Below are 56192 nucleotides of genomic sequence, written 5' to 3'. Positions count from 1 at the left end.
CCGAGCTCTTGCCACCCCGGCTGGACGAGCCGGGCGAGTTCGATATCGCCGCAGCCCTCGACTTGCTCATTCCCTTCTTGCGCAGGCCCTCATACTGCTTGTCATTCTTGACACTCGACCCGTGATCTTTTGCCACTTCGGACTCCTTTGTGTTGTGCGGCGGGAATACCCGTTTCAGGCGCATACAACAACTTTCCGGAATTCCGCTGAAATGCCTCAGCCGGGCCGCTGGCTGATGCCGCTTGTAATCTTGGTGGCTAGCGCCGCCAACTTGGCGTCGAGTCTTTCTGCGGCGCTGAGCAGTGCCGGATTCTGCTCGATGACCATGAGGGACGACGGCTTGACGTAGGTCAGGCTGCTACCGGTGCGCTCTTCGAGGATCAGCAACTCCACCGGGGCGAACAGGCCCGCCGTCACGTCGTGCCGCAACATGGTGATCGCGAGAAGCGGGTTGCCGAGGATGACGCGCATCGCCTTGCGGTCGATGCCGGCCTTGGTGATCCATGCGCCGTGGTCGATGACACCGAACAGCATGAATCCACTTGCCCCGGCATGGGATTCGACCCGTTCTTGATAGGACTGCCAGTTATCGGTGCTCTCCGCGATCTCGTTGATCGGAACCGGGTGTTCGCCGATGTCGGACAGTAAGGCAGAGACCAGCTCTTCGTAGCTTTTCGCGCTCTCGTACCGCAATCGCGCGCCGGTGAAGACAGTTTCATGCGGTTCAGATGTTGACATGTTCGTCCAAGCTCCCGTGGAGTGCCGGCAGGTCGCGCGTCTCGCTCATGCACGTGCGAGGTTTCGGTTCGGCCACCACCAAGCTGAGCAGTTCGGGCCGGCTGTAGTGGCTGACATCTATGAGGATTTTCGTGACGTTGATCAACGAGAAGTCGAGGTGCTGTCACCTCGCCCTCGCCAGATCGGTTTGGCTCGGTGGTTTTGTGCCGACGCTGGATCAGGATGCCATCGGCGTCGAACAACAACTGCGTGTTGTACAGCGAGCCCCCGTCGCGTTCGTTGATCCCAACGGACAGTCTGCAATCCATACCCCCATCCTCGCTGTTCCATTGTGTCGACAAGTGTGGTCGGAAGCGCGTCGCTGGCGGCTAGCGGATGGCCGATCCCGACGACTGAAGCGATACGGTGTGAAGACTGAAACCGACTGCCTACCAGTATCGTTCAGGCTGGACTGATAGTCCGGCCTACAACTTCCCGGTCCTCCTGTCCTCACCAACCTTGAGAATCGGCCGCCAGTTGTCCGGTTGAACTCGCTCCCAGAGACCGCCCTTCCCCAGCTCTCGTCCGGACTGCTCTGCTCTCCTGAACCACTCCTCAGCAGTCTTGATCCGATTCGGGTGAATCTCGTCGAGCAAGGCGTAATCTCGTTTGACGATTCCGTACTTCCACAGATTCCAGAACCCCGTGAAGTTATCGCGCATGCTCATGGTGCTCTTGTCATTTGGGTCGGCGTTGTACCCGGCGGGCATGTCTGCGACAGCACTGAGTGGACCTGTGCGCCAGTACGTCTGCAAATCGGTGTCAACGTATCGCGCCGAATGCCCGGTGACCTTTTCGAACGCCGCAGCAAGATCCGCATACGCGATGTGTTCAATGGCTACTTCGAGGTCTATGCCGTTCGCGCGCTCGGGATGGTCGAAGAGCCAGCGGACGTAATATCCGCAATCCTCGAGCGATACGTGTGGAACAGCCCCCTCACCGAGCGGAACTCGCCATGTTAAGACACCATCCTCCACGGTAGGTGCCATGGGGGTCCCTGGCGAAATCACCATCTCGATGTACGGACCGGTCGTGAAGACCGCCGCTCCCATCCGATTGCTATTCTCCTGATTCTGAAACAAGATCCACTCACCCACTCGGCCCTTGCCGTCATAGTGGCCGGTGCGGAACCGAGAGTCATAACCTGACTTTTTGAGCCCATAGTCGAGATTTCCATACACGAAGAATCTGATTCCCTCTTCGATGGCTATCTCGTAACTGCGAATCGCCCAGTAGATCTCGGTCTTCTCGCCGGTGTTGAACCCGTCGATGTTGATGAATGCTCCGTCGCAACCACGAAATCCTTCCCGCAGGATGGTTTCATCGGCGAATGAGCCCTCCAGGACGGAGACGTTGTCGAGTGCGAGCAGTTCCTTGGCTCGTCTAGATCCGGCGTCGCGGGTGAGGAAGCGAACGGAGTACTTCTGGTCGGCGACCAGGGCACGGATGATGGGGATGCCTTGGGCCCCGGTGCCGCCTACGACAAAGATTTTGGAGGTGGTGTGAGATGACATTTGGTCGCTCTCTGTTCCGCGCGCGTCAGAGACGCTCGATGATGGTGGCGTTGGCCATCCCGCCGCCTTCGCACATCGTCTGCAGGCCATAGCGGCCGCCGCGCTGCTCGAGCGCGTTGACGAGGGTGGTCATGATGCGTGCGCCGCTGGCGCCCAGTGGATGGCCGATCGCGATCGCGCCGCCGTTGACGTTGGTCTTGGCCAGATTCGCGCCGGTGTCCTGCGCCCAGGCCAGCACCACCGGGGCAAACGCCTCGTTGACCTCGAAGAGGTCGATGTCGGCTAGCGTCAATCCCGCTCGGTGCAGCACCCTCTGGGTGGCAGGGATGACGCCGGTCAGCATGTACAGGGGATCCGAGCCGACGGCCGTGGTGGTGTGGATACGGGCGAGCGGGCGCAGGCCCAGCTTCTTGGCGACCTCGCTGGTGGTGATCAGGACGGCGGCGCTGCCGTCGGAAAGCGGCGATGAGTTGCCCGGGGTGATCAGCCAATTGATCTGCGGGAAACGCTCTTTCACCGCTTCGCTGTAGAACGCCGGCTGCAGGGCGGCCAGCGTCTCGACCGTCGTGCCGGGCCGGATGATCTCGTCGGTGGTGAGCCCGGCGATCGGAATCAGCTCGTTGTCGAAGCGCCCGTCTTTGGTGGCTGCGGCGGCCTTCTCATGGCTGGCCGCGGAGAACTCGTCGAGCTGGGACCGGGAAAAGTCCCACTTCGCGGCGATCAGTTCGGCGCTGATGCCCTGTGGTACCAGGCCCTCAGGGTAGCGGCGGGTCATGTCGTTGCCGAACGGGTTGCTGCCCGGCAGCACCGAGGTCCCCATCGGTACCCGGCTCATGGATTCGACACCGCCCGCGATCACCAGGTCGTAGGCGCCGGCGATCACCCCATGAGCGGCGAAGCTGATGGCCTGCTGGCTGCTACCGCATTGCCGATCGACGGTCGTACCGGGGACCGATTCGGGGAATCCGGCTCCCAGCAACGCATTACGTGCGATGTTCGCCGCCTGGTCACCGGCCTGGGTGACGGCGCCGGCGATGACGTCGTCGATGTGTGCCGGATCCACACCCGTACGTGCCACGAGTTCGCGCAGGCTGTGCGCAAGCAGGTCGGCCGGCAGCACGTCGTGCAGGGCGCCACTGGCCTTGCCCTTGCCGACGGGGGTACGGACAGCGCCGACGATCACGGCGTCACGAGTCATGGCTCCTCCTTGAGCTGAGTATTGACGACTATATCCAGCTATAACATCTGGGTATACTTGATGCAACCCAGATGGGAGGGTGATCTCCGTGACAATGCTGCAAGGGCGACTGGCCGACCGCGATGCGTGGTCGGCGGTCGGCGAGTGCGCGATCGAGAAGACCATGACGGTCGTCGGCACCAAATCCGCGATGCTCATCATGCGCGAGGCGTACTACGGCACCACCAGGTTCGACGACTTCGCCCGGCGGGTGGGCATCACCAAGGCCGCCGCCTCCGCGCGGCTGGCCGAACTGGTCGACATCGGACTGCTGCGTCGCCGGCCCTACCAAGAGCCCGGGCAGCGCAGCCGCGAGGAGTACGTCCTCACCGAAGCCGGCATCGAGTTCATGCCGGTGGTCTGGGCGATGTTCCAGTGGGGGCAGCGTCACCTGCCGGGCCGTCATCGGCTGCGGCTGACACATCTGGGCTGTGGCGCCGACGCAGACGTCGAAATTCGCTGTGCGGAAGGCCATCTGGTGGCACCCGACGAGCTCGGCATGCGGCTCGTCCGCTAGCGCGAGCGTGCGCAAATGTACGCGATTTACGGCGTGTCGGCGGACAAACACGCACCGTCGCGCCTGCGGTCAGCTCTCCCGGAGCGCTGCCAGTAGCCGCCGGGCCGCGGTGACCCGGCGCTCGGCGGGTCCGGCCAGCGTGTCCAGCGCGCATTCCGGGTCGGCCGGCGGCCCCATGTGCCCACAGCCGCGCGGACAGTCCCGTATCGCCTCGGCCAGATCCGAGAACGCCATCAGCACGTCGTCGGGCTCGATGTGGGCCAACCCGAACGAACGAATGCCAGGCGTGTCGATCACCCAGCCTCCGGTGGCTAACGGCAGCGCGACCGACTGCGTCGAGGTGTGCCGGCCCCGGCCGATTTCAGTGACTTCTCCGACAGCCCGATCTGCTTCGGGCACAAGGCGATTCACCAATGTCGACTTGCCGACGCCGGAGTGGCCGAGCAGCACCGTGATCTGGTCGCCCAGCAGGTCGGCCACCGCGAGCAAGGGATCGTCGACTCCTGCGCTGACGACCGTCAGGTCCAGGTCTACGAAGTGTGCCGCAAACGGCTGCGGCGGGGCCAGGTCGGTCTTCGTCAGACACAGGATCGGCTTGAGCCCGCCCGCGTATGCCGCGATCAGCGTCCGGTCCACCAGACCGGTGCGCGGCGGCGGGTCGGCCAGTGCCACCACGATCAGCAGTTGGTCGGCGTTGGCGACCACCACCCGCTCGGTCGGGTCGGTGTCATCGGCGGTGCGCCGCAACACCGTTCGTCGCGGGCCGCGCCGCACGATGCGGGCCAGGGTGTCCGGGCGCCCGGACAGATCGCCGACCACGTCGACGTCGCCGCGGCCGACGATCGGCGTGCGCCCCAGCTCGCGCGCCCGCATGGCCGTCACCCGCCGATCGGGATCGCCGCCCAGCACACATCCCCAACGGCCGCGGTCGACGCTGACCACCATGGCCGATTCGGCGTCGGCGTGTTCGGGGCGCGTCTTGGTCCTCGGTCGCGAGCCTTTGCCGGAGCGGATCTTGACGTCGGACTCGTCGTAGTCGCCGGGCCTCAATCGCCGGATCCCGGTTGGATGGTGACCATTTCGGCCCACAGTCGCGGAAACTCCGGCAATGTCTTGGTGGTGGCGCCGATGTCGTCGACTTCTACTCCGGCGACCCGCAGCCCGACGATGGCCCCTGCCATCGCCATCCGGTGATCGGCATAAGCGCGCCAGGTACCGGGCCGCAGCGGTGTCGCGGTGATCACCAGGCCGTCCGTCGTCTCCCGACAGTTGCCGCCCAGGCGGTTGATTTCGGTGCTCAGTGCGGCGAGCCGGTCGGTTTCGTGGCCGCGCAGATGGGCGATGCCGCTCAGCCGGGACACCGATCCCGGCGCGGCCAGTGCCGCGAGTGCGGCCACCGACGGCGTGAGCTCGCCGACCGCGCGCAGGTCGACTTCCAACTCGCTATAGCTGGCCGAGCCCTGTACCTCGAGGTATGAATCAGTATGCGTGACAACGGCATCCAGCTTGCGCAAAATATCGAGGATGTGATCGGCGGGTTGGATACTGTCCGCCGGCCAGCCGTTGATGCGCACGGTGCCACCGGTGACCACCGCCGCCGCGAGGAAGGCGACGGCATTGGTCAGATCGGGTTCGACGTCCCAGTGCCGGGCTTTGACTGCACCCGGCCGAACCTGCCAGCGGTTGTGGGCCGAATCGTCGACGGCGACGCCGGCCTGCCGCAGCATCGCCACCGTCATCGCGATGTGCGGCGCGGACGGCAACGCCGCACCGGTGTGCTGCACGGTCAGGCCCTCGGCGAACGACGCTCCACACAACAGCAGGCCTGAGACGAACTGCGACGACGCGGACGCGTCGATGGCGACGGTGCCGCCGGCGACATATCCGCTGCCCGCAACCCGGAACGGCAGTCCCGTTCCGTCGATGAGAACTCCGAGACCGCGCAGTGCGTCCAGCAGCGGGGCGATGGGCCGGGCCCGGGCCTGTTCGTCGCCGTCGAAGGTGACCGGCGCCGCGCTCAACGCGGCCAGCGGCGGGACGAAGCGCAAGACCGTGCCGGCCAGGCCGCAGTCCACTCGCGCGTCCGGGCCGGGCTGGATTTCGCCGCTCACCGTGAGCTCGGATCCATCGCCGTCGACCTGCAGGCCCAGTGTCCTCAGCGCCCCGATCATCAGGTCGGTGTCGCGGCTGCGCAGCGCACCGGAGATGGTCGACGTGCCTTGGCCCTGCGCGGCTGCCAGCGCTGCGAGGATCAGCGTCCGGTTGGTCTGGGACTTCGAGCCCGGGACCGTCACCGTGGCGCGCACCGGTCTCCGCGCGCATGGCGCAGGCCAGGACGTGGTGCTCACCTGCACCATCCTGCCGTCTCGGCGGGTGTCGTGGATACCAGGCACCATAGTCTTATGTGTGGACGCTTTGCGGTGACGACCGACCCGGCCCTGCTGGCCGAGAAGATCAAGGCGATTGACGAGGCCACAGGCGCCTCGGAACGGGCTTCTGAGCCCAATTACAACGTGGCTCCGACGGCCACCGTCGCGACCGTGGTCAAACGTCACACCGAGCCAGACGACGAGGCGACGCGCCGGGTGCGACTCATGCGCTGGGGGTTGATCCCGCCGTGGGCCAAGGCGGGCGCTGACGGAGCACCTGAGGGCAAGGGTCCGCTGCTGATCAATGCGCGCGCGGACAAGGTCACCACCTCGCCGGCTTTTCGCTCGAGCGCAAAATCCAAGCGCTGCCTGGTGCCAATGGACGGTTATTACGAATGGCGCGTCAATCCCGACACCGCCGACGGTAAAAAGTCGCGTAAGACGCCGTTCTACATGTATCGCAGCGACGGTGAGCCGTTGTTCGCGGCGGGCTTGTGGTCGGTCTGGAAATCGGACAAAGAGGCTCAACCGCTGCTGAGTTGCACCATCATCACCACCGACGCGGTGGGCGAGCTGGCCGAGATCCACGACCGGATGCCGCTGATGCTGTCCGAACCCGACTGGGATACCTGGCTGGATCCGGACACCCCGCTGGATCCCGACTTTCTCGCCCGTCCGCCGGATGTCCGCGACATCGAGCTCCGGCAGGTGTCCACGCTGGTCAATAGCGTGCGCAACAACGGGCCCGAGCTGCTGGAGCCGGCCGAGGCGGAGCCCGAACAGATCACGCTGCTCTAGCCGTAGCAATCGCTTGCGCGAGCGTTCGTGTTTGTACATCGACACGATGTATCTTCAGTACAACTGCGCACCCTCGCGAAAGCGGGCGGTCGACAACAGTCGGCCAATCTTTGTCGCTTCGCGACAGAACCAGACGTACAGCCGCGATCTAGCATGCTCGTGTGACTGCCAAGTACACCTACACCTTCGAAGACATCCGCAACCGTCCCGTCGCGGTGATCGGGGCGGGAACCCTGGGCCGTCGCATTGCGCTCATGCTGGCGAGTCGCGGGGGAACTGTGCGAATTTATGCGCGCCGCGCCGAGCAGCGCGCCGAAGCCACGCAATATGTGACAGAGAATCTACCTAAAGTCGTGCAGGACAGAGGCTTTGGTGAAGTAGGTACGGCGATCGGGGCAGCGTCGCTCGCGGAGGCGCTGGACGGTGCCTGGCTCGCCGTCGAATCCGTCCCGGAAAGGCTCGACATCAAGATCCCGCTGTGGGGCGAGATCGACCGGGCCGCGCCGCCAGACACCATCTTCGCCACCAACTCGTCGTCGTTCCCGTCGCGGCTGATGGCCGAAAACGTCCGTGACAAAACGCGTTTGTGCAACACGCACTTCTACATGCCGCCGCAGTTCAACGCCCTCGACCTGATGTCGGACGGCCAGACCGATCGCGGCCTGCTGGACACCCTGCTGACCATCCTGCCCGAGTTCGGTGTACATCCCTTCGAAGCGCGCAAGGAGTGCACCGGTTTCATCTTCAATCGGGTCTGGGCCGCCATCAAGCGCGAGTGCATCGCCGTCGTCGCCGAAGGTGTGGCCCGGCCGGAGGATGTGGACGGGATGTTCAAGGTCAATTGGGGTGTGCCCGCCGGGCCGTTCCAGATGATGGACATTGTCGGTCTGGATGTCGTGCTCGACATCGAAAACCATTACGCCGAGGAGTTCCCGTACCTGCCCAAGAGTGTGCGGGACTTGTTGCAGGAGTATGTGGATGCGGGAAAGCTCGGCCTCAAGACAGGCGAGGGCTTCTATCAGTACTAGCGCGAGCAGACGTAAAATTCCCTAAAACAGCGGCGTGTCGGGAAATTCTGCGTGTGCTCGCGCCACCTCGAGCGGGGCGCTTAATTGTTGCTCAAAACCAAGCGCCAGTGACCGGCAGCCCGAGGATCCGGAACACACCAGAAGTTGTTCCAATTAAACGGTGGCGTTGTGGCTTTCACGCCGGGGCCGGCGTCCTGACAAGCCTGGTGGGTCGGATAGCTACCTTCGGTCTGCAGCGTGTCGGCGTTGCTGACGCCTACGCCAATCGTCATCGATGCCGCAAAAGCCAGCACACCCGCGGAAACAAAATTGAAGATCGGTCGCTTCATTTCCATCCAATCGTCGTATGGTGCTCCAGCGTGGAGATAAGCATCAACATTAAGGCCAGTCGAACGGCTAAACAGCGCTTTTCGCCGAGGAGGCTACGAGCGCGAGCAGACGCAAAAGCCCCTGAAACTGCGGCGTGTCGGGAGGTTTTGCGTCTGCTCGCGCAAGCTGTCGCGGCAGACATGGTCGACGCCGCTGGCATCTCACCGACCTCGTCCTTAACGCCGAGCCCGGCTGCCGCGCGGCACATACGGTGGCCGCCGTCATCACGAGGCTCTGCCGGCCATCACGAATAACCTCTGGGAACGGGCCTGTTTGACCGACGAATTGAGAGACGCCGAATGACCGCAAAAATGAACACCGTCAGCTTCGACTTCACCGGCGCCAACGTGCTGGTGAGCGGCGGCACCCGCGGCATCGGGTATGCGATCGCGAGCGATTTCGTCAAGGCCGGCGCTGCGGTCACCGTCACCGGTAGCCGCGCGTCGGCTGCAGACTATCCCGAAACCGACCTCAGCGCAGTGCATTTCCGGCAGTGCCAGATGTCCGACACCGCCGCCGTCGACGAGCTGGCGGCATCACTCGGCCCGCTCGACGTCCTGGTGAACAACGCCGGTGGCCCCTACGCGGCGCATAAAGACGAATGGGATCCCGACGGTTACGCCGGGTCGGTCGCAGTCAACCTGTTCGCCCACATGCGCCTGACCATGGCCTGCCACGAGCGGCTCAAGGCGAGTGACGCCGCCGGAGGCGCCAGCGTGGTCAGCATCGCGTCGATGTCCGCATTTGTGTCGGCGGTCAACGTGCCGGCCTACAGCTCGTCGAAGGCCGGCATCGTGGCATTCACCAGAAACCTTGCCCGGCGCTGGGTCGACGACGGGATCCGCGTCAACGCGGTGGCACCCGGTTTGATCGACACCCGGATGACCCGTCCAATGCTGGGCATTCCTCAACTGTTCGAACCGGAAATGCGTCACACCCCGATGGGCAGAATGGGGCTGCCCGAGGAAGTCGCACCAGCGGTGCTATTCCTGTGTACCGACGCGGCCCGCTACATCACAGGCACCACGGTCGCCGTAGACGGCGGATACCTGACCGTCTGAAGCCTTGGGCAGCCGAGCAGACGCAAAACACCCGACACGCCGTGCGTTCGGGTGCTTTTGCGTCTGCTCGCGCTATCTGGCGAGGTATGCCAGCGCGAGTTGGGCGGCGTTGGCGCCACACATACCGTGCGCGCCGGGCCCCGGCGGGGTCGCCGCCGAGCAGATATACATGCCCGGCACGCCAATGGTGTAGGGCGACAGTGTGATTCGCGGGCCGAACGTCAGCTGGCGAATGTCCTTGGCGCCGGTCATGATGTCGCCGCCGACGTAGTTGAGGTTGTAGGTGGACATCTGCGTCGTGGTCCGGACAGCCTGGCCTACCACGCGGTCCCGGAAGCCGGGCGCGAACCGCTCGATCTGGGCGATGATGGCCTCGGTCGCGTCGCCGGTGTAGCCGTTGGGGACATGCGCGTAGCTCCACACTGGGTGGACATTGCCCACCGAGCGTTGCGGGTCGGCCAGATACTGCTGCCCGACTAGCACGAACGGGCGCTCGGGCATCCGCCCGGCGTGGATCTCCCGCTCGGTTGCGGCGAGTTCGGCGTAGGTCCCGGCCAGATGCACTGTGCCGGCCAGGTGCGCGTCGGGGTTCGTCCACGGCACGCCGTCCTCGACGGCGAAGTCGACCTTGAATGCGCCGGGACCGCGCCGGAACCTGGTGAATGCGCGGGCAATTCGGCGCGGCAACCGCTCGCCGAGAATACCGGCGACCGCGCCGGGCGCCAGATCGAACATGGTGACGTCCGCCGACGGCAGCTGCGACAAGGTCTCGACCCGGACGCCCGTCTCGATCTTGCCGCCCAGTTCGCCCAGCACCGCCACCATCGCGTGCGTGATCGACTGCGAACCGCCTTCGGCCACCGCCCAGCCGTGCCGATGGCCGGCGGCGATGATGCCCATCCCGATGGCCGTGGTCATCGGGTAGTGCAACGGCCGGAAGGCATGGGCCGCAACGCCTCCGAACAACGCGCGGCCCTCGTCGGTGCGGAACAGCCGGGCGAACGCCGACGCCGGCAACACGGTGGGTGCACCGAAGCGTGCCAACGCAAGCGGATGGTGCGGCAGCCGCAGCAGTGGCCGCATGATGTCGTCGCTCAGGACATCGAAGCGCGCCGAAGGGTACCCGAACGCCAGCCGCCACCGCGATCCGTCGCGACCCAGACCGGCGACAGTGTCCGATACTGAACGGCGCAGGACGCCTGCGCCGCCGCCGTCGAGCGGGTGTACGCAATCTATCTCCGGCCAGCGCCACGACAGGCCGTGCCGCTGCAGGTCGAACCGGGCGAGGAACTGCGAGCCGACGGCCATCGGGTGGATGGCCGAGCAGTGGTCGTGCAACAGGCCCGGGACGATCGCTTCGCTGCTGCGGACGCCACCACCGACCTCGTCGGCTGCCTCCAGCACGGTGACGTCCACGCCTTCTGCCGCCAGGGAAATGGCGGCGGCGAGCCCATTAGGCCCGCCGCCCACCACCATTGCCGTGCTCATGTCAGGGCTCCTCGCTCACTTTCGCGCCGCGACGAACACGTCCCGTCGCGCAGCGACCAACTCACCTGCGTCGGAACGGGTCCGTTGGGTAGCCAGGGCTGTTCGGCCACCACGTCGGCGACCTTCCAGGTCCCGCGCTCGATGACACCCAAAGCGGCGTCGATTAACTTGTAGTGCTGTACGCCGCTGCCCACGGCCTCCGACTCCACCCAGGCGATGACACACTCGCCCGGCTCGAATTCGGCTTGCCGCTGCACTGCTTTGATCAAGTCTTCATTGTGCAGGTGGCCGTCGCCGAAGTTGAACCCGATCAGGGAATTGCACAAGAACTCGCCTTCCCGCACGGTCCGGGTGTCGACGTCGGGCAGGTGGCTGACCAGCAGCGAGAACAGGCCGCGGCCCTGACTGTGCATGGTGCGCCAGGCGATGGTCTTCTGTGCGGTGATCTCGGCCCACTGCGGTTCGTAACCGAAGGCGATGAACTGGTCGACCTGGTTTCCGGCCGAGCGGGTGACCCGGTCCAGCTTGGCTTCCGCACCCGGTGCGAACGCCCACACCGCCGACGCCCAGTTGCCCGCGTACTGCCGCAGCGACGGCAGGAAGGAGACCCTGTCCGGGCGCAGGTTACCCAGAATGGGGAAGAACAGCAGACCCGCGGCAATGACGGCGGCCAGCCAGGGCGGCGTCATGTCCCACGGGGCGTATCCGTCGCGATTCGGGAACCCGAGGAACAAAAACGCTGTGGTGTAAGCGAATACGACGTTCCATTCCAGCGGGACGGCCAGCGGGAAGGTCGAGATGATGAACAGGTGGAAGGCCACCATGAGCAGCGCCGCGGCCAGCGTCAGCCATTTGTTGGTGGAGAAGAACAGGACCAGCGGGGCGACGATCTCGACGAAGGTGCCGTTGACGTGTGCCATGAAATCCGCCACCCGCGACGGCCGCATGTCGCGCGGGAAATCCCGGTAGTGCGCCCGCTTCAGCCACTTGGACGGAATGAAGGGGCTGTTGCTGACCATCGGCGGAATCACGTTGGAGAAGTGCTTGCCGAACTTCGAGAAGCCGGCGCCCACCCATACCACCACGATCAGCATCTTCAGCGCGACGATCATGTTGGTGAAGGGCAGTACGGCGAAGAACACCAGTGCCGGGAAGTACTGCTCGCCGCGGGCGGCCAGGAAGATGGTCTTGTCCCGCAGGCCCACCAAAACCAGCAACGCGATCGGGGCCACCAGCAGCGCGGGGCTTACCAGTCCGGATACGTTGTCCGGCACCATCTTTGACAGCGAGTCGCTGTGCACACCCGGCAGCACCAAGGCAACGGCCAGGCTGGCAAGCAGCGCCAGGTACAGCCCGATGTCGAACCAGGTGCGCCGGTCACCGTTGGTGAAAGGTACCCACTTCCACGGGCGCAACCGGATGGTGTTCGGCCGGGCCCAGAAGTAGATGCCGCCGGTCATCGGCTTGATCTTGCCGGCCAGCGGACCCCAGGATCCGGCGACGCCGATGGCCTCGAGCAGCACGGTCCACAGGATGACTTTCTGGTAGACGATCGGCTGGTTCCACCAGTCGGTGACATGCCAGAAAGCCGGCAGGCCCGATGTCGCCGTGGCTACCGTGATCCCGCCGATCGCGAAGAACACGACCAGCTTCACGATGTAGATCAGGTGGACGATCCGTGGTGAGCCGAAACCGTTTTCGGCCCAATCCGCGGCGAGGATACGCATTCGCTCCATCAGCGGCTTGCGCAAGAACTCGTCCGGATCGACGGCGGCGAGGTGAGGTTGGGTGAGTGCCATGGTGGTGGCTCCTTGGTTGCGACGACAGAGTGCCGCTAACGCTAGGAATTCGCGAACGCGCGAGACAGTCGCTGACCGACAAACCTGGCCGGCGGCATTATCGCCCAAAAACAACTGCGGCGGCTAACGTCGAGAGCGTGGAGAAACCGCGGCCGGGCACCCTCGATGCCCAAGTCGAGGTGAGCCGCTACGTCGCCGACATCGCCGCCCGATTGCACGGTCGGCTGGCCGACGTGACGTCGGAGATTCATGCCGCTCTGAAGGATCAAATCGCCGATCTGCGCCGGGACCCGCGCATCATGGAGCTGCTCTGGGCCAGCATCGAGGGCAACGTCGACACCATGTTGCACGCGATGCGCTACGACATTGCGGTCGAGCGTGTCGAGGCCCCCACTGCGGCGCTGGAATATGCGCGCCGCCTGGCCCAGCATGGGGTTCCCGTCAATGCGCTGGTGCGCGCCTACCGGCTTGGTCAGCGCCGGATGACCGAGCTGATCTTCGCCGAATTGCGTGCGATCGACATCCCCGACGCGATGCGGGTAGCGGTGATCGAGGCGATGGGCACCGCGATATTCGCCTACATCGACTGGATGTCGCAGCAGGTCGTCGTGATCTACGAAGACGAACGCGAACGATGGCTGGAAAACCAGAACACCCTGCGCGGCGTGCGGGTACGGGAGATCCTGGCCGCAACCAAGAGCATCGATGTCGATGCGGCGACCACGTCGATCCGCTATCCGCTGCGCTGGCACCACGTCGGACTGGTCCTGTGGTATCCGGACCAGGGCGCCGAAGTCGACGAACTTCCCCGGCTGCAGAAGTTCTTGCGCGAACTGGGCGAAGCCGCCGGTGTCGACGCCGGCCCGCTGTTCGTCGCCGCGGACCGCAGCAGCGGGTGGGGCTGGCTGCCCTATCGGGCAGCGGTCGACGACGCCGTGGCAACGATTCGCCGGTTCGCACAGACCGAGAAGGACTCGCCCAGCGTGGCAATCGGGACGATGGGCGCCGGTATCGACGGCTTCCGCCACTCGCACCGCCAGGCAGCCGAGGCCCGCGACGTCGCGATCGTCACCGAACAGCCGAACTCTTCGGCACCGAGGGTGATCGCCGCCAGCGACCCGGGCCTGTCGGTTGTCGCGCGACTCGGCGGAGACGTGGCCGGCACCCGCGAATGGGTGGCCGACGTGCTCGGCAACCTTGCCGCCGACACCGAGAACGACGCGCGGCTACGCGACACACTGCGGGTGTATCTGGGCTGCGGCGGCAGCTACAAGGTGGCCGCCGAGGAACTCAGCATGCACTTCAACTCGGTCAAATACCGAGTGGGCCGGGCCGTTGCCCGGCGCGGCCGCGAGATCGGTACGGACCGGCTCGAGGTGGAACTGGCATTGCTCGCCTGTCACTGGTACGGCGCCGCGGTCCTGCAAACGAACTGACCGGGCCCGGCGACTTTGGCGGGCCCGGGCGGGTTCTGTGGGTACGGATCAGGCAGCGGCGGGGACGGCCAGGCGACCGTATGCGGTGGCCCGGGGCATCCGGACTGCCCGGTTCCGCAGGTAGGACTGCCGCCGGTCGCGGGCAACGTAGACGACGTGGAACGCTGCGGGGATGAGCACCGGAAGCAGAACCATGGCGAGGTAGATGCTGATTTGGGTGATGGCTTCGAACATGGTTCGCCTTCGTTTCTCCGCCGTGCGGCGGTGTCGGGATGATCGGGATATATTGCAGCACTTGAGGATTCGAGCTGGCGGTGATCGAATCACTGGCTTCGAGTAGAGAATTTACCCACCCGGCCTCAGTGCAGTAATGTGCCGAACCGACGAAGTTGTTGTGTGGTGTTGTTTTCCCGAGACAAAAGCCGCTAGAGGCCCACTAAGGCAGGCGCCGCTCGATCTCGAAGGCCAGACACAGCTCGGCGAGATCGCGTGGCCGCGAAAGCGTTCGGCCGGTCAACTCCTCGATGCGGCGCAGCCGGTGCCGGACGGTATTGGGATGGCAATAAATCAGGGTGGCGGTGTCGTTGGCAGAGCCGCCCGCCTGCAGCCAAGCCTGAAAGGTGTCTAGCAGCACTGTGCGTTCGTCGGCCGGCAGTTCGTCCACCCGCCCCAGCAGCGACGACTTGATCTTCGCCATGACCTCGGGTGCGCTGACCGCCGCGACCGCGAGCGGCGTGTCGTCGAACACGGCGACCAGAGACTCCGACGAGGGTTTCCCGCTGACCGCCAGCCGGGCGTATCGCAGCGCGTCGCTGGTCTCGGACAGCTCGTGAAACGGTGGACTGATGCCGACACGGGCGGTAGCGGCCTGTCGCAGTACCTCGAGCAGCGCGCCGTGGCCGTCGGACGGTCGCAGATGCACGATCCCGACCTGTAAGTCCGGCAGCAGCCGCCATGCCGAGCGGATGTCACGGGCGGACAGCTTGTTCTCGATTGCCGGCAATCCCAGCTTCCCGATCGCGGGCAGCTCGGCCGCCACCACGACGTAGGGTCCGGAAGTCGGCAGCCGCAACAGGTCGGCCGCCTCCCAGAGGCTCTGCCGATCGGTCATGCGCCGCGACAGCAGCGCTTCCACCAGCGCCGATCGCTCTTCCTCCCGCTCTAGGATCTGGGCCGTCAATTGTTGGCGGTAGGCATCGCTCATGGCCTGGGTGAAGGTCTCTTGGGCGAAGAAGACCCGTGCGGTCGCATCCAGGATCGACTCGGTGGGTATTGCCGCGGCCCGGGCGGTGGCCAGGGTCTCCTCCCACATGAATCGGAAACCCATCCGATAGGCGGTCATCACCGCCGGCAGCGGCACACCGGCCAGTGCACGCTCGGTGCCGGTCTGCTCGGCCGGCGAGACATCGGCTTCCCCGGCCAGCGAGTGGAAGATGAATGTCACGTTCGCGACACAGCTTTCGGCGACCTGATCCCGGGTAACGACGCTGCCGTCCCGGTATGCGTCGATCTCGCGGCAGAGCACGTCGGCCATGGCCATGCCCAGCTCCGGGGCGCGGGCCAGCATGAGCTTGCCGAGCTCGATGACGTGCGGATCCACCGCCGCGCCGCGCGGCCCGCTGCGGGGCTCGGATACCACGCCCATACCGCCAAACCCTATGCCCGGAAACGCGCCGATGTCCGCGGTAACACCGAACAGGGCTCGCTGTTGTTTGCGCGCACATTGTGGTCTGCGGTCGCAGAGACGACGCTGGAAACACGCACGGCAAGCACTTCCCGGAGGCAGCTCATGACCGCACTAAGCGCCAATCTCGTTGCATCGAAAGAGCGTCACCCCGACCGCGTTGCGCTCCGCTGTGACGATTTGCAGTTCACCTTCACCGAGTTCGACGCCGCAGCCGCGCGCGTGGCGACGTTGCTGGAGCAGGCCGGGGTTGAACCGGGCGATCGAGTTGGCCTGATGTTGCCCAACACACCGGCATTCGCGATCGCTTTCTACGGGATCATGTATCGCGGCGCGACCGCGGTCCCGATGAATCCGCTGCTGAAATCCCGCGAGGTGGCCTTCTACCTTTCCAACACCAGCGCCAAAGCATTGTTCGCCACACCCGCCTTCGCAGACGAGGCCAACGCCGGTGTCGCCGAGGTGGGCGCCAAGTGCTGGGTTGTCGACGATGCCGGACTGGCCGAGCTGATCAGCGACCTCCCCGCCCAGGAGTCCCCCGTAGAACGCGACGACGACGACGTCGCCGTCATCCTGCACACGTCCGGCACCACCGGAAAACCCAAGGGCGCCATGCTCACTCACGGCAATCTGGGCCGCAACGCCGACGTCGGCGTCCGCACGCTCATCGAAACCGGGCCGGACGACGTGGTGATGGGCTGCTTGCCGCTGTTTCACGTGTTCGGGCTGACCTGTGGGCTCAACGGCGCGGTACTGGCCGGTGCGGCGTTGACGCTCTTACCCCGGTTCGATCCCCGCAAGGCCCTCGAGGTGATCGAGCGTGACGCCGTCACGGTGTTCGAAGGGGTGCCGACGATGTATTCGGCGTTGCTCAGCGTGGCCGAGGAAGCCGCCCCGGGAGCGACGCGAAGTCTGCGCACTTGCATTTCCGGTGGTGCGGCGCTGCCCATCCAGGTTCTCGCCGATTTCGAAAAGGCTTTTGGCTGCACCGTTCTCGAGGGCTACGGTCTCTCCGAAAGTTCTCCGGCGGCCGCGTTCAATCACCCGCACCGGCCCCGCAAACCGGGCTCGATCGGCACCCCGATCGACGGCGTCGAGATGCGAGTGGTGGACCTGGACGGCGTTGAGGTTCCCCAGGGCGAGACGGGCGAGATTCAGATCCGCGGGCACAACCTCATGAAGGGCTACTGGAATATGCCCGAAGCGACGAAATCAACGATCACCGCCGACGGCTGGCTCAACACCGGCGACGTCGGACGCGTCGACGAGGATGGCTACTTCTACATCGTCGACCGCACCAAGGACATGATCATCCGCGGTGGCTACAACGTGTATCCCCGCGAGATCGAGGAAGTGCTCTACGAGCATCCGGCAGTGGCCGAGGCCGCCGTCGTCGGCATCCCGCACGACTCTCTCGGTGAGGAAGTCGGCGCCGCGGTCGCGCTCAAGAAAGATGCCGCGGTTAGCCCTGACGAGCTGCGCGATTACGTCAAGGAGCGGGTGGCCGCCTACAAGTACCCGCGCAAGGTCTGGCTCGTCGACGAGCTGCCCAAGGGACCCACCGGAAAGGTCCAAAAGCGCGACATCACAGTTCCGACAACCGAAAGCACCCGATAACCATGGCAACTCAAACAAGACCAGACGAACTGGCCGCCCCGCTCGACCTGTTGCTCACGAGCGCGACCCGGCCGTTCGCCAGGCGGATGATGCCCGACGCCACCTGGGCTCGCGTCGCCGCGAACCTCGCGCAGCACCCTGGCGCGGTGGCCGACCGCGCTGCCACGCTCACCCGTGAGCTCGGCAGCATCGCGGCGGGCAACTCGCACCGCGCTCCGGCGCGGGCCGACAAGCGGTTCGCCGACCCTGCATGGCAGGAGAATCCGCTGCTGCACCGGGTCATGCAGGCTTACCTGGCCGGAGCCGAGACCGCGGAAGGGCTGCTCGCCGACGCCCAGCTGGACTGGCGTGACAACGAGAAGATGCAGTTCGTGGTGGACAACTTTATCGAGGGCCTGGCACCCAGCAACAACCCGCTGATCAGCCCGCTGGGCTGGAAGGCATTGATCGACACCGGTGGTCTGAGCGCAGTCCGGGGGGCGAAAGCCTTTGCCCGCGACATGCTTTCAAAGCCGCGGGTGCCGGCCATGGTCGAGCCCGATGCCTTTGCGGTGGGAGAGACCGTGGCCGTCACCAAAGGTGCTGTGGTGCTGCAGACTTCGATGTTCGAGTTGATTCAATACGCCCCACAGACCGCCAAAGTACGCAGCATTCCGCTGCTCATGGTGCCGCCAGTGATCAACAAGTACTACATCATGGACATCGCACCTGGCCGCAGCATGATCGAGTACTTCGTCCAACAGGGTCAGCAGGTGTTCGTGATGTCGTGGCGCAATCCTCAAGCGCGTCACCGGGATTGGGGTTTCGATGCCTACGGCGGGGCGATCGTCGAAGCGATGGACGCGGTGCAGAAGATCGGTGGGACCGATAATGTGCACCTGCTGGCCACCTGCTCGGGCGGCATCCTGGCGGCGATGACTGCGGCCCACCTGGCCAACATCGGCGAGGCCGATCGGATCGCCGGCCTCACTCTGGCGGTCACCGTGCTGGATGAGACCCGGGCCGGTTTCGCCGCCGCCGCGATGAGTGATCGCGCCGCGCAGGCCGCGATTCGGGTTTCGGCCAAAAAGGGTTTCCTAGACGGACGCGACATGGCCGAGATGTTCGCCTGGCTGCGACCCACCGACCTGGTGTGGCGTTACGTGGTGAACAACTACGTGCAGGGCCGCAAGCCCGCGGCGTTCGATGTGTTGTTCTGGAATGCCGACACCACCCGGATGGCCGCCGCGCTGCACCGCGACATGGTGTTGATGGGACTGCGGAACTCGCTGGTCCCTGGGGGCGAGGTCAGCATGCTGGGCAGCCCGGTCGACCTGGCCAAGATCAGCTGTGATGCCTACGTGATAGGCGGGGTCGCCGATCACATTTCCCCATGGCAGGCGACCTATCGCAGCGCGCGCTTGCTCGGCAGCAAGGACAACCGATACGTGCTGTCCACCAGCGGGCACATCGCCGCGTTGGTCAATCCGCCCGGCAATCCAAAGGCGTCCTTCCGAACGGGGCCGGTCGATGCCGAAGATCCCCAGCAGTGGCTCGACTCCGCGCAGAAATTCGCCGACTCCTGGTGGCCGGACTATGTGGGCTGGCTGGCCGAACGCAGCGGCCCAGAGGTCGATGCCCCCAAAATGCTTGGGGGGGAAGGCTTCCCGCCGCTAGGTCCGGCGCCCGGCAGTTACGTGATGGAGAAGTGAGGTGCCGCGCACCCGCCCTGCGGCCGCATCTGCTATCGGCGAGGAGCACTACGTCACCGCCGGCGGACAGCGCATCCGGGTGAACGTGCACCGGGGAGCGGGGGTGCCGCTGGTGCTGTGCAACGGCATCGGCGCCAGCCTCGAGGTGCTCGACCCGTTAGTCGAGCAATTGGGTTGCACGGTAGTCAGATTCGACGTGCCTGGCACCGGAGGCTCACCTACTTCTGTTCTGCCCTACGGGTTTCCCTACCTTGCCTGGGTTCTGGGCCGGGTGCTGTCCAGGCTGAACATCGGTGTGGTGGACGTGCTGGGGCTGTCGTGGGGCGGTGCCCTTGCACAGCAGTTCGCGTTCCAGAATCCGCGCCGCTGCCGGCGCCTGGTGCTGGTCGCGACGGGTACCGGGGCGCTGATGGTGCCAGCGCGGCCGCGCATTCTGGCGAAAATGCTGACACCGCGCAGGTTCTCGGATCCGGACTACGCCGCGTCCATTGCGGGGGAGCTGTACGGCGGCACCGTCCGAGCGCATGGCGAGGATGTGGCGCGACTGTTCGTGCGTCAGCTGCATGCCGGATCGCGGATCGGATACTTGCATCAACTGCTCGCAGGCTCGGTGTGGACCAGCCTGTTCGCGCTGCCGGCGGTGCGACAGCGGACGTTGATCGTGGCGGGCACCGACGATCCGATCATCCCGGTTGTCAACGCCCACATCATGCACACATTGCTCCCGCATTCCCGCCTGCATTTGCATGACGGCGGGCACATCGATCTGGTGCACAACGCGCCAGAACTAGCTCCCGTCATCGAACAGTTCCTGCTTGAACCCGGAGAAAGACCATGACTTCAATCTCAAAGATGCCGAACCCAGTCACCTCGTTCAAGACGCGAGGCGCCAAGGACGCCGATCCAGCCACCGCCTCACTCTGCGAGGACATCGGCCGTGCCCGGGGCACCGACTATTTCTTGATGAAGGATCAGCTGACCGACCAGGAAAAGGAGATCTTTGCCAAGGTCCGCGCGTTTGGCGAGGCCGAGATCCTGCCGATCGTCAACGACTACTGGGAACGCGGCGAGTTTCCGTTCGAGCTGATCCCCAAACTCGCCGCGCTGAACATCGTGGGCGACCACAACCTGGGCGACTATGGCTGCACGCGGATGAGTGCGGTCGCAAATGGACTCATCACGTACGAGCTATCCCGCGTGGACGGCAGCATCTGCACCTTCTTCGGCGTGCATGTCGGGTTGGCGATGCAATCGATCAACATCCTCGGTTCCGAGGAACAGCGGCAGCACTACCTGCCGGCGATGGCGCGCCTGGAAAAGATCGGCGCTTTCGCTCTGACCGAGCCCGAGCACGGCTCCGACGCCGTCGTCCTGGAGGCCACCGCTGAGCGTCACGGCGACGAATGGGTGCTCAACGGCCGCAAGCGTTGGCCGGGCAACGCCGTGTGGTGCGACATCATCGTCGTATACGCGCGCGACACCGCGGACAACCAAGTCAAGGCGTTCGTCGTGGAGAAGGACAATCCGGGCTACGTGGCGACCAAGATCGGCGGCAAGATGTCGCTGCGGATCGTGCAGAACGCGGACATCACCCTCACCAACTGCCGCGTGTCCGAAGCTGCCCGGTTGCAGAACTGCAACAGCTTCAAGGACATTGGCAAGGTGCTCGCCGGCACGCGCAATTTCGTCGCGTGGGGCGGAACCGGGAACGCCGTCGCCGCCTACGAGATCGCGCTGAACTACGCGTTGCGGCGCAAGCAGTTCGGCCGGCCGATCGCCAGGACCCAGATCATCCAGTCGATGCTGGTGGAGATGCTCGGTGACCTCACCGCCATGCAGCTCTACAGCATCCGGCTGGGCCGGCTCATCGACGAAGGCAAGATCGAAGAGACGATGGCCGCGCTCGCCAAGTACTACTGCACGGTCAAGGGCCGCAATGTATGTCGACTTGCCCGAGACGTATTGGGCGGCAACGGCATCACGCTCGACTTCCACGTGATGCGTCATCTGTGCGACATGGAAGCCCTGGTGACCTACGAGGGAACCGCCGAGATCCAGTCCCTCATCGTCGGCCGGCACATCACCGGGCAGAGCGCATTCGTGTAAGCGCGAGCTGGGGGCACCTCCCGCTTGCGGGGGAACGCAAAATCCCCGAAAACCTCGGCGTGTCGGGGGATTTTGCGTCTGCTCGCCGTGTCACCGAGCTACGCGCTATCCTTACTTGAACTTAGAAGTAAGGAGGAAGGGTGGATATTGCCGCTACGGTGACGTCAAAGGGGCAGGTCACCATCCCCAAGGCGGTGCGGGACGCGCTGGGCATTCACGCGGGCGATGAAGTGATATTCCGCGTCGAAGGCGATCGTGCCCTGCTCGCGCGAACGCCGGACTTGCTCTCTATGGCCGGCACAGTTCGGGTGCCCGCAGCGAAGCGCAACGCCATTTGGGACGACGTCATCCGCCGCACCAGGTCAGATCGTGCTGCGTCGCGACGGTGAGCGCTTTCATCGATACCAACGTCCTGGTTCGGCACCTGACCGGCGACCCGCCGGAGATGGCAGCCCGCGCGACTTCGTACCTCGCAGCCGAACAGGAACTGCTCCTGACTGATCTCGTCCTGGCCGAGACGGTGTATGTGTTGGAGTCGTTCTACCAGGCACCCCGCAGCCAAATAGCCCAGGCGATGCGCTCCCTCGTCGCCTTCGACTCGGTCGTCTGCGTAGATCCGGCACTGCTGCTGCGTGCTATTGAGGTTTATGAAGTCGAGCGGATTGACTTCGCAGAAGCCTATTTGGTCGCGTGCGCCGAGAGCACAGGCGTTGGTCGGGTCGCGTCGTTCGACCGGTCAATTGATCGGGTCGGCACCGTGCAGCGGATCGAGCCGCCGCCGGTTTAGTCACTTGCCCTGACACTACCGAGGAATCCTCGGTTCAGCTAGAGTATTACTCGTGCCGAAGTCCGACGCGCGGGGCAAGTTGCTGGAGGTCGCGCGGCGCCGGTTCGCGGTCGACGGCGCACTGGCCGCCACGCTGGACGAGGTTCGGCGTGAGGCGGAAGTGAGCGTGGGTGCGCTGTACCACCACTTTCCGGACAAACCGGCGCTCGCTGCGGCCGTGTACGCCGAAGTGATGAGTGAATATCAGGCCGGGTTCGTGGCCATGTTGCGGAAGCATGCCACCGCCGATGGCGGTATCCGCGGCGGCGTCGAGCACCACCTGCGGTGGGTGGCGGCCAATCGCGCCGAGGCGGCGTTGCTGCTCGGGGACCGCCTCGACAGCGCCGCGTTGCGTGACTGTAATCGTGAGTTCTTCGCTGCCATCCGGGACTGGTGGCGGCCGCATCATGCCTATGGCGCGTTGCAGCCGATGCGGCCTGGCATTACCGCCGCATTGTGGTTTGGCCCCGCACAGGAATTCAGTCGGCACTGGATTGCCGGGGAAGATCCGCAGCTGCCCCGCCGCGCCATCAAAGCATTCGCCGACGCAGCATGGATGGTGTTGCGCGCCAAACCTATTGAGGAGGAACGCCGATGACGGAATCGCTGTACAACCGCATGCTCGCCGATGGTGACGACCCGCAAGCAGTGCAACGGATCCAGGTAAACCGGCGTGATGACTGCGCGGTGGTGATACTCGACGAACCCGACCGGCTGAATGTGCTTTCCGCTCCTCTGGTTCGGCAACTGCGACGTGCACTCGAGAAGCTCATCGACGAACCCGGCGTTCGCGCGGTGGTGTTGACCGGCGCCGACCCGGGCTTCAGCGCCGGCGGCGACCTGAAGATGATGCGCACGGCCACCGAGCGATTGACTCAACCGGAGGGTGTGGCCGACGTATGGCGATGGATTCGCCGCGAATTCGGCGGTATTGCACGGCTTATCGCCGGATCGGACACCATTTTCATTGCCGCGCTCAACGGCGCCGCCGCCGGCGTCGGGCTGGCTTGGGCGTTGACCTGTGATCTGACGATCGCCAGCGAGCGCGCCGTGATTGTCCCCGCGTTCGGCCGCCTCGGTCTGATCCCGGAGGTCGGCACCAGCTGGGCGCTCACGCGGTGCCTCGGCTACCAGGGCGCGCTCGCCTACTACCTGCGGGGAGAGCACATCGACGCCCATGCCGCCCAACGCCTGGGGCTGGTGCAGCAGGTCGTTGCGCACGACGAGCTCCTTCCGACTGCCGACGAGTGGTGCGCGCGGGTGGCCGCGATGCCGGCGCACGCGGTCGCCATGACGAAGCCGCTGCTGCGTGCCGCAGCCGATGCACGCTGGCAGGACGCGCTCACGCTGGAGGAATTCGCCGAACCCACCTGCTTCACCACCGCTGCGTTCGCGGACAGTGTGCATGCCATGCTGACCCGATGACTGTCCGCGAGCTATACGACCGAACCGGAGGCACGTATTCGGCGACGCGCCAACCCGATCCACGGATCGGCATGCGGATCTTCTCGACAGGACAGAGCTGGACCTCGGATATCGCCTTGTTGTTTGCGATCTCGGCGACGCCGGTCAGGTCTGAATCCGCGCGGTCACGGCGCCGGTGAGCCGGATCAGATCCGCTGGTGCGACGGCCACGTCCCAGCCGCGCCGGCCCGCGCTGCAGAACACCCGGTCCCAGCTCAGCGCGTCGCTGTCGACGACGGTGGGCAGCCGCCGGCGCTGCCCGAACGGCGAAACCGCGCCCACCACGTAGCCCGTCGCGCGCTGTGCGTCGGCGCGAGCCGCCATCGTGGCCCGGGAGAGGCCTAGCGCCGCCGCGGCGGCCTTCAGCGAAAGTCGCGTCGACACCGGCAATATCGCGACCGCTGGCCCGTCGGCTCCGGCGATCACCAGTGTCTTGTAGACCTGCTCGGCCGCAATGTCATAGGCGTCGGTCAAAGCGCGGACCGCCTCGTCGCCGAACGAACCTTCTCCCGGATCGTGGTCGAACTTCACCACCTCGTGTGGCACACCGGCTTTGACTAGCGCCGCGAGGGCCGGTGTCGCGGCACGCGGCACCTCAGGGCTGCGAGTACCCCGGCGGGTTCACCCCGTCGACCCAGAAGTCGACGCCGAGGTTGCCGCCCGGCACGCAGTCGTAGACCGACAAGTCGGTGACACCGGACTCCACCAGCACGTCCTCACATAACAAGGTATTGCCGGTGTACTCGCGGGCGGGCTTGTTGAGGATGACGTAGGCCGCGTCGGCGTACACCTCGGGCTTGCGGGCGCGCTCCATCGCTTCGTCGCCGCCGAGCAGGTTCTGCACCGCGGCGGTGGCCACCAGCGTGCGCGGCCACAACGTGTTGGAAGCAATGCCCTCGTCGCGCAGCTCCTCGGCAATACCCAACGCGCACAACGTCATACCGAACTTGGCCATCATGTAGGCCGTCGGCTTCAGCCATTTCTTGTCCAGCAGCACCGGTGGCGACAGCGTCAGGATGTGTGGGTTCTCCCGGCCCTTCAGGTGCGGAATGCACGCCTGCGACACGGCATACGTGCCCCGCACCTGGATGCCGTTCATCAGGTCGAAGCGCTTCATCGGCACCTCGGTGATGGATCCCAGGTTGATCGCCGACGCGTTGTTCACGCAGATGTCGATGCCGCCGAACTGCTCGACGGTCTGGGCCACCGCGGCGGCGACCGAATCCGGGTCGCGGACGTCTCCGACGATGGGCAATGCCTGACCGCCGGCTTCCTCGAGCTCCTTGGCCGCCGTGTACACCGTGCCTGGCAGCTTGGGATGCGGCTCGGCGGTCTTGGCGATCAGCGCGATGTTCGCGCCGTCCTGGGCGGCTCGTTTGGCGATCGCGAGGCCGATACCGCGACTGGCGCCGGAAATGAACATGGTCTTGCCCTGCAGAGACGTGGCGTGCGACATGGCGTCACATTAACGTCCGGCCCGGCGCGACCGGACCGCGGGACCTGCCGCCCCCAGAGGGCGGCGGAAATAGCGCGCCGGGCTGCGCTGTTGATCGATGAGGTTTCTGCAGCTAGATGACCGCGACGAGGACAGGCGGGGTCAGACCGGAACAGACACTGTCGGTCACAGCCTTTAGATTGGAGGAGTCTGGTGTCAACGGCGACGAGCCTGTTGGGTGACGCGGAGTTGGCGCCCTCGTCTGCAGAAGGGAACGTGCTAATCGACATGGCCGACCTGGAAAACGTGCGGGACGGCGCCACCGACTTGGACGTTCCCGCGTCCGGGCCGCCGCCCGACGAGACCGATGCGGAACTGACCGCACGCTTCGAGCGTGACGCCATTCCACTCCTGGACCAGCTCTACGGCGGTGCGCTGCGCATGACGCGCAATCCGGCCGATGCCGAAGACCTGCTCCAAGAAACAATGGTGAAGGCCTACGCGGGGTTCCGCTCGTTCCGGGAAGGCACGAACCTCAAAGCGTGGCTCTACCGGATTCTGACCAACACCTACATCAACAGCTACCGCAAGAAGCAGCGGCAACCAGCGGAATATCCGACCGAGGCAATCACCGACTGGCAGCTGGCGTCCAACGCTGAGCATTCCTCCACGGGCCTGCGTTCAGCCGAGGTCGAGGCGCTCGAGGCACTGCCGGACACCGAGATCAAACAAGCGCTGCAGGCGCTGCCGGAAGAATTCCGGATGGCCGTCTATTACGCCGATGTCGAGGGTTTCCCATACAAGGAAATCGCCGAGATCATGGATACGCCGATCGGGACGGTGATGTCGCGGCTTCATCGTGGCAGACGTCAGCTACGCGCTCTTTTGGCCGATGTGGCCAGGGAGCGCGGATTCATCCGCGGTCAACAGGCGCACGAGGAGGTGTCGTCATGAGTGATCTACCCGGCCCAGTCGACTCCTGCTCCGACCCCAGCGCAGCCGACGACTCGCATGGCGGGCTCGGTTGTGCGGAAGTGATTGCCGAGGTATGGACGCTGCTCGACGGTGAATGCACCCCGGAGTCCCGAGAGAAGCTGCGCCGGCACCTCGAGGCATGCCCCGGGTGCTTGAAGCATTACGGGCTCGAGGAGCGGATCAAGGCGCTGATCGCGACCAAATGCAGAGGGGACAAAGCCCCCGAGGGGTTGCGGGAACGCTTGCGGCTGGAGATCCGCCGGACCACCATCATCCGCGGCGGATCCTAGCCCCGAATCAGGGGCAGTCCGCTAGCGGCTACGAGTTGGGGCGCTTGCCGTGGTTGGCTTTGCTGTACTTCCGGTCACGCTTCTTACGGCCACGCTTGGCCATGGATAACCTCCGTTTAGTCGAATGCGGGGCGGCCTTAGGTGTGTTGGGGTCCGCCCTGTTACCCAACAGTGTCCCATGCGCCCCGTCGCGCCGCGTCGGTAGCCTGCGCGCCGCTGTTCTGGACGGTCTTGTGGTTCGATATACATGAGCCTGAGAGACCAACAGTCAGCATGCGGAATGGCCGAAACGAGTGGGGTGAAGATGGCCGAGGATGTTCGCGCCGAGATCGTGGCCAGCGTGCTCGAAGTTGTTGTCCGGGAGGGCGACCAGATCGGCAAAGGCGACACCGTCGTGCTGCTGGAGTCGATGAAGATGGAGATCCCCGTGCTGGCCGAAGTCGGCGGCACCGTCAGCAAGGTCAGTGTGTCGGTCGGCGACGTCATCCAGGCTGGCGACCTCATTGCAGTGATCAGCTAGCCGTTGGACCCAATACTTCAGCTATTCGGCAGCTCGGGGGCGCGTCATTTCTACTCTCGGTGACCTTCTTGCCGAACACACCGTGTTGCCGGGCAACGCGGTCGACCATCTGCATGCGGTGGTAGGGGAGTGGCAGCTGCTGGCCGACCTGTCGTTCGCCGACTACCTGATGTGGGTGCGCCGCGACGACGGCGTGCTGGTATGCGTGGCGCAATGCCGACCCAACACCGCGCCGACGGTTCTGCAGACCGATGCGGTGGGCAGCGTCGTCGCTGCCGACCGGTTGCCGCTCGTCGCCGCAACCTTCGCTTCTGGAAATGCCGAGCGGGAAAGCGATGTGGTGCAACCGCATTCGTGGCAACTGCCCGGGCCCAACGTCGAGGCCTCCCCGGTACGGTATGGCGACCAAGTGGTGGCGGTGCTGACCCGGCACCAAACCGAAGTGGCGGTCCAGCGCTCGTCGGGCCACCTGGAAACCGCCTACCAGGAATGCGCCACCGACCTCTTGCACATGCTGGCCGAAGGCACCTTTCCCGACGTGGGAGACGTGGCCATGTCGCGTTCCACTCCGCGTGCCGGCGACGGTTTCATTCGCCTGGACGTCAATGGTGACGTGGCCTACGCGAGTCCCAACGCGCTGTCGGCTTATCACCGGATGGGCCTGGTCAGCGAGTTGGAGGGGCACAACTTCATCGAGGTGACGCGCCCACTCATCTCGGACCCCTTCGAGGCGCAAGAGGTGGCCGAGCATGTGCTCGACTTGCTGGCCGGCGGGACGAGCATGCGGATGGAGGTCGACGCCGGCGGTGCCACGGTGCTGCTGCGCACCCTGCCGCTGGTGGTCAACCGCGCCAGCGCCGGTGCCGCGATACTGATCCGCGACGTCACCGAGGTGAAACGGCGGGACCGCGCGCTGATATCGAAAGACGCCACCATCCGCGAAATTCACCATCGGGTGAAAAACAACCTACAGACGGTTGCAGCGCTGTTGCGCCTGCAGGCCCGTCGTACCGCCAATGCCGAAGGGCGCGAGGCGCTGATCGAATCGGTACGCCGGGTGTCGTCGATCGCCCTGGTCCATGACGCGTTGTCGATGTCAGTCGACGAGCAGGTCAACCTCGACGAGGTGATCGACCGGATTCTGCCGATCATGAACGATGTGGCGTCGGTGGACCGGCCGATCCGGATCAACCGCGTCGGCGATCTCGGCGTCTTGGATTCCGACCGCGCCACGGCGCTGATCATGGTGATCACCGAACTCGTGCAGAACGCCATCGAGCACGCCTTCGATCCGGCGGCCCCCGGGGGGGGGGGGACGATCCGCGCCGCGCGCTCGGCACGCTGGCTGGATGTCGTCGTGCACGACGACGGGCGCGGCCTGCCGCAGGGATTCAGCCTGGAAAAGTCGGACAGCCTGGGCCTGCAGATCGTGCGGACCCTGGTGTCCGCCGAGCTGGACGGCACGCTGAGCATGCAAGAGGCGAGTATGCAAGAGGGGAGCGTGCACGAGGGCACCGGGAAGGGCACCGACGTGGTGCTCCGGGTGCCGATCGGCCGGCGGGCCCGCCTACTGCTGTAATACCGGCACGCAACAGTGCGGCCCCGACGTTTGTCGAGGCCGCACTGTCGGAAACTGCGTCAGACTCCGCTACGGGCCTTCGTCCGGGCGCTGCGACGCTTGAGTGCGCGCCGCTCGTCTTCGCTCATGCCGCCCCATACGCCCGAGTCCTGGCCTGTGTTCAGGGCCCAGGCGAGGCATTCCGTGGTCACCGGGCACCGATTGCAGACCAGTTTCGCGTCAGCGATCTGTGCGAGCGCCGGGCCGCTGTTCCCTACCGGGAAGAACAGCTCGGGATCTTCGTCGCGACAGACCGCCTTGTGGCGCCAATCCATAAGTACTTACTCCTCACTGAGTGCGCAGCAAGGCGCACGGGCAATTTTCTTCCGCAGTTAGCGCGTGCACAAGAAAGGTATCCGTACCCCTACAAAATTTCTGCATGCAACCTTTTGATCGTTTCACAGGCTCAAGAGATGTCAATAGCGTCAGTTAGCTCGTGGGCTATCTCACTTTGACGAACTCTTACTAAAGCCCTTACACCGTTGTACTACACTGCGGCCCGCTTCCCTAGAGATTTTCGTCTCACTTTCCGGCCATCGGCTCGTCGCTGCAGTTCAGGACGGCTTTTTGGTGGGCGGTGCGACCACTGCCAACGCGTCGGGAACCGTTCGGAACGTCATGCCTTCGCGCATGCCGAGGTACTCCCCGTCGAACTGGGTGGCAGCCGGTTCACCGTTGGTGGTGACACGCAGCCAAGCCGTGTCGTCGTCGCGGATGAGTTGCTTTGCCTGCGGGTTGGGGCGTTTCGAGAGCATTTGGCGCACCAATCGCAGGGTGGGGAAAACCTTCATACTGGTGAGCGCGAACACACCGAGACCCGTCTCGAAGCTGCAATCGGGGTTCGTCACCATCGGCCGCTCGTTGCTGTAGGTCCACGGCGTGGTGTTGGACACCCAGGCGAAGTGCACGCCCGAAATGGCCTCGCGGTCCGGCAATTCCAGCGTCATGGTCGGTTCGCGGCGACTGAAGCCGACCGCGACGGGCACCGCCACTCGCCAATAGCGCAACGGGGTCACCTTGGCGCCCTTTCTGCGTTGGGCTTCCACTCCGGCGACCACTTCCGCGTCGACGCCCATCCCCGCATTGATGACGGCCCAGGTCTCACCGCAGTCGATCAGGCTGATCCGGCGCCAGGTCCGGTCACGGCGGTAGTCGTCGAGCAGCTGGATCAGCTGGTTGGTGGCGGCAACCGGGTCCCGGGATAGGCCCAGCGATCTGGTCAGCACATTCGCCGAGCCGCCCGGAACCACCGCAACCGCCGGCAGGTTTTCTCTCGGTGTGCTCCCCGGGCGGCCCAGCAAGCCGTTGACCACTCTGCTGATCGTTCCGTCGCCGCCGTGCACCACCACCAGGTCGACTCCGTTCGCGGCGGCGGTGTGAGCGAGTTCAGCCCCGTGACCTGGATGGGTGGTGTGCTCGACGGTGAGCTCGAGGCGGCTTTTGAGCGCGCTTGCCAACAGGTCACGGGCGGCCGGTGTGGTGGAGGTGGCAGCGGGGTTGACGATCAGCACGGCGCGCATGATGCACGAGCTTAAGGCTTGTCCGTGAGAGGCCGGCTGACCAGCCGACAAGCGTGACTACGCTGGCGTCGTGACGAATCCAGGCCGTGATCCGGCCCCGCGTGCCGTACGCAGCGCCGGTGTGATCGTCGGGCTGCAGGGGGTGGCGGCATTGGCGGTGGCCGCGGTGCTGGTGGTCCGCGGGCTCGCCGGAGCCGACCAGCGCGTGGTCAACGGGATGGGGACCGCGATCTGGTTCGCGCTGATCGGCGGCGCCGTGCTGGCTGCCGGCTGGGCCTTGGTGATCGGTAAGCGCTGGGGTCGTGGCCTAGGAGTGTTCACGCAATTGCTGCTGCTCCCGATTGCCTGGTACGTCGCGGTGGGCTCGCATCGGCTCGCGTTCGGGATCCCGCTCGCGTTGATAGCGCTGAGCGCGTTGGTCTTGCTGTTCAGTCCCGCAGCGGTGCGCTGGGCGGCGGGCGGCTATCAGCGTGACCGCGCCAGCTCGGCCAAGCCCGAGCCGGACAGCCGATAGGTGGTCCATTCCCGCTGCGGCACCGCCCCGATTCGGTCGTACAGCGCGATGGCGTCCGAGTTCCAGTTCAGCACCGCCCACGACAACCGCGTATAGCCCTGGTCTTGGCATTCGCGGGCCAGCTCCGAAAGCAGCGCGCGAGCCAGCCCGCGGCGGCGAAACTTGGCCCTTACGAACAGATCTTCCAGATAGATCCCCGCGACACCGTCCCACGTGGAGAAGCTGATAAACCACAGCGCCATCGCAGCGATTTCGCCGTCTGCCACCGCGACGTGGCCGTGCACCGTCGGCGACTCGCCGAATAGTGCTGTGGCGATCTGCGTTTCGGTGACCGTGCATTGATCGGGCGCGCGCTCGAATTCGGCCAGTCCGTGGATCATGTCGGCAATGTCGGCGGTGTCCTGCGGGACGGCGCGGCGGATGAACTCAGCCATGCACAGCCCCCAGCGCATTGAGTATCGTGGCGAATTTCGTTGTGGTTTCGTCGACTTCGTCATCGGGATTGGACTCGGCGACGATTCCTCCGCCGGCGTGCGCCAGCGCGGTGCGCCGGTCGGGCGACAGCTGCGCGCAGCGGATGGACACCACCCAGCGACCGTCGCCGCGGGCATCGCACCAGCCCACCGCACCGGCATAGAACCCGCGGTCCCCTTCCAGCTCGCGGATGAGCTCTGACGCGGGCTTGGTCGGTACTCCACCGACCGCCGGGGTGGGATGCAGCGCCAACGCCAAATCGATTGCGGTGGTAGAGGAATCGCGCAGCCGGCCGCTGATCGGTGTGCACAGGTGCCAGACCGCCGCGGTGCGGCTCAGTTGCGGCTGGGGCGCGATGGTCAGCTCGTCGCACAGCGGTTCCAGCGCCGCGCGCATGGTGTCGATGACAAATTGGTGCTCGTGCCGGTCCTTGGCGGAGTCGGCCAGCGCCGCACCGTGGGCGGCGTCGACGTCCGGGTCGGCGGAACGCGGGGCCGAGCCCGCAAACGGTTGGCACACAACGTGATTGCCGGAGCGAGCGATCAGAAGCTCGGGGCTTGCGCCCACCAGCGCCGCGCCGACGTAGTCGTCGCCCGCGGGAGTGAGGTCGACCAGGTAACCGTATGCGGTCGGGTCGGCCTCGACCAGACGGCGCAGGATGACCCGGGCGTCCAACGATTCGTCGGCGCCGAGTTGCAGCGCACGGGCCAGTACCACCTTGCGCAACGGGTTGTCCGGTGCCGCGAGCTGTTCCCGGGCCCGGCTGATCCGGGCGCGGTGGTCGGCAGGCGCCGGCAAGGTCGCCGTGATTCGCACCGCGGGCAGCGGTCCCGCTGGCCAGTCGGGCAGCGCGTCGGTGCGCCGCACGGCCTCCGGCACCAGCAGTGCGGCGGGTCTGGTCACGTCGAAAGGCAACGCGCCCAACACCATTGGAGCCGACCCCGAGCGGAGGGCGGCTTGCGCGGCGGTCACGTCGCGGTACTGCGTCCGCACTCCGTCGGCAACCAGAGTCCCCGTCGGCCCGCATAGCGCGAACGGCGGTTCGCGCGCTGTCACTGCCCCGTCAATCCGAGTGCAACAAGCTGGCGCACCCCGTGCTCGAAGCCGCAGACCGCGACCGACGCGGTTGGCATGCCGAATCGGCTGCCTTCCACCAGGGGAAGCTCGACCCAGCGGGTGATCACCGACCGGGAGAAGTGGCTGTGGCCGACGAAAATCACGTCGCGCGATGCCATGTGCTCGAGCGCCATTGCCACGGCCCGATCGGCGCGATCGCTGACCTGCTCGACGCTTTCGCCGTCCGGGCATCCATGAGTCCATACCAGCCAATCAGGTTCGGATTCACGAATTTGCGCGGTGGTCAGTCCCTCGTAGGAACCGTAATCCCATTCGGCGAGTAGCGGAGAAACCTCATCGACCGTGAGGCCGGCCAATTCGGCGGTGACCACGGCGCGCTGTCGTGGGCTGCTGATCACCAGCGGGTCGGTGATTTCCAGTTCGTCGAGGGCCTGGCCGGACAGCTCCGCCTGGGCTCGGCCGGCGTCGGTCAACTCGAGCTCGGTGACGCCGGTGTGCTGACCTGATTTCGACCACTCGGTCTCGCCGTGGCGGAGCAGCAGCAGTCGGTGGTTTTCCACACCGTCTTTCACGCCCATGCCCACCGATTCTGCCGGACCGACATGCCAGAGCCATTGCGGGAGCCACCGTCCGAAGCTTTGGGCCAAGGACGTGCCAGGATGGGCAGAGTGACCGCGCAGCAATAAGGAGGAGCGGCGCTTTGACTAAAACGCGGGTATTGGCAGTGGCCAACCAGAAGGGCGGCGTGGCCAAGACGACGACGGTCGCCTCGTTGGGTGCGGCAATGGCGGATATCGGAAAGCGCGTCCTGCTTGTCGATCTGGACCCGCAAGGCTGTTTGACCTTCTCGCTTGGCCAAGACCCGGACAAGCTGCCGGTGTCCGTGCACGAGGTGCTCCTCGGTGAGGTCGAGCCGAACGCCGCGCTGGTCACCACCAATGAGGGAATGACCCTGCTGCCGGCCAACATCGACCTGGCCGGTGCCGAGGCGATGTTGCTGATGCGGGCCGGCCGCGAGTACGCGCTCAAGCGTGCGCTGGCCAAACTCTCCGACTTCGACGTCGTCGTCGTGGATTGCCCGCCCTCGCTGGGCGTGCTCACGCTCAACGGGTTGACGGCCGCCAACGAGGTCATCGTGCCGCTGCAATGCGAGACGCTGGCCCACCGCGGTGTCGGGCAGTTTCTGCGCACGGTTGCCGACGTCCAGCAGATCACCAACCCGGACCTGCGGTTGCTGGGCGCGTTGCCGACGCTGTACGACTCGCGAACTACGCACACCCGCGACGTGCTGGTCGACGTTGCCGACCGCTACGACCTGCCCGTGCTGGCTCCGCCGATCCCGCGCACGGTTCGATTCGCCGAGGCCACCGCATCGGGTTCGTCGGTGATGGCCGGGCGCAAGAACAAGGGAGCGGTCGCCTATCGGGAGCTGGCCGAGGCGCTGGTGAAGCACTGGAAGACCGGCAAACCACTGCCCAGCTTCACCGTCGAGGTTTAGCGAGCAGACGCAAAATCGCCCGTTTCGGGCCGAAATAGGGCATGTTGCGTCTGCTCGGCCGGCTAACCCAGCGCCACCACGGTGTCGCCGCGCTGCTCGAAGACCCTGGAACCCGAAACGGCCGGGACGACCGCCGAACTGCTCGGCTGCCGGCTCACCGGAATGAAGCTGGTGTTCTCGCCACTGATCGGGTCATACACCCCGAGGCCACCGGTGATGGGCACCAGCAGCTGGCCCGCCATCATCGCTCCCGGACCCAGCGGCGTCGCCGTCTCGCCGGGGGCGATCGTGTAGCGAAGACTCAGCTTGCCCGTTTCGAAGACCATCAAGGAGTCGCCGGTCCACCAGGTCACCAGGTTGCCGGCCGGCGAGGCGACAGCCGAACTCGACGGCGGCTTGGGCAGCAGCGTGCTCGCCACCGTCGCGCCCGTCTCATCGATGATGTCGACTTTCGGTTGCGGCAGGGGCAGATACACGGCCGTGCTGGTGTCCGAAACGGCCAGCACGCGAGCACCCGAGCCGGGCCGGATCCCGGGTTCGGAGACAAGATGTTGCTGGGGTTCGTCGTCGTCTTTGCCGGGCCGCAACAGCACGAGCCGCAGATCGGCCTGGTTAGTGCAGGCCTCGAGCACCGATACCGCAGACGAGCTGGCCGCTGCCGACTCCAGCCGGCAGCCCGAATGCAGGCCTCGCGCCGAAGGTTTCACCCGGGCGTCGGTCTCGCCATAGACCAACATCCGGACCATGTCGGAGCGCCACAGCTCGAGGCGAGTCTGGCCGGCCGACAAGACGGTGGTGCCGTCGGCGGACAGGCGCACGGCCGGATCGGCATAACTGCTACGCGCGGGTCCGCGACGACCGGTGGCTCCGTCAATGGTGCTGACCTGCCCACAACCGCGGTCGTCGCGGTAGACGGCGACGGCGAAGTGATAGACCCAGGACAACCCGCACAGGTCGGTGTCGCGGGAGTAGTTCCAGCGCGTTTCACCCGTGGCGGGGTCATGTCCTCGCACCTGTCGCCCGTCGCCGGTAGTCACCGACCCGCCGACCACGACCGGCGCCGTGGTGGCCGGGCTCGTGGCGCTCCACAGCTGCTTCAGCTCGGTCGGCACGTATTTGGCCGTAGTGGGGTGAGGCGCCGGCGAGGCAGCCGGCCGGCTGACGGTGGCGCGGGCGTCGCTGGTCCACCAGATCAGCGCCGCGATCACGGCGACCACCAGCGCGATCGTCGTGGCGGCCACGATGTCACCTTTAGTCCGGCGTTCGGGTCGCACCATGAGGAACCGTTGGTCAGTTCGTCTGCGCGGCGAGCTTCGCTCCACGGTCCTGGGCGTCCCCACCGCCACCGCGCCGGCGGCGACGACGGCGACGGGCTGTTCCCGGGTCACCCGACGCGGGCGCGGACGGCGACTCCGCAGGGGCCTCGACGTTGGCGCCATTCGCACCGGCGGGGTGGCCGGTGACGGGTTGGCCGCCGCGGGTACGACGGCGCCGCGCGCCGCCGCTGCGGGTGCGTGGCTTCGGGCTGGTGCCTGCCTTCTCGGCGCCGGTGTTGCGCCGTTTGACCGGCGACTTGCGCGCCGCTCCGACCTTGCCGCCGGCGTCGGCCGGGATGGCCAGTTCGGCGTAGAGATGTGGCGAACTCGAGTAGGTCTCCGCCGGGTCCGGGGACCCCAGGCCCAGCGCCTTGTCGATCATCGCCCAGCGTTCCAGCTCGTCCCAATCCACCAGGGTGACCGCGATGCCGGTGCGTCCAGCCCGGCCGGTGCGCCCGATGCGGTGGACGTACATCTTGTCGTCCTCGGGGCACTGGTAGTTGATGACGTGGGTGATGTCGTCGATGTCGATGCCGCGCGCGGCCACGTCGGTGGCCACCAGCACGTCGATGTCGCCGGCGCGAAACGCCTTGAGAGCCTTCTCGCGCGCTATCTGCCCGAGATCACCGTGCACGGCACCGACGGCGAAGCCGCGTTCGGCCAGCTCGTCGGCAACCTTCTGGGCGGTGCGCTTGGTGCGGGTGAAGACCATGGTGGCGCCGCGGTCACGGGCCTGCAGGATTCGGCTGACCAGCTCCACCTTGTCCAGCGCGTGGGCGCGGTAGACGAACTGCTCGGTGGTGTCATGCACGGCCAGCGAGTGCGGCGACTCCGCCCGGATGTGGGTGGGCTGGTCCATGAAGGTGCGGGCCAGCGTGATGATCGGGTCCGGCATGGTCGCCGAGAACAGCATCGACTGGCGGTCGGCGGGGATCTGACGCAGGATGCGCTCGATGTCGGGCAGAAAACCCAGGTCGAGCATCTCGTCGGCCTCGTCGAGTACCAGCATCGACAGCCCGCCCAGCTGCAGGTGACCCTGCTGGCAGAGGTCGAGCAGCCGGCCCGGTGTGCCGACCACGACGTCGGCGCCGCTCTGCAACGCCTCGATCTGCGGTTCGTAGGCACGTCCGCCGTAGATGGACACCACCGACAGGGGTCTGGGCGCGCTGTCGCCGGCGGTCAGGTATTTGGCCGCGGTGGCCAAGTCGCCGGTCACCTGCAGGCACAGCTCGCGGGTGGGCACCACCACGAGGGCGCGCGGAGCGCCGCTGAGCGGCCGTGCGGCGTCACCGGCCGTGATCCGCTGTAGCAGCGGCACGCCGAAGGCGAAGGTCTTGCCCATGCCGGTGCGGGCCTGGCCGATGACGTCCTCGCCGGCCAGCGCCAGCGGCAACGTCAATTCTTGGATAGCAAAGGGATGGTCAATGCCCTTTTCCGATAATGCGCGGGCGATTTCGTCGCGGACTCCGAGTTTGGCAAATGTGGGTTCAGTTGTGCTCTTGAGCGCGGTCATACGGGGTGAATAAGCCTTCCGGTGACGGTATTTCGGGTTGTCGGTTTCTCTCTCGCGGTCACGCGCGCACTGAGTTTCGACTCCGAAATTCCGGGTCGCCGGCCGATGTTCGGTCCAGGGGAGCCCGATCCGAACGCGGCAGCTGTGCGCGCACATTTCGCCGGTGACGGCAGTACCAAAAAGGCACACAGATACAGCCATTACCTATGAGCATCATAGCTGGTGGCTCAGCGGGCACCCATTTGCGCTCAAGCTTGCCGACTAGAGTGTTGCCATGACCTCGCCCTCTTCCGCGGACCAGCTGGCAGATTCAGCGACACCACGGATCCCGGCGGATCATCCGGCCGTCAACGAATTCTTTGCGCTGCTGGCATATGCCGAGGTGGCTGCGTTTTATCGGCTGACCGAGGAGGCGCGGATGGCGCCGGACCTACGCGGCCGGATCTCGATGGCCAGCATCGCCGCCGCCGAGATGGGCCACTATGAGCTGCTGCGCGACGCCCTGGAAAGTCGTGGCGTCGACGTGGTTTCGGCCATGGCGAAATATGTCTCCGCGCTGGATAACTACCACCGGCTGACCACGCCGAGCACGTGGCTGGAAGCCCTGGTGAAGACGTATGTCGCCGATGCCCTGGCGTCCACTTTGTACCTCGAGATCGCCGGCGCCTTGCCTGAGGAGGTTGCCGACGTCGTGCGCGCTGCCCTCGCGGAGACCGCACACTCGCAGTTCGTCGTCGCCGAGGTGCGTAAGGCGGTTACCGCAAGTAGTAAACAGCGCAGCCGGCTAGCACTGTGGTCTCGCCGGTTGTTCGGCGAGACGATCACCCAGGCCCAGTACCTGCTGGCTGACCACGACGAGCTGGTCGACCTGGTGGTATCCGGGACCCAGGGCCTCAGTCAGCTCGGCGCGTTCTTCGACCGCCTACAGGAGACGCACGACCAACGGATGCGCGATCTCGGCTTGAGTTAACGGGTGCAGGTCGCCAGGTTCCCATTTTTGGCCGATGCGACCACCGTTTGACCCGCGGCGTTGACCACAGCGCAGTTGAGCTGGCTATAGATGCTCGTCGCGATGACCGACTTGGTCTGCACGCCGGGGTTCAGTACCACGATCTTCGTCCACGGCAGCGCCACGTTGAGCTCGGTGCGCGGATAGCCGTGCGCATCGGTATAGACGATGTTCACCAGGTCGAAGACCTGCTTGGTACCGGTGACGGTGTAGACCACCGTGCGCGGGTTCACCGTGGCCGACGGCGGTATTGCGGTGGGCGCCGGCGCGGCGGTCGGGGTCCGCGGCAGCGTCGTGCCGGGCAGTCTGCCCGACGGTGGCACTGTGGTGACCGTTTCGGGCGGTAGCGACGGTCGCAAAGACGGTATTGGTGTTTCGCTGGGCGGAGCGGTCGCCCGCGGTGTGGTGGAAATCACCGGTGTCCGAGTGGCCGGCGGCCCGATGGTGGCTTTGGTCGACGCGCTGTCGCCGCTGTTGATGATGACCGCAGTCGCGACGGCGCCGATCGCCACAACCGCACCGGCGACCGCCGCGATGGGGCCCCATCGAGGGCCGCCCGGCAAGAGTGATTCGCCGTAGCCGTCGTAGTCGGCTCCGGTCTCGTCGTACTCGTCGTCCGGGTAGTCCTCTACCTCGTCGTCGAGATGGGGCAGGGTGGCACTGATGGTGCCGATGTTATAGATGTGAAAGCGGCAGGGTGGCGGCCTCGGGGCGGGTTGTGACGGGTTGCAAGCGAATCGTTATCCGCTCGCGAGCTTCGTTTCGCTGACCGCGAACTGGCAGGTGGGGGCCGGGGGGCGATATCTGCGAACGCCGTCAACTAGCCTGCTGCTGACACGTATTGCGAGGGAACAGCTGGAAGGGGCGAGCGTGGAGGTCAAGGTCGGTATCACAGACAGTCCGCGCGAGCTGGTCTTTTCCAGTGCGCAAACGCCTGACGAAGTCGAAGAACTCGTCAATGCCGCGTTGCGGGAGGGCTCGGGTCTGTTGAGCCTGAGCGACGAGAAGGGGCGCCGTTTCCTGATCCATACCGCCAAAATCGCCTATGTCGAAATCGGCGTCGCCGACGCCCGGCGGGTCGGCTTCGGAATCGGGCTCGATTCCGCTCAGAAAGGGCACTAAGAGCGGGTAAGCGGCACGTGCGACAGTCCGCCCCAGGCGAACTGCACAGTGCCCTCGACGGCGTCCGACTTGGAAATCGGGCGGTCTGCGTCCAGCCAATACCGAGCGGCGTCGACGCTCATGCCGACCAAGCCCACCGCGATCATCCGGGCGCGATGGGGCTCCAATCCGGAATCTTCGGCGATCAGGGCGAACACCGCGTCGATGCACGATTCGGTGGCCGCCCGCACCTGCGCGGCCACCTCGGGCTCGGTGACGTAGTCGTTTTCGAAGATCAGCCGGTAACCCTGACTGTCGTGCTCGATGAAGTCGAAGAATGCCTGGACCGCCGCATGAAGCCGCTGCCGGTTGTCGGTGGTAGTGCGCAGCGCCTGCTGCACGCCGGAGACCAGGTTCTCCACGTGCCGGTGGAGCACCGCCAGATACAGCTCGAGCTTGCTTGAAAAGTGTTGATACAGAACGGGTTTGCTGACCCCTGCCCGGTCTGCGATCTCGTCCATACCGGTCGCGTGGAAACCGTGGTCGACGAAGACGTCGCTGGCGACGACGAGCAGCTGCCCGCGACGCTCGTCGCGGGGCAGCCGGTTGCCGCGCCGGGTGGACGCGGTCATGCTGTCTGCGGACCGCGCCCGGTCGGCCGCCTTGACGGCACGGTGTTGCGCTGTCTTGGCGAGATCGCTCATCGGGTCCTCATCTGATTCGTTGGCCACCCAAGCGCGGGCGGGCCCAACCTCCTGGCTCGTCGGAAAGACATTACTACCCATGACCGCCTCAGGACGGCCCATCGACCGGCATCGCCGATGTTGGTGCTGGCAGGCGGGAGTGTTGAGGTGCGCTCGGGCGCGCCAGCAGTCGCAGTCGGCGCCGGCTATGCCATCCTGGGGAAATGACTTCACCGCGGCCAGTGCGCAGCACCGGTCGGGCACCGGTGCTGCGTGACGAATGGCGAGAACCGCTGCGGGCGCAGCGCGACCCGCTCGCCGAGGCCGGACGCGCTCGAGCAGAACGCGACCGACCGCGTCGTCAATGGCGCAAACAAACCTGGCTGGGGCGGTTCGTGTCGACCTACGGCTGGCGCGCGTACGCGCTGCCGGTGCTGGCGGCGCTGACCGTACTGGTGGTGTACCAGACGGTGACCGGGACCAGCGCGCCCAAGCCGGCGGCCAGCGAGTCACTGCAGGGACCGCCGGCCATCGGTTCGGTGGGTACCGCGATTCTGGACGCACCGCCTCGCGGCTTGGCCGCCTTCGACGACAACCTGCCGGCCGGGACGCTGCCGGACGGTGGTCCGTTCACCGAAGCCGGCGAAAAGGCCTGGCATGTCGTTCCGGGCACGTCGCCGCAGGTCGGTCAGGGCACCGCGAAAGTTTTCAAATACACCGTCGAGATCGAGAACGGCCTGGACCCGACGATGTACGGCGGGGACAACGCCTTTGCCCAAATGGTCGACCAGACGCTGGCAAACCCGAAGGGCTGGACGCACAACCCGCAGTTCGCGTTCGTCCGGATCGATAACGGCAAACCCGATTTTCGGATTTCCTTGGCGTCTCCGGTAACGGTGCGTGAGGGGTGCGGCTACGAATTCCGGTTGGAGACGTCGTGCTACAACCCGGTCTACGGAGCTGACCGCCAGGCGCGGGTGTTCATCAATGAGGCGCGCTGGGTGCGCGGAGCGGTTCCCTTCGAAGGGGATATCGGCTCGTATCGGCAGTATGTGATCAACCACGAGGTCGGCCACGCCATCGGTTACGTGCGCCACGAGCCGTGCGACAAGCAGGGCGGTCTGGCCCCGGTGATGATGCAGCAGACGTTCTCCACGTCCGATGATGACGGAGCCAAGTTCGACCCCGAATTCGTCAAGCCGGACGGCAAAACCTGCCGGTTCAATCCCTGGCCGTACCCGATCGCCTGACCGGCCTCCACGAGTGTCACGCCCGCGTGGCCGTCGGCGTCAAGCGCTGCGACAGCGTGACGGTGGGTGCGCCGGGAGCAACCCAACACGTTTGCCGTTGAGCAGGGCAGCTGCTGTGATGGAAGTTGAATTGCAAACCGAGGAGATGTTTCGGTGTCGACATCCCAGACATCACTGCCACCACTAGTGGAGCCGGCCGCCCAGCTGAGTCGCGAAGAGGTGGCTCGCTACAGCCGTCACCTGATCATCCCTGACCTCGGCGTGGACGGGCAGAAGAGGCTCAAGAACGCGCGTGTCCTGGTGATCGGCGCCGGCGGACTCGGCGCGCCGGCCTTGCTCTACCTGGCCGCGGCCGGTGTCGGCACGATCGGCATCGTCGACTTCGACGTCGTTGACGAGTCGAATTTGCAGCGCCAGATCATCCACGGAACAGCCGACGTCGGACGCTCGAAGGCCCAGTCGGCGCGCGACTCGATCCTGGCGATCAACTCCCTGGTCGACGTGCGACTGCACGAATTCAGGCTGGACCACCGCAACGCCGTGGACCTGTTCCGGCAATACGACCTGATCATGGACGGCACCGACAACTTCGCCACCCGCTACCTGATCAACGACGCCGCGGTGCTGGCGAAGAAGCCGTACGTGTGGGGGTCCATCTACCGCTTCGAGGGCCAGGTCTCGGTCTTCTGGGAGGACGCGCCCGACGGCCGCGGCCTCAACTACCGCGACCTGTATCCGGCGCCGCCGCCGCCCGGCATGGTGCCGTCCTGCGCCGAAGGCGGTGTGCTGGGGATCATCTGCGCGTCCGTCGCGTCGGTGATGGGTACCGAGGCGATCAAGCTGATCACCGGGATCGGCGAATCGCTGCTCGGTCGGTTGATGATTTACGACGCGCTGGAGATGAGCTACCGCACCATCAAGATCCGCAAGGATCCATCCGAGAAGTCAAGGCCGAGAATCACCGAGCTGATCGATTACGACGACTTCTGCGGCGTGGTCCCCGAGGACGCCGGCGCGGCGGTCAGCGGCTCCACCATCACACCGCAGGAGTTGCGGGATTTGCTGGACTCCGGCAAGAAACTGGCCCTGATCGACGTCCGTGAACCCGTCGAATGGGACATCGTGCACATCGAAGGAGCGCAGCTGATCCCGAAGTCGTCGCTCAGCTCGGGCGAGGGACTGGCCAAGCTGCCTCAGGACCGCATGCCGGTGCTCTACTGCAAGACGGGAGTGCGCTCCGCTGAGGCGCTGGCCGCGGTGAAGAAAGCCGGTTTCTCCGACGCGGTCCATCTGCAGGGCGGGATCGTCGCTTGGGCCAAACAGATGCAGCCCGACATGGTGATGTACTGAGCCAGGCCGTGGGGCGCCCTCTACTAGGCTGACGCGTGTGAATGTCGAGCCACCGCCCGAACACGTGCTGGTGGCGTTCGGTTTGAGCGGTGTGAAGCCGATCCGGTTGGGCGCCGGGTGGGAAGACGGGTGGCGATGCGGCGAGGTCGTTCTGTCGCTGGTGGCCGACAACGCGCGCGCGGCCTGGTCTGCCCGGGTGCGCGAGACGCTGTTCGTCGACGGCGTTCGGCTGGCCCGGCCGGTCCGCTCGACCGACGGGCGGTATGTGGTTTCGGGCTGGCGGGCCGACACATTCGTCGCCGGCAAGCCGGAGCCCAGGCACGATGAAGTCGTCTCGGCGGCGGTGCGACTGCACGAGGCGACGGGCAAGCTGGAACGTCCTCGATTCCTGACTCAGGGACCCACGGCGCCGTGGGGGGAGGTGGACGTTTTCATCGCCGCGGACCGCGCGGCCTGGGAAGAACGGCCGTTGCAGTCGGTGCCGCCGGGGGCGCGTACCGCGCCTGCCACGGCCGACGCAGAGCAATCGATCGACATGATCAATCAGCTCGCCGGGCTGCGCAAGCCGACTAAGAGCCCGAACCAGTTGGTGCACGGAGATCTATACGGCACAGTGCTTTTCATCGGCACCGCGGCGCCGGGGATCACCGACATCACACCATACTGGCGACCGGCTTCGTGGGCCGCGGCCGTCGTCGTGATCGACGCGCTGTCCTGGGGCGAAGCCGACGACGGACTCATCGAACGCTGGAACGCATTGCCCGAGTGGCCACAGATGTTGTTGCGGGCGTTGATGTTTCGGCTGGCCGTACACGCGTTGCACCCACGGTCCACCGCCGAGGCCTTTCCCGGTTTGGCCCGCACCGCGGCTCTGGTCAGGCTGGTGCTCTAAATACCGCGTGGATACTGGTGGCGAACTTCGCGGAGCGCGACCCTGCCGTCGATGCTGAGTACTCCCTCGGCGCGCAGCAGCTCCAGCTGCCGGGTGGTCAGATGCCTGGCCGGACGGCCGGAAGCAGTGATCACCCGATGCCAGGGCAGGTCCGAGGAGTCGGTCCGCATGATCCAGCCCACGATCCGCGGACTGGAAAGCCCTGCGACAGCGGCGATGTCGCCGTAGGTGGCGACTCGGCCGGGCGGAATCGCCGCGACCAAGAAGCGCACCCGCTCGACCTGCTCGTCGGTTATCTGCGCCATGGTCACACCGCTGTCAACTGCTTGCGGATCAGCGCGGCGATCTCTGCGGGCTTTGCGTGCGGCACCATGTGGTCGCACTCGAAATCCAGCAACTCGAAGTCGGGGCCCAACCGCTCCTGCAGGCTCGCGACGAGTTCGTTGCCGACATACGGCGGCGAGGTCCACTTGGCCCGGACCAGAATCGTCGGCGTTCCCGCCGGCGGTAGCACGACGTCGCGGGCCAACTCACTCCAGTAGGACATCATCGCCGGCAGGCTGATGTGCCAGCTGTAGCGTCCGTTCGGCAACTCGATCAGGTGTTCGTCGAGGTCGGCATCGAGCACCGCGGGATCCACGTCCGCCCACGACCCGCCCGCCTTCTCTTGGCGCGCCTCTGCGCGGTCGGTGTAGTCGGGAGAGGCGAACATCGCTCCGGCGATCTCGCTCATCCACTTCCCGTCCAGGCCGACGGCGGGGTCAAGCAACAGCAACCCGGCCACTTGCTCCGGTCGGACCGCGGCAAGGTTCATGGCGAGAGCCCCGCCGAACGAGTGCCCAACCACCAGCACCGGGGTTTCGGCGACGTCGTCGAGCAGGGCAGCCAGCGCGGCTACGTTCGCGTCGATGCTCCACGGCGCGGCCCACGACGACTTCCCATGGCCGAGTAGATCGGGTGCGGCAACGGCGATTTCGGGCACGTAGCCAGCGAGGTGCTGCCACCGCCCGCCGTGGCCGGTCAGCCCGTGCAGAGCCAGCATTCGCACCGGGCCGGTCGGGCCGAAGCGATGCACATGCAGGTCGGCGGTCACGGGTAGATGGTGCCAGCTCACACCCGGGCCCGCGGAAGGAGGTCTACCCGCAGGGTCAGTAGTCGATGTCCCTTTCGTCATCCGGAACAGGGACCTCTATCGCCTGGTCGATCACATCGGCTTCGTTGGCGTCACGATCCGTCGTTGTCAGGTAGGAAGTGTCCAGGACGGTTTCGTCGGGGAAATCCGCAGGCAGCTGCTGTTCGACCGCGTCGGCTTCGGGCACTTCGTCAGACGGCATGAAACCTCCCACGTCTGTCACGTTCCAAACCCTCCCTTGTCTTGTCTCGGTGTGCGTACTTGGTATGCACAGGGCCCCGCACGAGGGTGTACCTCCAATTGGCCGTTTCGACACTCGGGATTCCAGTATCCGGACAACGCCGACAAAGTGCACACCGGTTGGCCGAACCCTCCGCCCGGCCCGACTTGTCAGACCCTCGTGATTGCATGCGGCTATGTCGTACACCTGGGGCACTGAGGCGCGTGCCGTTCTGGACCCGGGCGCGCGCGGCCTGGTCCGTGTCCTCGGTGGTCCCGGGACGGGCAAGAGCAGCCTGCTGGTCGACGTCGCGGTGGCTCGAGTAGGTGCCGGTGCCGACCCGGAATCTGTTCTGCTGCTTACCGGTTCGGGCCGGATCGGGACGCGCGCCCGCAGCACCCTGACGGCGGCCCTGCTGCGAGCACGCGACGCGCGCCCCGGTCGCGCCGCGGTCCGCGAGCCGTTGGTCCGCACCGTGCACAGCTACGCCTACGCGGTGTTGCGGCGAGCCGCGGCACGCGCGGGCGAGGCGCCCCCGCGGCTGCTCACCAGCGCTGAACAGGACGCCATAATCCGGGAACTGCTGGCCGGAGACGTCGCAGACGGCTCAGCCGCCGCGGCCTCCTGGCCGGAATATCTGCGGCCCGCGCTGAGCACCGCGGGCTTCGCCACCGAGCTGCGAAACCTATTGGCGCGCTGCGCCGAGCGAGGAATAGACCCGATGGAGCTGCAGCGCCTGGGCCGACGGTGTGGGCGTCCCGAGTGGACCGCTGCCGGCCAGTTCGCGCGACAGTACGAGCAGGTGATGTTGCTGCGGGCGGCGGTCGGGACGGCGGCGCCGCAGGCGCTGGGCGCCGCCGAACTCGTCGGTGCCGCGCTGGAAGCTTTCGCCGTCGACCCGGAACTGTTGGCAGCCGAACGCGCCCGGGTGCGTGTCCTGTTGATCGACGACGCCCAGCAACTCGACCCGCAAGCCGCGCGGCTGGTCGGCGTGCTGGCCTCCGGCGCCGAATTATCGCTGGTGGCAGGCGATCCCAACCAGGCAGTGTTCGGGTTCCGGGGCGGCGAATCCGATGGGCTGCTCGCCATCGACAGCCCGTCGGTGACGCTGACAGCGTCACATCGCTGTGCGCCGGCGGTGGCGCGGGCCATCACCGGTATAGCGCGCAGGCTGCCCGGAGCGTCTGTCGGCAGGCATGTTGACGGGACGCGGACGGAGGATGGGTCGGTCAGCGTGCGCCTCGCCGCCTCCGCGCACGCAGAGGCGGCGACGATCGCCGATGCGCTGCGGCGAGCGCACCTTATTGACGGGGTGCCCTGGTCGGAGATGGCGGTGATCGTCAGGTCGGTGCCGCGAGCAGCCGCCCGGCTGCCGCGCGCACTGGCAGCCGCCGGCGTGCCGGTTGCCCTTCCCGCCGACGGCGGACCGGTTTGCGCCCAACCCGCGGCTCACGCACTGCTCACCGTCCTGGCCGCGACCGCAGACGGCCTCGACGGAGAGCGGGCGCTGACGCTGCTGACCGGCCCGATCGGTCGTGTCGATCCGGTCTCACTTCGGCGGCTGCGTCGCACACTTCAGCGCGGCAGGGCCGGACGGGCCCCGGACAACTTCGGTGATCTGCTGGTCGAGGCGCTGACGGGGCAGGAGCCGCTGCCTAACTCGCTGCGCCGGGTCCGCGCGGTGCTGGAAGCCGCCGCCCGCTGCCATCGGGAAGAACAAGACCCGCGCTACACGCTGTGGGCGGCGTGGCATCGGTCCGGTCTACAGCGGCGATGGCTGGCGACTTGCGAGCGCGGCGGTCCGGCCGGCGCCCAGGCGATCAGGGACCTCGACGCCGTAACTGCCCTGTTCGACATCACCGATCACTACGTCGCGCGCACGTCGGGAGCGACCCTGAGCGGTCTCGTCGAACACGTTGCTGCGCTGCAGCTTCCGGGTGCCAACCGTGACCCGATATCGCGAGGCGAAGAGGTCCGGGTGCTCAGTGCCCATGCGGCCCTGGGGCAGGAATGGGATCTGGTGGTGATCGCCGGTTTACAGGATGGCCTGTGGCCCAACATGATTCCGCGCGGCGGCGTGCTCGGCACCCAGCGTCTGCTCGACGAACTCGACGGTGTCGGCGAGGACGCGTCGGTGCGTGCGCCGCTGCTCGCCGAAGAGCGCCGGCTGCTGGTAGCGGCAATGGGACGGGCGCGACGGCAGTTGCTGGTGACGGCCGTGGACAGTGACACCGACGGACCGGGACTGGAAGCCGCGTTGCCTTCGGCGTTCTTTACCGAGATCGCACAACTGGTCGGTGACGACACCGTTGCGGCACAACCGATCTCGGAGCCGCGGGTATTGTCGACGGCAGCCTTGGTGGGCCGGTTGCGCAGTGTGGTGTGCGCACCGGACGGGGCCGTCGACGACGGAAAGCGCCATTGTGCGGCAACGCAATTGGCCCGGCTGGCCAGGGCGGGCGTGCCCGGCGCCGACCCGGCCGGCTGGCACGGCCTGATCCCGCTCAGCACCGGTGAGCCTTTGCGCGACGACGACGGGCCTGTGACGCTGACGCCGTCGACATTGCAGACGCTCACCGACTGCCCGCTGCGTTGGCTTGCCGAACGGCACGGCGGGACGAACGCGCGTGAGCTGCGTTCCAGCGTCGGCTCGGTGATGCACGCGCTGATCGCCGAGCCGGACAAGACGGAGGCACAGCTGGTGGAGGAGCTCGACCGGATATGGGAGCATCTGCCCTTCGACGCGCAGTGGTATTCGGCCAACGAGCTGGCCCGGCACCTCGCCATGATCCAGGCATTCGTCGAGTGGCGAACCCAGACCCGCGGCGAGTTGACCGAGGTTGGCGTCGAGGTCGACGTCGACGGGACCTTGGCGAACGTGAGATTGCGCGGCCGGGTTGACCGACTCGAACGCGATGCGGCCGGCCGGCTGGTGGTCGTCGACCTCAAGACTGGAAAGACGCCGGTCAGCAAGGACGACGCGCAACAACACGCCCAGCTGGCGATGTATCAGCTTGCGGTGGCCGAGGGCATGCTTCCGGCCGGTGACGAGCCCGGCGGCGCCCGCCTGGTCTACCTCGGCAAGACGGGATCCACTGGCGTCACCGAACGCGAGCAGGATCCGCTTACCCCGGCCACGCGCGACCACTGGCGCAACCTCGTAGAGCAGGCGGCTGCCGCGACGGCCGGGCCGCATTTCGTGGCCCGCCGCAATGCCGGTTGCGCGAACTGCCCGGTACGGCCCTCGTGCCCGGCCCACACCGAGGGGACAGCGCCATGACCCCGGTGCGCTACACTCCCGACGAATTAGCCTGTGCGCTAGGGCTTTTCCCGCCTACGGCCGAGCAGTCCGCCGTCATCGCCGCCCCACCCGGTCCGCTCGTCGTCATCGCCGGGGCCGGGGCCGGGAAAACCGAGACGATGGCCGCTCGAGTGGTGTGGCTGGTCGCCAACGGCTACGCCGAACCCGGTCAAGTGCTTGGGTTGACGTTCACCCGCAAGGCTGCCGGGCAGTTGCAGCGCAGGGTCCGGTCCCGGCTGGACCGGTTGGCCGGCATCGGCCTGGGCGCGGCGGGTCGCCCTCAATTGGGCTCCGCCGGTGCGTCAGCCACCGAGCCGGCGGGCTCCCCGGTGATCAGCACCTACCACGCGTTCGCCGGGTCGTTATTGCGCGACTACGGGTTGCTGTTGCCCGTCGAGCCCACTACCCGGTTGCTGAGCGAGACAGAGCTGTGGCAGCTGGCGTTTGATGTGGTCACCGGATACCGCGGCGAACTGCGCACCGACAAAACGCCCGCCGCGGTCACTTCGATGGTGCTGCGGCTATGGAATCAGCTCGCCGAGCACCTGGTGGACACCCGCCAGCTGCGCGACACCCACGTCGAGCTGGAACGGCTGGTGCACCATCTCCCGGCCGGTCCCTACCAACGCGACCGTGGGCCGAACCAATGGCTGTTGCGGTTGCTGTCCACCCAGACCGAGCGCGCCGAGCTGGTGCCGCTGCTAGATGCGCTACAGGAACGGATGCGCGCCGCGACGGTAATGGACTTCGGGGCGCAGATGGCGTGTGCCGCGCGACTGGCCGCGACCTTTCCGCAGGTCGGTGCCGAGCTGCGCAACCGCTACCGGGTGGTCCTGCTCGACGAATACCAGGACACCGGGCATGCCCAACGCGTCGCGCTGTCGTCGCTGTTCGGAGGTGGTGCCGACGACGGCTTGGCGCTGACCGCCGTCGGGGACCCGATCCAGTCGATCTACGGATGGCGTGGCGCTTCGGCCACCAACCTGCCGCGGTTCACCACCGACTTCCCGTTGTCCGACGGCACCCCCGCGCCGGTCCTGGAACTGCGGACCAGCTGGCGCAATCCGCCGCGGGCCCTGCATCTGGCCAACGCCATATCGGCGGAGGCGCGGCGACGGTCGGTGGCGGTACGCGCGTTGCGCTCGCGGCCCGATGCTGCCCCTGGCACCGTCCGCTGTGCGTTGCTGCCGGATGTGCAAGCCGAACGCGAATGGATTGCCGACCACCTGGACAGGCGGTATCGGCAAGCCAGGGCTGACGGCATCAGCCCCCCGACCGCAGCAGTGCTGGTGCGGCGCAACGCCGATGCCGCACCCGTCGCCGAGGCACTTCGTGCCCGCGGGATCCCGGTCGAGGTTGTCGGGCTGGCCGGCTTGCTGGCCGTCCCCGAGGTCGCCGACCTGGTCGCCATGGTGCGGCTGGTTGCCGATCCCACGGCCGGCGCGGCGGCAATGCGGGTGCTGGCCGGTCCACGCTGGCGACTCGGTGCGCGCGACATTGCCGCGCTGTGGCGGCGCGCACGCGAGCTCGGCGGCGAACAATCGGGCGAGGCGCCCTCGCCCGAGTCCATCGCGATGGCAGCCGGTTCCGACCTGGACACCGCGTGTCTGGCCGACGCCATCAGCGATCCGGGACCGGCCGCCGCGTATTCACCTGCGGGGTATCAGCGCATCAACGCACTGGCCGCTGAATTGAGCACCCTGCGCGGCCACCTCGGTCGCTCCCTGCCAGATCTGGTTGCCGAGGTGCGCCGCGCACTGGGCATCGACTGCGAAGTACGGGCGCTGACATTCGCGGGAATTTCCTGTGGCGCAGCGCATCTCGATGCGTTCGCCGACGTCGTCGCCGCCTACGCGGAGCGGGTGAGCTCGGCGTCGGTGGCTGGTCTGCTCGGCTATCTGGATACGGCCGAGGCGGTCGAGAACGGGTTGCCGCCCGCCCAGCCGGTAGTCGCCACCGACCGCGTCCAGGTGCTCACCGTGCACGCTGCAAAAGGTCTGGAGTGGCAGGTGGTGGCCGTCGCACAGCTGTCCGGTGGCACGTTCCCGTCGACCGCGTCGAGGAGCACCTGGCTCACCGACCCCGCCGAGTTGCCTCCGCTACTGCGCGGTGACCGTGCCCAGCACGGCGCGCTCGGCATCCCGGTGCTGGACACCTCGGACGTCACCAATCGAAAACAGCTGTCGGACAAGATTTTCGCGCATCGTCGCCTGCTTGACCAACGGCGCGTTGACGAGGAACGCCGACTGCTTTACGTCGGCATCACCCGGGCCGAGAACACCTTGCTGGTGTCGGGTCACCACTGGGGCGCGACTGGGATCAAACCGCGTGGTCCGTCGGACTTCCTGTGCGAAATCAAGGACATCATCGACCGGTCGGCTGCTGCCGGAGATCCCTGCGGCGTGGTCGAGCAGTGGGCTCCGGCTCCCGCAGACGGTGTACGAAACCCGCTGCGAGACAACGTCGTCGAGGCGCTATGGCCCACCGATCCGCTGGCCGGGCGCCGCGCCGACGTCGAACGAGGGGCCACCCTGGTCACCCAGGCCATGTCGGCCCCGCACGTCGACGCCGGCGACTCGCCCGATGCCGATATAGAAGGGTGGGCAGCCGACGTCGATGCGTTACTGGCCGAGCGCGTATGCGCCACCCGCCCGCCCATCCACCTGCTCCCCAGCCAGCTGTCGGTCAGCGCTCTGGTGGACCTGGCCCGCGACCCGGCGGCCGCGACACAGCGGCTGATACATCGGCTACCTACTCGTCCTGACCCACATGCATTGCTGGGCAACACCTTTCACTCCTGGGCTCAGCAATTCTACGGCGGCGAGTTGCTGTTCGATCTGGGTGACCTGCCCGGCGCCGTCGATTCCGACGTCGGCGACAGCGAGGAGCTCGCCGCGCTGCAGGAAGCTTTCGCAGCATCACAGTGGGCGGCCCGCACACCGGTGGCCGTCGAGGTGCCGTTCGAGATAGTTGTCGGCGAAACGGTGGTGCGCGGCCGCATTGACGCGGTGTTCGCCGACCCCGACGGCGGAACCACGGTGGTCGACTGGAAGACCGGCCAGCCGCCAAAGGGGCGCGAGGCCATGCGCCAGGCCGCCGTCCAGCTGGCCGTCTACCGGCTGGCCTGGGCTGCCTTGACCGGGTGCCCGCAATCGTCTGTGCGTACCGCGTTTCACTACGTGCGCAGCGGAACCACCGTCATCCCCGATGACCTGCCCGAAGCCGATGAGCTGGCCAAGCTGCTGGCCGACTCCGGTCACCCTCCCAGCGCCTGATCGTGGTTACATGTTTGTCGTGCGCTGGGCCAAAGCAATGACGGACTTCCGTGGCGAAAGGTAGCTGGCGGCGGCTGAGACGCCTCGACGAGAGTCTGACCGTCCAGCCGAGTTACGCGCTTGTCGGCGTGCTGCGTATTCCCCAGGGGCAGGCCGGTCCTGCTCGCATCATCTCCCGCCGGATAGCCATCGCCCTCGGGGCGCTGCTGGTCGGCGCCATCACCGTCTACCTCGATCGGGCTGGATACCACGACGCGCAGGGCGATCCACTCACGTTCCTTGATTGCCTGTACTACTCCGCGGTGACCCTGTCGACCACCGGCTACGGCGACATCACCCCCGTATCCGAGTTCGCCCGCCTGACGAACGTCTTGATCATCACGCCGCTGCGGATCGCGTTCCTGATCTTATTGGTCGGCACGACGCTCGAGGTCGTCACCGAAACGTCCCGGCAGGCATTGAAGATCCAGCGTTGGAGGAGCAGAGTGCGCAACCACACGGTCGTCATCGGTTACGGGACCAAGGGCAAAACGGCCATCGGCGCCATGCTCGGCGACGAGATGGTTCCCGGGGAGATAGTCGTCGTCGACACCGATCGGGCCGCGCTGGACCGCGCCGCTGCCGCAGGTCTGGTGACCGTGCACGGCGACGCCACCAAGTCGGACGTGCTGCGCCTGGCCAGCGTCCAGCACGCGGCCTCGATCATCGTCGCCACTAGCCGTGACGACACCGCGGTGCTGGTCACGTTGACCGCGCGGGAGATTGCGCCCAACGCCAAGATCGTGGCGGCGATCCGGGAAGCCGAGAACCAGCACCTGTTGCGGCAATCGGGAGCGGACTCGGTGGTTGTTTCCTCCGAGACAGCCGGCCGGCTGCTCGGCCTGGCCACCACGACGCCCAGCGTGGTCGAGATGATCGAGGATCTGTTGACCCCGGACGAAGGGCTGGCCATCGCCGAGCGCGAGGTGGAGCAGAGTGAGGTCGGCGGATCCCCGCGGCACCTGAGCGACATCGTGCTCGGCGTGGTCCGCGACGGCCATCTGCTCCGCATCGGTGCGCCGGAGGTGGACGCCATAGAGGCCAGCGACCGGCTGCTCTACATCCGAAACGTGGGGCACTAGCGATCGTGGACTTTCAGCTGCGCAGCATTCCGTTGCTGTCGCGCGTCGGCGCCGACCGGGCCGATCAACTGCGCACCGATGTCGAGGCGGCCACTGCCGGATGGACGGATGCGGCGCTGCTGCGGGTGGATTCGCGCAGCCAGGTGCTCGTGGCCGACGGTCGCGTGGTGCTCGGCGAGGCCGTTGCGCTGGGCGACAAACCGCCACCGGACGCGGTATTCCTCGGCCGCATCGAGGGTGGTCGACACGTCTGGGCGATCCGGGGCGCGCTGGAAGCACCGAAGGATCCCGACGTCCGAACCGAAGTGGTGAATCTTCGTAGCCTCGGCAAGATCTTCGACGACACCAGCAGCCAACTGGTGTCGTCGGCCACCGCGCTGCTCAATTGGCATGACAGCGCCAGGTTCAGCTCGGTGGACGGGTCGCCGACCAAGCCGGCTCGGGGAGGCTGGTCACGCGTCAACCCGATCACCGGGCATGAGGAGTTCCCGCGGATCGACCCGGCGGTCATCTGCCTGGTCCATGACGGCGCCGATCGCGCGGTGCTGGCCCGCCAGGCGATGTGGCCGGAGCGGATGTTCTCCCTACTGGCCGGGTTCGTCGAAGCCGGCGAGTCGTTCGAGGTCTGTGTCGTCCGGGAGATCCGCGAGGAGATCGGCTTGATCGTTCGCGATGTGCGCTACCTGGGCAGTCAGCCCTGGCCGTTCCCGCGGTCGCTGATGGTCGGCTTCCACGCGGTAGCGGACCCGGATCAGGCGTTCTCGTTCAACGACGGCGAGATCGTCGAGGCGTCGTGGTTCACCCGCGCGGAAGTCCGTGCCGCTCTGGACGCCGGCGATTGGACCAGCGCGTCGGAGTCGAAACTGCTTCTGCCCGGGTCGATTTCGATTGCCCGCGTGATCATCGAGTCGTGGGCGGCTCTGGACTAGTCGACCTCGGCCAGCTTCGCCTTGACCTCGCCGGCACTCGGGTTGGTCAGTGTGGACCCGTCGGCGAACTTCACCGTGGGAACAGTCCGGTTGCCGCCGTTGACCGAGCCGACGAACTCGGCCGCCGCCGCGTCGTCTTCGATGTCGACCTCGTCGTAGGCGATTCCGTCAGCTTTGAGGACCGTCTTGAGCCGATGGCAGAAACCACACCACGATGTGGTGTAGATGGTGAGCGCAGCATTGGTCATGGCCCGTTAAACATATCGCGGCGGGGATGCATTCCGGGCAAATCGGTCGTGTCGAAGCGCCCGGCTTGTCGGCCGCCACTGTCAAGATGGACGCCATGCCGATGGTCGCAGAACCCTTGACCGCCGGGCTGGACGACGAGCAGCGCGAGGCAGTGCTGGCTCCGCGCGGACCGGTCTGCGTACTTGCCGGCGCCGGAACGGGCAAGACCCGCACGATCACGCACCGCATCGCCCAGCTCGTCGCGAGTGGTCACGTCGCAGCCGGGCAGGTGCTCGCGGTGACGTTCACCCAGCGCGCGGCGGGGGAGATGCGTTCCCGGCTGCGAGCGCTCGACGCGGCGGCGCAGACCGCATCGGGAATCGGCGCGGTGCAGGCCCTGACGTTTCACGCGGCCGCCCGCCGCCAGCTGCGCTACTTCTGGCCGCGGGTGATCGGCGACACCCGATGGGAGCTGCTGGACACCAAATTCGCCGTCGTCGCCCGCGCGGCCAGCCGCACCAGGCTCAATACCAGCACCGACGACGTCCGGGACCTGGCCGGCGAGATCGAGTGGGCCAAGGCGTCGCTGATCGGCCCCGAGCAGTACGTCGCGGCCGTGGCCTCCGCCGGCCGCGACACCCCGATGGACGCCGAAAAAATCGCCGCGGTCTATACCGCGTACGAGGCGCTCAAAGTCCGCGACGAGACAGTCAGCCTGCTCGATTTCGACGACCTGCTGCTGCACACCGCGGCCGCCATCGAGAACGACGCCGCCGTCGCCGAAGAGTTCCGAGACCGCTACCGCTGCTTCGTCGTCGACGAATACCAGGACGTCACCCCATTGCAGCAGCGGGTGCTGTCGGCGTGGCTGGGCGACCGGGACGACCTGACCGTTGTCGGCGACGCCAACCAGACCATCTACTCATTCACCGGCGCGTCCCCGAGGTTCCTACTCGACTTTTCCCGACGGTTTCCGGAGGCCACCGTGGTTCGGCTGGAGCGCGACTACCGCTCCACTCCGCAGGTGGTGTCGCTGGCCAATCAGGTGATCGCCGCCGCCCGTGGCCGGGTCGCGGGCAGCAAGCTGCAGCTGTCCGGCCAGCGCGAGCCCGGCCCGGCCCCGTCGTTTCACGAGCATTCCGACGAGCCGGCTGAAGCCGCCGCCGTGGCGAAATCGATCGCCGGGCTGATCGAATCCGGTACTCCGGCATCCGAGATCGCGATCCTTTACCGGGTCAACGCGCAATCCGAGGCGTACGAGGAGGCCCTGACCGAAGCGGGCATCGCCTATCAAGTTCGCGGTGGCGAGGGCTTTTTCAATCGACAGGAGATCAAGCAGGCGATGTTGGCCCTGCAGCGTGCGGCCGAACGCGGCCCCGAAGCCGGCGTGGCGGGCTCGTTGCCGGAGGTGGTTCGCGCGGTTCTGCAGCCACTGGGGCTGACGGCCGAGCAGCCCGTGGGCACCCGCGCCAGGGATCGCTGGGAGGCGTTGTGCGCATTGGCCGAACTGGTCGACGGCGAGGTTGCGCAACGTCCACAGCTCGACCTGCCGGGCCTGCTGGCCGAGTTGCGGATGCGAGCCGACGCGCGGCATCCACCGGTGGTGCAGGGCGTCACGCTGGCCTCGCTGCACGCCGCCAAGGGACTCGAGTGGGATGCGGTGTTCCTGGTCGGGCTGGCCGACGGAACCCTACCGATCTCGCACGCCCTGGCGCATGGCGCCGAGAGCGAACCCGTCGAAGAGGAGCGTCGGCTGCTCTATGTCGGAATCACCAGGGCCCGTGTGCATTTGACGCTCAGTTGGGCGTTGGCCAGGACGCCGGGCGCGCGGCAGAGCCGCAAGCCGTCGCGGTTTCTCAACGGCATTGCGCCTCAAACCCGGGCCGATCCGGCCCCGAAATCCCGGCGCACTCGGGGCAGCCCGTCGCGCTGCCGTATCTGCAACAGCGTTCTGAGCACGCCGGCCGCTGTCCTATTGCGACGGTGCGAAAACTGTGCCGGCGACGTCAACGAAGACTTGTTGCTGCGGCTCAAAGCATGGCGGCTGGACATCGCCAAGGAGCAGAAGATTCCGCCCTACATCGTCTTCACCGATAACACCCTGATCGCGATCGCCGAGATGCTGCCCGACGACGACACGGCCCTGATCGCGATCCCCGGCATCGGCGCACGCAAGCTCGAGCAGTACGGCCCAGACGTGCTTGAGCTGGTCCGCCAAGCCCAATGAACACCAAACGCGCTGGTCAGAAAATCGGTTGTCACCACCGCCGGGTACCGTTTACCCTCGAAACCGGCTTCTGCTGGCCTGATGAGAGGAGGTGGCCACGGTGATCACCATGAACGCGTTCGGCGTAGGCGTGGCCGCCCAGACCTATGCTGCCGGGGCCGCGAAAGCCTCCCATGCCGGCAGCACCGCGGCCGCGGGTAAGCACCGCGTCGCCGCCGCGACCGACGCGTCCGTGAATCGGGGCCATACTTAGGCGCTACGCAACAGCCCCCATTTCGCCAGAAGGCCACGGACCCGAAGTCACCAGGATCCGTGGCCTCAGTTATCGGGTGAAAAACCTCCCTGGTCCGGATCACCGAAAAGGACAACCACCAGACCAGGAAGCAGGTGAAGAGGACATGTCGGCACTGACAGTCCCCAGACGGACGCTGCCAGAGTTGCCGTGTCATGTCGGCGATCCCGACCTGTGGTTCGCCGAAACCCCATCCGACCTGGAGCGTGCCAAGACGTTGTGCGCCGACTGCCCGGTCCGTCGGCAATGCCTGGCGGCGGCGCTGGACCGTGCCGAGCCCTGGGGTGTGTGGGGCGGCGAGATCTTCGACCGAGGCTCGATCGTGAGCCGCAAGCGTCCGCGCGGCCGGCCGCGCAAGCACGGCACCTCCGTGGCCGCCTAGCCCACGAAAGTGCAACTGCCGACGCATTCTTCGAGAGCGGACGTCAGTAGTTGCACTCTCGCGGCCGTTAAACGGGCGGTCAGACGACGGCGGTATCTGGCTCGATGAAACCGGGAATCAGCTCCTCGGACAGCCGCTTGATCGGCACATGCGCATCCAGCTGGCACAGGATGGCCGCTACCGACGCGATCACCCGCATCGGGATCGCCAGCTTGGGCGGCAGGTCCATCTGCCGCGCCGTCTTGATCTGAGTCACCGAGCGGTCCAGC

The 56192-nt window shown here is 66.3% G+C and carries 59 protein-coding genes and 1 pseudogene (2 of these 60 only partly in view); 31 read left to right on the top strand and 29 right to left on the bottom strand.

Annotation, left to right across the window (positions count from 1 at the left end):
* From A9W99_RS26180 to A9W99_RS17900, 5 genes and pseudogenes are all read right to left on the bottom strand, one after another.
* Nucleotides 1-184 carry the 5' portion of a hypothetical protein gene (locus A9W99_RS26180; RefSeq protein ID WP_253869971.1) on the bottom strand. 98 nt of this gene lie to the left of the window's left edge, so the window shows 184 of its 282 coding nt (coding positions 1-184); the start codon lies at nt 182-184; its stop codon lies off the left edge, out of view.
* Between the two features lie 32 nt (nt 185-216).
* Entirely contained in the window at nt 217-738 is a 522-nt protein-coding gene (locus A9W99_RS17910) for a DUF302 domain-containing protein (RefSeq protein ID WP_067380761.1), read from the bottom strand.
* Between the two features lie 200 nt (nt 739-938).
* Nucleotides 939-1031: pseudogene (locus tag A9W99_RS27365) on the bottom strand (aliphatic nitrilase); the annotation flags it as partial.
* A 171-nt stretch (nt 1032-1202) separates the two neighbouring features.
* Nucleotides 1203-2291, bottom strand: a complete 1089-nt coding sequence (locus A9W99_RS17905) for an NmrA family NAD(P)-binding protein (protein ID WP_067380759.1) — start codon at nt 2289-2291, stop codon at nt 1203-1205.
* A 25-nt stretch (nt 2292-2316) separates the two neighbouring features.
* Nucleotides 2317-3489, bottom strand: coding sequence for an acetyl-CoA C-acyltransferase (locus tag A9W99_RS17900; RefSeq protein WP_067380756.1), 1173 nt, complete (start codon nt 3487-3489; stop codon nt 2317-2319).
* Nucleotides 3490-3577: 88 nt separating this feature from the next.
* Here A9W99_RS17900 and A9W99_RS17895 point away from each other — a divergent pair, with 88 nt between their 5' ends.
* Nucleotides 3578-4045, top strand: a complete 468-nt coding sequence (locus A9W99_RS17895; RefSeq protein ID WP_067380992.1) for a helix-turn-helix domain-containing protein — start codon at nt 3578-3580, stop codon at nt 4043-4045.
* 69 nt (nt 4046-4114) lie between these two features.
* Here A9W99_RS17895 and rsgA read toward each other — a convergent pair whose 3' ends face one another.
* Together rsgA and aroA are read right to left on the bottom strand one after the other, a co-directional pair.
* Nucleotides 4115-5095, bottom strand: a complete 981-nt coding sequence (rsgA, locus tag A9W99_RS17890; protein ID WP_067380986.1) for a ribosome small subunit-dependent GTPase A — start codon at nt 5093-5095, stop codon at nt 4115-4117.
* Nucleotides 5092-6393, bottom strand: a complete 1302-nt coding sequence (gene aroA / locus A9W99_RS17885) for a 3-phosphoshikimate 1-carboxyvinyltransferase (RefSeq protein WP_253869967.1) — start codon at nt 6391-6393, stop codon at nt 5092-5094. Before aroA ends, rsgA begins: the two co-directional genes overlap by 4 nt.
* Before the next feature lie 54 nt (nt 6394-6447).
* Between aroA and A9W99_RS17880 the strand changes: the two genes are divergently transcribed.
* Both A9W99_RS17880 and A9W99_RS17875 read left to right on the top strand, forming a co-directional pair.
* Nucleotides 6448-7212: an SOS response-associated peptidase gene (locus A9W99_RS17880; protein ID WP_067380753.1), complete on the top strand. Its 765-nt coding sequence runs from the start codon at nt 6448-6450 to the stop codon at nt 7210-7212.
* Nucleotides 7213-7373: 161 nt separating this feature from the next.
* A complete protein-coding gene (locus A9W99_RS17875) occupies nt 7374-8240 on the top strand; it encodes a 3-hydroxyacyl-CoA dehydrogenase family protein (RefSeq protein WP_067380750.1) in 867 nt (288 codons plus the stop codon).
* An 80-nt stretch (nt 8241-8320) separates the two neighbouring features.
* Here A9W99_RS17875 and A9W99_RS17870 read toward each other — a convergent pair whose 3' ends face one another.
* On the bottom strand, nt 8321-8575 hold the full coding sequence (locus tag A9W99_RS17870; RefSeq protein ID WP_067380747.1) for a hypothetical protein: 255 nt from the start codon (nt 8573-8575) through the stop codon (nt 8321-8323).
* Between the two features lie 345 nt (nt 8576-8920).
* On the opposite strand from A9W99_RS17870, the gene A9W99_RS17865 reads away from it, so the two are divergent.
* Entirely contained in the window at nt 8921-9670 is a 750-nt protein-coding gene (locus A9W99_RS17865) for an SDR family NAD(P)-dependent oxidoreductase (RefSeq protein WP_067380983.1), read from the top strand.
* Between the two features lie 72 nt (nt 9671-9742).
* On the opposite strand, the gene A9W99_RS17860 is transcribed toward A9W99_RS17865, so the two are convergent.
* A complete protein-coding gene (locus tag A9W99_RS17860; protein WP_067380744.1) occupies nt 9743-11158 on the bottom strand; it encodes an NAD(P)/FAD-dependent oxidoreductase in 1416 nt (471 codons plus the stop codon).
* Nucleotides 11155-12957, bottom strand: coding sequence for a DUF3556 domain-containing protein (locus A9W99_RS17855; RefSeq protein WP_067380741.1), 1803 nt, complete (start codon nt 12955-12957; stop codon nt 11155-11157). The genes A9W99_RS17860 and A9W99_RS17855 overlap by 4 nt, the downstream gene beginning before the upstream one ends.
* Nucleotides 12958-13094: 137 nt before the next feature.
* Between A9W99_RS17855 and A9W99_RS17850 the strand changes: the two genes are divergently transcribed.
* A complete protein-coding gene (locus A9W99_RS17850) occupies nt 13095-14393 on the top strand; it encodes a CdaR family transcriptional regulator (RefSeq protein ID WP_067380739.1) in 1299 nt (432 codons plus the stop codon).
* A gap of 48 nt (nt 14394-14441) precedes the next feature.
* On the opposite strand, the gene A9W99_RS17845 is transcribed toward A9W99_RS17850, so the two are convergent.
* Both A9W99_RS17845 and A9W99_RS17840 read right to left on the bottom strand, forming a co-directional pair.
* Nucleotides 14442-14627 (bottom strand): hypothetical protein, encoded by a 186-nt coding sequence (locus tag A9W99_RS17845; RefSeq protein ID WP_067380729.1) that lies wholly within the window; start codon nt 14625-14627, stop codon nt 14442-14444.
* A 202-nt stretch (nt 14628-14829) separates the two neighbouring features.
* The gene (locus A9W99_RS17840; protein WP_082930058.1) at nt 14830-16038 is read right to left on the bottom strand and encodes a CdaR family transcriptional regulator; all 1209 of its coding nucleotides are present in this window, start codon (nt 16036-16038) and stop codon (nt 14830-14832) included.
* 144 nt (nt 16039-16182) lie between these two features.
* On the opposite strand from A9W99_RS17840, the gene A9W99_RS17835 reads away from it, so the two are divergent.
* The 8 genes from A9W99_RS17835 (at nt 16183) to A9W99_RS17800 (ending at nt 23742) form a co-directional block, all read left to right on the top strand.
* Nucleotides 16183-17694: a long-chain fatty acid--CoA ligase gene (locus A9W99_RS17835; RefSeq protein ID WP_067380727.1), complete on the top strand. Its 1512-nt coding sequence runs from the start codon at nt 16183-16185 to the stop codon at nt 17692-17694.
* A gap of 2 nt (nt 17695-17696) precedes the next feature.
* Nucleotides 17697-19385, top strand: a complete 1689-nt coding sequence (locus A9W99_RS17830; RefSeq protein ID WP_067380725.1) for an alpha/beta hydrolase — start codon at nt 17697-17699, stop codon at nt 19383-19385.
* A 1-nt stretch (nt 19386) separates the two neighbouring features.
* Nucleotides 19387-20223, top strand: a complete 837-nt coding sequence (locus A9W99_RS17825; RefSeq protein ID WP_067380723.1) for an alpha/beta fold hydrolase — start codon at nt 19387-19389, stop codon at nt 20221-20223.
* Nucleotides 20224-20237: 14 nt separating this feature from the next.
* Entirely contained in the window at nt 20238-21491 is a 1254-nt protein-coding gene (locus tag A9W99_RS17820; RefSeq protein ID WP_082930073.1) for an acyl-CoA dehydrogenase family protein, read from the top strand.
* A gap of 140 nt (nt 21492-21631) precedes the next feature.
* On the top strand, nt 21632-21880 hold the full coding sequence (locus A9W99_RS17815; protein WP_067380721.1) for an AbrB/MazE/SpoVT family DNA-binding domain-containing protein: 249 nt from the start codon (nt 21632-21634) through the stop codon (nt 21878-21880).
* Nucleotides 21877-22278, top strand: coding sequence for a PIN domain-containing protein (locus A9W99_RS17810; RefSeq protein ID WP_067380719.1), 402 nt, complete (start codon nt 21877-21879; stop codon nt 22276-22278). Before A9W99_RS17815 ends, A9W99_RS17810 begins: the two co-directional genes overlap by 4 nt.
* A 52-nt stretch (nt 22279-22330) precedes the next feature.
* Nucleotides 22331-22915, top strand: coding sequence for a TetR/AcrR family transcriptional regulator (locus A9W99_RS17805; RefSeq protein ID WP_067380717.1), 585 nt, complete (start codon nt 22331-22333; stop codon nt 22913-22915).
* Nucleotides 22912-23742 (top strand): enoyl-CoA hydratase/isomerase family protein, encoded by an 831-nt coding sequence (locus tag A9W99_RS17800; protein ID WP_067380714.1) that lies wholly within the window; start codon nt 22912-22914, stop codon nt 23740-23742. Before A9W99_RS17805 ends, A9W99_RS17800 begins: the two co-directional genes overlap by 4 nt.
* A gap of 144 nt (nt 23743-23886) precedes the next feature.
* On the opposite strand, the gene A9W99_RS17795 is transcribed toward A9W99_RS17800, so the two are convergent.
* Nucleotides 23887-24375, bottom strand: a complete 489-nt coding sequence (locus A9W99_RS17795) for an aminoacyl-tRNA deacylase (protein WP_067380711.1) — start codon at nt 24373-24375, stop codon at nt 23887-23889.
* Between the two features lies 1 nt (nt 24376).
* Complete coding sequence (locus A9W99_RS17790) at nt 24377-25237, bottom strand: NAD(P)-dependent oxidoreductase (RefSeq protein ID WP_067380708.1); 861 nt, start codon at nt 25235-25237, stop codon at nt 24377-24379.
* Nucleotides 25238-25504: 267 nt separating this feature from the next.
* On the opposite strand from A9W99_RS17790, the gene A9W99_RS17785 reads away from it, so the two are divergent.
* Together A9W99_RS17785 and rsrA are read left to right on the top strand one after the other, a co-directional pair.
* Nucleotides 25505-26170, top strand: a complete 666-nt coding sequence (locus A9W99_RS17785) for a sigma-70 family RNA polymerase sigma factor (RefSeq protein ID WP_067380705.1) — start codon at nt 25505-25507, stop codon at nt 26168-26170.
* The gene (rsrA, locus tag A9W99_RS17780) at nt 26167-26481 is read left to right on the top strand and encodes a mycothiol system anti-sigma-R factor (RefSeq protein ID WP_067380701.1); all 315 of its coding nucleotides are present in this window, start codon (nt 26167-26169) and stop codon (nt 26479-26481) included. The genes A9W99_RS17785 and rsrA overlap by 4 nt, the downstream gene beginning before the upstream one ends.
* A 28-nt stretch (nt 26482-26509) precedes the next feature.
* On the opposite strand, the gene A9W99_RS27840 is transcribed toward rsrA, so the two are convergent.
* Nucleotides 26510-26584, bottom strand: coding sequence for a 50S ribosomal protein bL37 (locus tag A9W99_RS27840; protein WP_003416889.1), 75 nt, complete (start codon nt 26582-26584; stop codon nt 26510-26512).
* A gap of 201 nt (nt 26585-26785) precedes the next feature.
* Between A9W99_RS27840 and A9W99_RS17775 the strand changes: the two genes are divergently transcribed.
* Nucleotides 26786-27001 carry a biotin/lipoyl-binding carrier protein gene (locus A9W99_RS17775; RefSeq protein WP_067237694.1) on the top strand — a complete coding sequence of 72 codons (216 nt, stop codon included), beginning with the start codon at nt 26786-26788 and terminating at the stop codon, nt 26999-27001.
* A 46-nt stretch (nt 27002-27047) separates the two neighbouring features.
* Nucleotides 27048-28580, top strand: coding sequence for a sensor histidine kinase (locus tag A9W99_RS17770; RefSeq protein WP_067380698.1), 1533 nt, complete (start codon nt 27048-27050; stop codon nt 28578-28580).
* Nucleotides 28581-28639: 59 nt separating this feature from the next.
* Here the strand turns inward: A9W99_RS17770 and whiB1 are convergent, their stop codons facing one another.
* Nucleotides 28640-28894, bottom strand: coding sequence for a transcriptional regulator WhiB1 (gene whiB1, locus A9W99_RS17765; RefSeq protein ID WP_067237369.1), 255 nt, complete (start codon nt 28892-28894; stop codon nt 28640-28642).
* A gap of 279 nt (nt 28895-29173) precedes the next feature.
* Nucleotides 29174-30139: a diacylglycerol kinase family protein gene (locus A9W99_RS17760; protein WP_067380695.1), complete on the bottom strand. Its 966-nt coding sequence runs from the start codon at nt 30137-30139 to the stop codon at nt 29174-29176.
* A gap of 70 nt (nt 30140-30209) precedes the next feature.
* Between A9W99_RS17760 and A9W99_RS17755 the strand changes: the two genes are divergently transcribed.
* Nucleotides 30210-30653 (top strand): hypothetical protein, encoded by a 444-nt coding sequence (locus A9W99_RS17755; protein WP_067380692.1) that lies wholly within the window; start codon nt 30210-30212, stop codon nt 30651-30653.
* Here A9W99_RS17755 and A9W99_RS17750 read toward each other — a convergent pair.
* From A9W99_RS17750 to A9W99_RS17740, 3 genes are read right to left on the bottom strand one after another with little or no spacing between them, the layout of a single operon-like run.
* Nucleotides 30605-31087, bottom strand: a complete 483-nt coding sequence (locus A9W99_RS17750) for a GNAT family N-acetyltransferase (protein ID WP_067380689.1) — start codon at nt 31085-31087, stop codon at nt 30605-30607. The genes A9W99_RS17755 and A9W99_RS17750 overlap by 49 nt on opposite strands.
* Entirely contained in the window at nt 31080-32183 is a 1104-nt protein-coding gene (locus A9W99_RS17745) for an isochorismate synthase MenF (RefSeq protein WP_067380686.1), read from the bottom strand. Before A9W99_RS17745 ends, A9W99_RS17750 begins: the two co-directional genes overlap by 8 nt.
* Nucleotides 32180-32782, bottom strand: a complete 603-nt coding sequence (locus A9W99_RS17740) for an acid phosphatase (protein WP_067380683.1) — start codon at nt 32780-32782, stop codon at nt 32180-32182. The genes A9W99_RS17745 and A9W99_RS17740 overlap by 4 nt, the downstream gene beginning before the upstream one ends.
* Nucleotides 32783-32904: 122 nt before the next feature.
* Here A9W99_RS17740 and A9W99_RS17735 point away from each other — a divergent pair, with 122 nt between their 5' ends.
* On the top strand, nt 32905-33702 hold the full coding sequence (locus tag A9W99_RS17735; protein WP_067380679.1) for a ParA family protein: 798 nt from the start codon (nt 32905-32907) through the stop codon (nt 33700-33702).
* Between the two features lie 62 nt (nt 33703-33764).
* Here the strand turns inward: A9W99_RS17735 and A9W99_RS17730 are convergent, their stop codons facing one another.
* Both A9W99_RS17730 and A9W99_RS17725 read right to left on the bottom strand, forming a co-directional pair.
* Nucleotides 33765-34979: a hypothetical protein gene (locus A9W99_RS17730; protein ID WP_067380973.1), complete on the bottom strand. Its 1215-nt coding sequence runs from the start codon at nt 34977-34979 to the stop codon at nt 33765-33767.
* Nucleotides 34980-34992: 13 nt separating this feature from the next.
* Nucleotides 34993-36531: a DEAD/DEAH box helicase gene (locus A9W99_RS17725; protein ID WP_067380676.1), complete on the bottom strand. Its 1539-nt coding sequence runs from the start codon at nt 36529-36531 to the stop codon at nt 34993-34995.
* Nucleotides 36532-36805: 274 nt separating this feature from the next.
* Between A9W99_RS17725 and A9W99_RS17720 the strand changes: the two genes are divergently transcribed.
* Nucleotides 36806-37501: a ferritin-like fold-containing protein gene (locus A9W99_RS17720; protein ID WP_067380673.1), complete on the top strand. Its 696-nt coding sequence runs from the start codon at nt 36806-36808 to the stop codon at nt 37499-37501.
* Here the strand turns inward: A9W99_RS17720 and A9W99_RS17715 are convergent.
* Nucleotides 37498-38205 (bottom strand): MmpS family transport accessory protein, encoded by a 708-nt coding sequence (locus tag A9W99_RS17715; RefSeq protein ID WP_156623155.1) that lies wholly within the window; start codon nt 38203-38205, stop codon nt 37498-37500. The genes A9W99_RS17720 and A9W99_RS17715 overlap by 4 nt on opposite strands.
* A 205-nt stretch (nt 38206-38410) precedes the next feature.
* Here A9W99_RS17715 and A9W99_RS17710 point away from each other — a divergent pair, with 205 nt between their 5' ends.
* Entirely contained in the window at nt 38411-38662 is a 252-nt protein-coding gene (locus tag A9W99_RS17710; protein WP_067380668.1) for a DUF3107 domain-containing protein, read from the top strand.
* On the opposite strand, the gene A9W99_RS17705 is transcribed toward A9W99_RS17710, so the two are convergent.
* Nucleotides 38659-39345: a TetR/AcrR family transcriptional regulator gene (locus A9W99_RS17705; protein ID WP_067380970.1), complete on the bottom strand. Its 687-nt coding sequence runs from the start codon at nt 39343-39345 to the stop codon at nt 38659-38661. The genes A9W99_RS17710 and A9W99_RS17705 overlap by 4 nt on opposite strands.
* Nucleotides 39346-39548: 203 nt before the next feature.
* Between A9W99_RS17705 and A9W99_RS17700 the strand changes: the two genes are divergently transcribed.
* The 3 genes from A9W99_RS17700 to A9W99_RS17690 all read left to right on the top strand — a co-directional run bounded on the left by A9W99_RS17700 (nt 39549) and on the right by A9W99_RS17690 (nt 42816).
* Nucleotides 39549-40574: a DUF3152 domain-containing protein gene (locus A9W99_RS17700; protein WP_067380665.1), complete on the top strand. Its 1026-nt coding sequence runs from the start codon at nt 39549-39551 to the stop codon at nt 40572-40574.
* Nucleotides 40575-40727: 153 nt separating this feature from the next.
* A complete protein-coding gene (moeZ, locus tag A9W99_RS17695; RefSeq protein ID WP_067380662.1) occupies nt 40728-41924 on the top strand; it encodes an adenylyltransferase/sulfurtransferase MoeZ in 1197 nt (398 codons plus the stop codon).
* 37 nt (nt 41925-41961) lie between these two features.
* The gene (locus tag A9W99_RS17690) at nt 41962-42816 is read left to right on the top strand and encodes a TIGR02569 family protein (protein WP_067380660.1); all 855 of its coding nucleotides are present in this window, start codon (nt 41962-41964) and stop codon (nt 42814-42816) included.
* On the opposite strand, the gene A9W99_RS17685 is transcribed toward A9W99_RS17690, so the two are convergent.
* The 3 genes from A9W99_RS17685 to A9W99_RS17675 are packed head-to-tail and all read right to left on the bottom strand — an operon-like array spanning nt 42813 to nt 44150.
* A complete protein-coding gene (locus tag A9W99_RS17685) occupies nt 42813-43121 on the bottom strand; it encodes an MGMT family protein (protein WP_067380657.1) in 309 nt (102 codons plus the stop codon). The genes A9W99_RS17690 and A9W99_RS17685 overlap by 4 nt on opposite strands.
* Nucleotides 43122-43123: 2 nt before the next feature.
* Complete coding sequence (locus tag A9W99_RS17680; protein WP_067380967.1) at nt 43124-43909, bottom strand: alpha/beta fold hydrolase; 786 nt, start codon at nt 43907-43909, stop codon at nt 43124-43126.
* Nucleotides 43910-43964: 55 nt separating this feature from the next.
* Nucleotides 43965-44150, bottom strand: a complete 186-nt coding sequence (locus A9W99_RS17675) for a hypothetical protein (RefSeq protein ID WP_156623154.1) — start codon at nt 44148-44150, stop codon at nt 43965-43967.
* 214 nt (nt 44151-44364) lie between these two features.
* On the opposite strand from A9W99_RS17675, the gene A9W99_RS17670 reads away from it, so the two are divergent.
* The 4 genes from A9W99_RS17670 to nudC are packed head-to-tail and all read left to right on the top strand — an operon-like array spanning nt 44365 to nt 52794.
* A complete protein-coding gene (locus A9W99_RS17670) occupies nt 44365-47448 on the top strand; it encodes an ATP-dependent DNA helicase (protein ID WP_067380651.1) in 3084 nt (1027 codons plus the stop codon).
* On the top strand, nt 47445-50744 hold the full coding sequence (locus tag A9W99_RS17665) for an ATP-dependent DNA helicase (protein WP_067380964.1): 3300 nt from the start codon (nt 47445-47447) through the stop codon (nt 50742-50744). Before A9W99_RS17670 ends, A9W99_RS17665 begins: the two co-directional genes overlap by 4 nt.
* A 50-nt stretch (nt 50745-50794) precedes the next feature.
* Nucleotides 50795-51865 (top strand): TrkA family potassium uptake protein, encoded by a 1071-nt coding sequence (locus A9W99_RS17660; protein WP_067380650.1) that lies wholly within the window; start codon nt 50795-50797, stop codon nt 51863-51865.
* 5 nt (nt 51866-51870) lie between these two features.
* Nucleotides 51871-52794, top strand: coding sequence for an NAD(+) diphosphatase (gene nudC / locus A9W99_RS17655; RefSeq protein ID WP_067380647.1), 924 nt, complete (start codon nt 51871-51873; stop codon nt 52792-52794).
* On the opposite strand, the gene mrx1 is transcribed toward nudC, so the two are convergent.
* The gene (gene mrx1, locus A9W99_RS17650) at nt 52791-53042 is read right to left on the bottom strand and encodes a mycoredoxin Mrx1 (protein WP_067380644.1); all 252 of its coding nucleotides are present in this window, start codon (nt 53040-53042) and stop codon (nt 52791-52793) included. The two genes, nudC and mrx1, sit on opposite strands and share 4 nt — an antisense overlap.
* A 95-nt stretch (nt 53043-53137) precedes the next feature.
* Between mrx1 and A9W99_RS17645 the strand changes: the two genes are divergently transcribed.
* The 3 genes from A9W99_RS17645 (at nt 53138) to A9W99_RS17640 (ending at nt 55923) form a co-directional block, all read left to right on the top strand.
* A complete protein-coding gene (locus A9W99_RS17645; RefSeq protein ID WP_172828902.1) occupies nt 53138-55249 on the top strand; it encodes an ATP-dependent DNA helicase UvrD2 in 2112 nt (703 codons plus the stop codon).
* A gap of 91 nt (nt 55250-55340) precedes the next feature.
* Nucleotides 55341-55502, top strand: coding sequence for a hypothetical protein (locus tag A9W99_RS26660; protein ID WP_156623152.1), 162 nt, complete (start codon nt 55341-55343; stop codon nt 55500-55502).
* A 145-nt stretch (nt 55503-55647) separates the two neighbouring features.
* Nucleotides 55648-55923 (top strand): WhiB family transcriptional regulator, encoded by a 276-nt coding sequence (locus A9W99_RS17640; protein ID WP_067380640.1) that lies wholly within the window; start codon nt 55648-55650, stop codon nt 55921-55923.
* Between the two features lie 79 nt (nt 55924-56002).
* On the opposite strand, the gene A9W99_RS17635 is transcribed toward A9W99_RS17640, so the two are convergent.
* Nucleotides 56003-56192: the 3' end of an AarF/ABC1/UbiB kinase family protein gene (locus A9W99_RS17635; protein WP_067380637.1), read on the bottom strand. The gene runs 1154 nt beyond the window's last position; only the last 190 of its 1344 coding nucleotides appear in the window; the start codon falls outside the window, past its right edge; it ends in the stop codon at nt 56003-56005.

This window comes from Mycobacterium sp. 1164966.3, assembly GCF_001665395.1.
GTDB lineage: Bacteria > Actinomycetota > Actinomycetes > Mycobacteriales > Mycobacteriaceae > Mycobacterium.
Note: the sequence above shows the minus strand (reverse complement) of the source record. Positions and strands in the feature narration are given on the sequence as shown.

Bases quoted from the DNA above. Each gene is read 5' to 3' on its own strand.
- A9W99_RS17845 (WP_067380729.1), bottom strand. From the start codon at position 14,627: ATGTTCGAAGCCATCACCCAAATCAGCATCTACCTCGCCATGGTTCTG.
- A9W99_RS17640 (WP_067380640.1), top strand. From the start codon at position 55,648: ATGTCGGCACTGACAGTCCCCAGACGGACGCTGCCAGAGTTGCCGTGT.
- A9W99_RS17720 (WP_067380673.1), top strand. From the start codon at position 36,806: ATGACCTCGCCCTCTTCCGCGGACCAGCTGGCAGATTCAGCGACACCA.
- A9W99_RS17800 (WP_067380714.1), top strand. From the start codon at position 22,912: ATGACGGAATCGCTGTACAACCGCATGCTCGCCGATGGTGACGACCCG.
- A9W99_RS17865 (WP_067380983.1), top strand. From the start codon at position 8,921: ATGAACACCGTCAGCTTCGACTTCACCGGCGCCAACGTGCTGGTGAGC.
- A9W99_RS17855 (WP_067380741.1), bottom strand. From the start codon at position 12,957: ATGGCACTCACCCAACCTCACCTCGCCGCCGTCGATCCGGACGAGTTC.
- A9W99_RS17870 (WP_067380747.1), bottom strand. From the start codon at position 8,575: ATGGAAATGAAGCGACCGATCTTCAATTTTGTTTCCGCGGGTGTGCTG.
- mrx1 (WP_067380644.1), bottom strand. From the start codon at position 53,042: ATGACCAATGCTGCGCTCACCATCTACACCACATCGTGGTGTGGTTTC.
- A9W99_RS17910 (WP_067380761.1), bottom strand. From the start codon at position 738: ATGTCAACATCTGAACCGCATGAAACTGTCTTCACCGGCGCGCGATTG.
- A9W99_RS17785 (WP_067380705.1), top strand. From the start codon at position 25,505: ATGGCCGACCTGGAAAACGTGCGGGACGGCGCCACCGACTTGGACGTT.
- A9W99_RS17880 (WP_067380753.1), top strand. From the start codon at position 6,448: ATGTGTGGACGCTTTGCGGTGACGACCGACCCGGCCCTGCTGGCCGAG.
- A9W99_RS17760 (WP_067380695.1), bottom strand. From the start codon at position 30,139: ATGCGCGCCGTGCTGATCGTCAACCCCGCTGCCACCTCCACCACACCG.
- A9W99_RS17750 (WP_067380689.1), bottom strand. From the start codon at position 31,087: ATGGCTGAGTTCATCCGCCGCGCCGTCCCGCAGGACACCGCCGACATT.
- A9W99_RS17730 (WP_067380973.1), bottom strand. From the start codon at position 34,979: ATGGTGCGACCCGAACGCCGGACTAAAGGTGACATCGTGGCCGCCACG.
- A9W99_RS17835 (WP_067380727.1), top strand. From the start codon at position 16,183: ATGACCGCACTAAGCGCCAATCTCGTTGCATCGAAAGAGCGTCACCCC.
- A9W99_RS17900 (WP_067380756.1), bottom strand. From the start codon at position 3,489: ATGACTCGTGACGCCGTGATCGTCGGCGCTGTCCGTACCCCCGTCGGC.
- A9W99_RS17725 (WP_067380676.1), bottom strand. From the start codon at position 36,531: ATGACCGCGCTCAAGAGCACAACTGAACCCACATTTGCCAAACTCGGA.
- A9W99_RS17820 (WP_082930073.1), top strand. From the start codon at position 20,238: ATGCCGAACCCAGTCACCTCGTTCAAGACGCGAGGCGCCAAGGACGCC.
- A9W99_RS17830 (WP_067380725.1), top strand. From the start codon at position 17,697: ATGGCAACTCAAACAAGACCAGACGAACTGGCCGCCCCGCTCGACCTG.
- A9W99_RS17700 (WP_067380665.1), top strand. From the start codon at position 39,549: ATGACTTCACCGCGGCCAGTGCGCAGCACCGGTCGGGCACCGGTGCTG.
- A9W99_RS17905 (WP_067380759.1), bottom strand. From the start codon at position 2,291: ATGTCATCTCACACCACCTCCAAAATCTTTGTCGTAGGCGGCACCGGG.
- A9W99_RS17775 (WP_067237694.1), top strand. From the start codon at position 26,786: ATGGCCGAGGATGTTCGCGCCGAGATCGTGGCCAGCGTGCTCGAAGTT.
- A9W99_RS17740 (WP_067380683.1), bottom strand. From the start codon at position 32,782: ATGGGCGTGAAAGACGGTGTGGAAAACCACCGACTGCTGCTGCTCCGC.
- A9W99_RS17685 (WP_067380657.1), bottom strand. From the start codon at position 43,121: ATGGCGCAGATAACCGACGAGCAGGTCGAGCGGGTGCGCTTCTTGGTC.
- A9W99_RS17675 (WP_156623154.1), bottom strand. From the start codon at position 44,150: ATGCCGTCTGACGAAGTGCCCGAAGCCGACGCGGTCGAACAGCAGCTG.
- A9W99_RS17840 (WP_082930058.1), bottom strand. From the start codon at position 16,038: ATGGGCGTGGTATCCGAGCCCCGCAGCGGGCCGCGCGGCGCGGCGGTG.
- A9W99_RS17665 (WP_067380964.1), top strand. From the start codon at position 47,445: ATGACCCCGGTGCGCTACACTCCCGACGAATTAGCCTGTGCGCTAGGG.
- A9W99_RS17790 (WP_067380708.1), bottom strand. From the start codon at position 25,237: ATGTCGCACGCCACGTCTCTGCAGGGCAAGACCATGTTCATTTCCGGC.
- rsrA (WP_067380701.1), top strand. From the start codon at position 26,167: ATGAGTGATCTACCCGGCCCAGTCGACTCCTGCTCCGACCCCAGCGCA.
- A9W99_RS17705 (WP_067380970.1), bottom strand. From the start codon at position 39,345: ATGAGCGATCTCGCCAAGACAGCGCAACACCGTGCCGTCAAGGCGGCC.
- A9W99_RS17670 (WP_067380651.1), top strand. From the start codon at position 44,365: ATGTCGTACACCTGGGGCACTGAGGCGCGTGCCGTTCTGGACCCGGGC.
- A9W99_RS17645 (WP_172828902.1), top strand. From the start codon at position 53,138: ATGCCGATGGTCGCAGAACCCTTGACCGCCGGGCTGGACGACGAGCAG.
- whiB1 (WP_067237369.1), bottom strand. From the start codon at position 28,894: ATGGATTGGCGCCACAAGGCGGTCTGTCGCGACGAAGATCCCGAGCTG.
- A9W99_RS17860 (WP_067380744.1), bottom strand. From the start codon at position 11,158: ATGAGCACGGCAATGGTGGTGGGCGGCGGGCCTAATGGGCTCGCCGCC.